Genomic DNA, 57063 nt, shown 5'->3' with positions numbered 1-57063 from the left:
CGGGACACGCAGCGCGCGATCCGCGTCGCCGGTGCGGAACCCGTCGCCCTCTGGCACAAGGACAAGGACCTCAAGCAGGTCGACGCCGTGGTGCTGTGCGGCGGTTTCTCGTACGGCGATTATCTGCGCGCCGGTGCCATCGCGCGCTTCTCGCCGGTGATGGACACCGTCATCGACCAGGCGAAGGCCGGGCTGCCGGTGCTGGGCATCTGCAACGGCTTCCAGATCCTCACCGAGGCCCACCTGCTGCCGGGCGGCATGCTGGGCAACGACCACCTGCACTTCATCTGCCGCGACCAGAAGCTGCGGGTGGAGAACGCGGACACCTCCTGGACCAGCGACTACACCGCCGGCCAGGAGATCCACATCCCGCTGAAGAACATGGACGGCCGCTACGTCGCCGACCGGCGCACGCTGGACGAGCTGGAGGCCGAGGGGCGGGTGGCCTTCCGCTACCTGGACATGAACCCCAACGGCTCGCTCAACGACATCGCCGGCATCACCAACGCCGCCGGGAACGTCGTCGGCCTCATGCCGCACCCCGAGCACGCCGTGGAGTCGCTGATCGGTACGGGCCGTACCGACGGCCTGCCGTTCTTCACCTCGATCCTCAAGAAGCTGGTCAACGCATGAGCCGGACGCCCTCCCGTCTCCCACCGCCGCCCTCAACGGAAGCCCTTCGGGCCCCCAAATCCCTGGACACGGTCGAGCACGCGACCGCGACCCCCGACGTCGAGCTGCCCTGGGCCGAGCTGGGCCTGAAGAAGGACGAGTACGAGCGGGTCGTCGAGATCCTCGGCCGCCGCCCCACCGGCGCGGAGCTGGCCATGTACTCCGTCATGTGGTCCGAGCACTGCTCGTACAAGAGCAGCAAGGTCCACCTGCGCCAGTTCGGCGAGAAGGCCCCCGAGTCCGAGGCGATGCTCGTCGGCATCGGCGAGAACGCCGGTGTGGTCGACGTCGGCCAGGGCTACGCGGTCACCTTCAAGGTCGAGTCGCACAACCACCCGTCCTACGTCGAGCCCTACCAGGGCGCGGCCACGGGCGTCGGCGGCATTGTGCGCGACATCATCGCGATGGGCGCGCGCCCGGTGGCCGTGGTCGACCCCCTGCGCTTCGGCGCCGCGGACCACCCCGACACCAAGCGCGTCCTCCCGGGCGTCGTCGCCGGCATCGGCGGCTACGGCAACTGCCTGGGCCTGCCCAACATCGGCGGCGAGGTCGTCTTCGACGCCTGCTACCAGGGCAACCCGCTGGTCAACGCCGGTGCCATCGGCGTCATGCGGCACGAGGACATCCACCTCGCCAAGGCGTCCGGCGCGGGCAACAAGGTCATCCTGTACGGCGCCCGCACCGGCGGCGACGGCATCGGCGGCGCGTCGATCCTCGCCTCGGAGACCTTCGACGATGCCAAGCCGTCCAAGCGCCCCGCCGTCCAGGTCGGCGACCCCTTCCAGGAGAAGCTCCTCATCGAGTGCACCCTGGAGGCGTTCGCCGAGAAGCTGGTCGTCGGCATCCAGGACCTCGGCGCGGCGGGCCTGTCCTGCGCGACCAGCGAACTGGCGTCGAACGGCTCCGGCGGCATGCGCGTCACCCTGGACGACGTACCGCTGCGCGACTCGACCCTCTCGCCCGAGGAAATCCTCATGAGCGAGTCGCAGGAGCGCATGTGCGCGGTCGTGGAGCCGGAGAAGGTCGACCGCTTCCTGGAGATCTGCGAGAAGTGGGACGTCATCGCCACGGTCATCGGTGAGGTCACCGACGGCGACAGGCTGGAAATCTTCTGGCACGGCGGCAAGATCGTCGACGTCGACCCGCGCACCGTCGCCCACGACGGCCCGGTCTACGAGCGCCCCTACGCCCGCCCCGACTGGCAGGACGCGCTCCAGGCCGACGACGCGGGCAAGCTGCCCCGGCCGGGTACGCCCGAGGAGCTGAAGGCCCAGGTCCTCAAGCTGGTCGGCTCGCCCAACCAGGCGTCCAAGCAGTGGATCACCCAGCAGTACGACCACTTCGTGCAGGGCAACACCGTGCTTGCCCAGCCCGAGGACTCGGGCATGATCCGGGTGGACGAGGAGTCCGGCCTCGGCGTCGCCATCGCGACCGACGGCAACGGCCGCTACGCCAAGCTCGACCCGTACACGGGCGCGCAGCTGGCGCTGGCGGAGGCCTACCGCAACGTGGCCACGACCGGCGCGAAGCCCCTGGCGGTCTCCGACTGCCTGAACTTCGGCTCGCCGGAGGACCCGGCGGTCATGTGGCAGTTCGCCGAGGCCGTGCGCGGCCTGGCCGACGGCTGCCTCCAGCTCGGCACCCCGGTCACGGGCGGCAACGTCTCCCTCTACAACCAGACGGGCGAGGCGGCCATCCACCCGACCCCCGTGGTCGCGGTCCTCGGCGTCATCGACGACGTGGCCCGGCGCACGCCGGTCGCCTTCCAGGAGGACGGCCAGCTGCTGTACCTGCTGGGCGACACGCGTGAGGAGTTCGGCGGCTCGGCCTGGTCCCAGGTGATCCACGACCACCTCGGCGGCCTGCCCCCGAAGGTCGACCTGGAGCGCGAGCGCCTGCTCGGCGAGATCCTGATCTCCGCCTCCCGCGACGGCATGATCGACTCCGCGCACGACCTGTCCGACGGCGGTCTGGTCCAGGCGGTCGTCGAGTCGGCGCTGCTGGGCGGCAGGGGCGCGCGTCTGGTCGTACCGGACGGGCTGGACGCCTTCACCTTCCTGTTCTCGGAGTCGGCGGGCCGCGCGGTCGTCGCCGTCCCGCGCTCGGAGGAGGTCCGCTTCAACGACATGTGCGGCGCCCGCGGCCTGCCGGTCACCCGCATCGGCGTGGTCGACGGCGACGCGGTCGAGGTCCAGGGCGAGTTCACCCTCCCCCTGACCGACCTGCGCGAGGCCCACGAGGGGACGATCCCGGGGCTGCTGGCGTAGTAGTCGCGGCTCCCTGAGCGTCCGAGGTCCCGTCCGGCTGGTTCCGGGCGGGACCTCGTCGTCTCAGCGCACGTAGTTCTTGAGGATCTCCGTGTCGAGTTCGATGCCGACGGGGTCGGGGAGCACCAACGTCTCGCCGAACTTCGTGACGCGGGCGTCCCGGTAGCCGCCGACCCTCCGGTCCGGGCCGCTGTGCACCGTGACTGTGCAGCTGTCCCGGTCGATCAGCAGGTACAGCGGGATCCCCGCCTGACCGTACGCGGCCGGCTTCTCGTGCCGGTCCCGCCTGTCCGTGTCCGAGTCGTACGAGGTGACCTCGACGACCATGAGTGCTCCAGCCGGGTCGGCCCATTCGCCGTATCCCGCGAAGTGGGCCTCGGGTACGAGCACGGCGTCCGGCCTGGCCCTGCTCTGGCGATACCCGTCGACGCGGAGGCCTCGCGCGTGGTACAGGTCCAGGTCCGGTCGGGCCTGAATACAGCGCTTGGCCAGCCAGGACACGATGGTGTCGTGATCCCCGTCGGTCACTTGTTTGACCCCGATCCGTCCGTCAATGAACTCCAACGTGACGGTCTCGGGAGCGGCGGAAGCGATCGTTTCGAACTCGTCCACCGACATCTGAGACGTGTGCTCGGCCATAACCGTCATGTTGCACCTCCTTCCAGGCGCGGACCAGTGTTTCCGGGGCTGCGGCCCTCCCGGGCCACCTTTCGCGGCCAGACACACGTACGAGTGACGCTTGCGCGAGATTACATAGTTACGTAATCTCGTAAGTGTGGAGCATCTGGAACAACGCGTGGCCGACCTCGAACGGCGCCTCGCCGCGCTGGAAGCCACCGACCGCCCCGCGCCTCGCGTCCAGGCGGGCGACCTCTGGGCCCTGGAAGGGCTAAAGGAGCAGCTCACGGAGCTGGAGGCGGAAGCCGGGGGTGTCCTCTTCACCGGCTCCGTACGCCTGCCGACCGGGGAGCAGTACGCCTGGCAGCACGGCGCGCTGACCGAAGGGCTGCTGGACGCCGACTGGTCCGAGTCCGCCGAGGTGTTCGCCGCGCTGGGGCATCCCGTGCGGCTGCGGCTGCTGAGGGAGGTGTTCGGGGGGCGGCGCACCGCCGCCGAGCTGGCGGAGCTGGACGGGATGGGCACGACCGGCCAGATCTACCACCACCTGCGCCAGCTCACCGGCGCCGGCTGGCTGCACACCACCGGCCGGGGCCGCCACGAGGTGCCGCCGGGGCGGGTCGTACCGCTGCTGGTGGCGCTGTCGGCCGCGCGGAACTGACCGAGGCCCCAACCGGCGGGCCCGTCACGAGCAAGGGGGAACGAACGATGTCCGCACGCAAGCTCGCCATGATCACCTTCCGGGTGCTCCAGCTCGTCTTCCTGGCCCTGGTGGTCGTCGGCGTCCTCTTCGACCCGGGGTATCCGTGGTGGAGCGTCTTCCTGCCGCTGGTCCTCGCCTACGTCCTGATCACGGTTGTCAACCGCTGGAACGGCGGCGCCCCGGACGCGCCCGGCAGGTCCCGCGAGCCCGTCGAGACCGCCCCGCCCGTCACCGGCCGCTGGTCCGCGCTGAACAGCCCGGCCGACCGCACCCCGAGCCACGGCGTCCACGCCTACGGCCAGACCTTCGCCATCGACCTCGTCGCCGAGCCGGAGCCCGGCGCCCGCCCCGGCTTCCGTGCCCTGTGGCCGCTCGCCCGGCGCAGCCGCGACTTCCCGGCGTTCGGCGCGCCGCTCCTCGCGGTGGCCGACGGCACGGTCGTACGCGCCGACGACGGCCAGCGCGACCACCTGAGCCGGACCTCGCTGCCCGCGCTGCTGTACCTGATGCTCGTCGAGGGCTCGGTCCGGGAGCTGGCCGGCGTCCGCCGTATCGTCGGCAATCACCTCGTCCTCGACCTCGGCGACGGCGTTCACGCCCTGTACGCGCACGTCCGGCGCGACTCGTTCACCGTCCACGAGGGCGACCGGGTCCGCGCAGGCCAGGTGCTCGCCCGCTGCGGCAACACCGGCAACTCCACCGAGCCGCACGTCCACTTCCAGCTGATGGACGGCCCCGACCCGGACACCGCCCGGGGCATCCCCTTCACCTGGACCGGCATCGGCGTCCCGCGCAACGGCGAGATCTTCGAGACGCCCTCGTCGGCCACCTCGCCCGCATAGGCTCACCGCATGCCCCCGGCCAGGAAACGCCCCCGCGCCTACGACTCCGCCCGCACCCGCGCCGCCGTTCTCGCCCAGTTCGGTCACGTGCGGGTGGCCGTTCGGGGCCTCACGTCCGAGCAGCTCGGTCTGCCGACCCGGCTCGGGGACTGGACCGTGCGGGAGCTGGTCGCGCACGTCGGGATGGCGCTGACCGCCGTGGACCGGCTGCTGGCGGAGCCCGAGCCGGTGCGGCAGGACGGCCGGCTGCTCGACTGGCCGTTCGCCATCGCCGCCGACGCGGACGCCATCGCCGGGACGGCCCGCCGGCTCGCCGCCGAGCACCCCGGCCTCGACGCCCACCTCGCCGAGGTCGAGCGGCGCTTCACCGAGCGGCTCGACACCCACCCCGGGAGCAGGCTGCTCCCCACCAGCGCGGGCGCCCTGCCGCTGGCCGACTACGTCGTCACCCGCACCGTCGAGCTGGTCGTGCACACCGACGACCTGAACGCCGCGGTCCCCGGCCTCGACATCCCGTACGACCGGCAGGCGCTGGCCGCCGCGACCCGGCTGCTGGCCGACGCGCTCGCCGTGAAGGCGCCCGGCGGCTCGACGGAGGTGCGGATCCCGCCGTACGCGGTCGTGCAGTGCGTCGAGGGTCCCCGGCACACCCGGGGCACCCCGCCCAACGTCGTCGAGACCGACCCGCTGACCTGGATCCGGCTCGCCACCGGACGGCTGGCCTGGAAGGACGCCCTGGACGGGGCGAAGGTGAGCGCGAGCGGGGAGCGGGCCGACCTCGGGGCGCTGCTGCCGCTGCTGAGCTGAGCCGAGCGGAGGCGGGGGAGCGCCGGGAAGAGGGCGAGCTGCGGAGAAGCGGACGGACGACGGAACCGGACCTTCCTTGTCTCCGTCGAATCGGCATGTACAGGCAGAAGCAGCAGCGCAGCATGACCCTCACCGCGGCGGCCGTCGTCGCGCTCGTCCCGCTCGCCGCGGCCTGCGGGAGCGAGCAGGCCGACGGCACCGGCGGTGCTTCCGTCGGCGCGGACGGACCGCGCCTCACCGGCGTCCGGTGGAGCATCGACAGCGTCACCGTCGACGGCACCACCCACCGGGCGCCGGACGCGGCACACGTACGGATCGACGACGGCGGCGAGGCCGCGGGCAGCACCGGCTGCAACAGCTTCAGCGCCCGCGCCGCCGTCGAAGACGAGGGCGGCGACGGCGACGGCGGCGGCGACGACGGCCGGCGGGTCCGGCTCAGCGACGCCATGTTCACCGAGAAGGCCTGCGCCGAGACGCCCGCCGACTTCGAGAAGTCCCTCGGCCGCGCCCTCACCACCGGCCCCCTCACCACCGAGAGCGAGGGCGACCGCCTGACCCTCACCACCGCCGACGGCGACACGGTCCGGCTCAGCAGGTCCGAGGACGCGTCCCTCTACGGCACGAAGTGGACCGTGGACACCCCGCGCCGGCCGGACGGGAAGGACGGGAAGGGCCGCGCCCACCTGACCTTCGACCAGGACGCGAAGAGCGTCTCCGGGCGGCTCCCCTGCAACCACGTCAACGCCGGGGCCACCGTCAGCGACGGGCGTATCACCCTCGGCGCCCCGTCCACCACCCGAATGATGTGCGAAGGCTCACTCATGGACGCCGAGAAGCGGCTGCTGGGCTTCTTCGACGGCAAGGTCGACTACCGGATCGATCATGAAACCCTCACGCTGACCAGCGAAGACGGTGTCACGGTCCGCGCCGTCGCCGACCGGTGATCCATGGGTGGGCCCGTATCCCCAATTCGGACCAGTGGTCGACCTCGCCTACACTCGGAGGCGTGCCACGTGGTGACGGTCGACTCAATCACGATCTGCTTCCCGGCGAGAAGGGCCCCCAGGACGCTTGCGGCGTCTTCGGTGTCTGGGCTCCGGGCGAAGAGGTCGCAAAGCTCACGTACTTCGGGCTGTACGCCCTCCAGCATCGGGGCCAGGAATCCGCGGGAATCGCGGTCAGCAACGGCTCCCAGATCCTCGTCTTCAAGGACATGGGCCTGGTGTCCCAGGTCTTCGACGAGACCTCGCTCGGTTCGCTCCAGGGTCACATCGCGGTCGGTCACGCCCGCTACTCGACCACCGGTGCCTCCGTGTGGGAGAACGCCCAGCCGACGTTCCGTGCCACCGCGCAGGGTTCCCTCGCGCTCGGGCACAACGGCAACCTCGTCAACACCGCCCGGCTCGCGGAGCTGGTCGCCGACCTGCCCAAGCAGGACGGCCGCTCCACCCGCGTCGCGGCGACCAACGACACGGACCTGATCACGGCCCTGCTCGCGGGTCAGGTCGACGAGGACGGCAAGCCGCTGACCGTCGAGGAGGCGGCCGGCCAGGTGCTGCCCCAGGTGCGCGGTGCCTTCTCCCTCGTCTTCATGGACGAGCACACCCTCTACGCGGCCCGCGACCCGCAGGGCATCCGCCCGCTGGTCCTCGGCCGCCTGGAGCGCGGCTGGGTGGTCGCCTCCGAGTCCGCCGCTCTCGACATCTGCGGCGCGAGCTTCGTCCGGGAGATCGAGCCGGGCGAGTTCGTCGCCATCGACGAGAACGGTCTGCGCACTTCCCGATTCGCAGAAGCGAAGCCCAAGGGCTGCGTCTTCGAATACGTGTACCTGGCCCGCCCGGACACCGACATCGCCGGCCGCAACGTCTACCTCTCGCGTGTCGAGATGGGCCGCCGGCTGGCGAAGGAGGCCCCCGCGGAGGCCGATCTCGTCATAGCGACCCCGGAATCCGGCACCCCCGCCGCGATCGGCTACGCCGAGGCCTCCGGCATCCCCTTCGGCAACGGCCTGGTGAAGAACGCCTATGTCGGCCGGACCTTCATCCAGCCCTCACAGACCATCCGCCAGTTGGGCATCCGCCTGAAGCTGAATCCCCTGAAGGAAGTCATCAAGGGCAAGCGGCTGGTCGTCGTCGACGACTCCATCGTCCGCGGCAACACCCAGCGTGCCCTGGTCCGCATGCTCCGCGAGGCGGGCGCCGCCGAGATCCACATCCGGATCTCGTCCCCGCCCGTGAAGTGGCCCTGCTTCTTCGGCATCGACTTCGCCACCCGCGCCGAGCTGATCGCCAACGGCATGAGCGTCGAGGAGATCGGCACCTCGATGGGCGCCGACTCCCTGGCGTACATCTCCATCGACGGCATGATCGAGGCGACCACCATCGCCAAGCCGAACCTGTGCCGTGCCTGCTTCGACGGGGAGTACCCGATGGAGCTTCCCGACCCCGAGCTGCTCGGCAAGCAGCTCCTGGAGACCGAGCTGGCCGCCGGGCCCGCCGGTACGGCCGCCGCCGACGCCATCCGTCGCCCGTAGCCGTCCGTTTCCCTGGATCGCCCGGCTTTCCCATGGTTTCCCTGGCCTCCCTGCCGTACGACACGAAGGTTCACATCGTCATGCCTGACACAACTGGTGCCAGCTACGCAGCAGCCGGCGTCGACATCGAGGCGGGCGACCGCGCCGTCGAGCTCATGAAGGAATGGGTCAAGAAGACGCGGCGCCCGGAGGTCCTCGGCGGCCTCGGCGGCTTCGCCGGCCTCTTCGACGCCTCCGCCCTCAAGAACTACGAGCGCCCGCTGCTCGCCTCCGCCACCGACGGCGTCGGCACCAAGGTCGACATCGCCCGCCGGCTCGGCGTCTACGACACCATCGGCCACGACCTGGTCGCGATGGTCATGGACGACATCGTGGTGTGCGGCGCCGAGCCGCTGTTCATGACCGACTACATCTGCGTCGGCAAGGTCCACCCCGAGCGCGTCGCCGCCATCGTCAAGGGCATCGCCGAGGGCTGTGTGCTGGCGGGATGCGCCCTGGTGGGCGGCGAGACGGCCGAACACCCCGGCCTGCTGGGCGCGGACGACTTCGACGTCGCCGGCGCCGGTACGGGCGTCGTGGAGGCCGACCGCCTGCTCGGCCCGGATCGCATCCGTACGGGTGACGCGGTGATCGCCATGGCGTCCTCCGGGCTTCACTCGAACGGGTACTCGCTGGTCCGCCACGTCCTGCTGAACGAGGCCGGCCTGGCGCTCGACGCCCACCTGGACGGCCTCGGCCGCACCCTCGGCGAGGAGCTGCTGGAGCCGACCAAGATCTACTCCCTGGACTGCCTGGCCCTCATGCGCACCGCCGAGGTCCACGCCTTCAGCCACGTCACCGGCGGCGGACTCGCGGCCAACCTGGCCCGCGTGATCCCCGACGGCCTGCACGCCGTGGTCGACCGCTCCACCTGGACCCCGGGCGCGATCTTCGACCTCGTCGGCCGGACCGGCGAGGTCGAGCGCCTGGAGCTGGAGAAGACCCTGAACATGGGCGTGGGCATGATCGCGATCGTGCCCGAGGAGTCGACGGACGTGGCCCTGACGACCCTCGCCGACCGCGGCGTGGACGCCTGGGTGGCCGGCGAGATCACCGACCGCGCAGACCACGAGAGCGGCGCGGCACTGGTCGGCGACTACGCCGCCTGAGGTGCCGCAGGTGCCCCGGATGCCGCGGGTAGCACAGAACCCGGTCGGTGACAGAGGTCACCGACCGGGAAGGTGTTCAGTGCAAGGTCAAGCGCCGCGTCGCTGTTGGGACGGGGACTGGCCGTCCTCGTCCTCGTCGTCGTCCTCATAGAGGTCGGCGTACTTTGCGTACACGTCGTCGTCCTGCTCATCGTCCTCGAATTGCTCGCCATTCGGCGGTTGCGAATTCGACGGCGATGCGCCCAGCTCCTCGGCCAGGCGGGAGAGATCAGTCCCACCGCTGTTGTACTTCAGCTGGCGGGCGACCTTCGTCTGCTTGGCCTTGGCCCGGCCGCGCCCCATGGCTCGACCCCCTCAACGACGGGGCTCGACGGCCCCAGAGTCTTGACACGCGTTCATGGTCCGGAACGGGCTCTCCGCAGAGAGACCGGTCCGTAGGGCTTCCACGGTACCTGAGCCCACGCCCATACGGTACGTCGCCCGCAGCACGTGGCCCTGCCCAGGACCGTCGAGGCGCCCCGTCCTCGCTGGTCAAAGGCGATTTTAACCACCTTTCGACGGTCGACCCGCCGGGATAAGTGAGAGTTCTCTCCAACTGCACCCCGACGGGTACCGGTCAAACCCCGCGAAGGCCCTGCCGGGCCACCGCCCGCGACCGCCGGATCACGGCCGGGGGCGGGCCTCCGCCATCCGCTGCTCGGCGATCCGGTCGGCCGCCGCGGCCGGCGGAATACCGTCCTCCTTCGCACGTGCGAATATGGCCAGCGTGGTGTCGTAGATCTTCGAGGCCTTCGCCTTGCACCGGTCGAAGTCGAAGCCGTGCAGCTCGTCGGCGACCTGGATGACACCGCCGGCGTTCACCACGTAGTCCGGCGCGTAGAGGATCCCGCGGTCGGCGAGGTCCTTCTCGACGCCCGGGTGGGCGAGCTGGTTGTTGGCCGCGCCGCACACCACCTTGGCGGTCAGCACCGGCACGGTGTCGTCGTTCAGCGCGCCGCCGAGCGCGCAGGGTGCGTAGATGTCCAGGTTCTCCACCCGGATCAGCGCGTCGGTGTCGGCGACGGCGACCACCGACGGGTGCCGCTCGGTGAGGGCCCGCACGACGTCCTTGCGCACGTCGGTCACGACCACGTGCGCGCCCTCGGCGAGCAGGTGCTCGACCAGGTGGTGGCCGACCTTGCCGACGCCCGCGATGCCGACGGTGCGGTCGCGCAGCGTCGGGTCGCCCCACAGGTGCTGGGCGGCGGCCCGCATGCCCTGGTAGACGCCGAAGGAGGTGAGCACGGAGGAGTCGCCCGCGCCGCCGTTCTCCGGGGAGCGTCCGGTGGTCCAGCGGCACTCCCGGGCCACCACGTCCATGTCGGCGACGTAGGTGCCGACGTCGCACGCGGTGACGTAGCGGCCGCCGAGCGAGGCGACGAACCGGCCGTAGGCGAGGAGCAGTTCCTCGCTCTTGATCTGCTCCGGATCACCGATGATCACGGCCTTGCCGCCACCGTGGTCCAGACCGGCCATGGCGTTCTTGTACGACATCCCGCGGGCGAGGTTCAGCGCGTCGGCGACGGCCTCCGCCTCGTTCGCGTACGGGTAGAAGCGGGTGCCGCCGAGCGCGGGGCCCAGGGCGGTGGAGTGGATGGCGATCACGGCCTTGAGGCCGCTGGCACGGTCCTGGCAGAGCACGACTTGCTCATGTCCCCCCTGATCCGAGTGGAACAGGGTGTGCAGTACATCAGCAGGTGCGCCGTTTACGTCGGTCACGGTGGTGACTCCTGTGTAGGTGCGGCGATGGGTGGCAGGCCCCGTGAAGGTGGCGGGGACTGTGGCACGAGATTAGAGCCTGGGGGTACCGGCCCGCCGCACAGTGCTCAGGATCACCTCCGCACGGAGTACGGGCATGCGACGATTTGCAGAGATTCCCGCGCGTTTGTGATCCGTTGCCTCCGGTTTCCGCAGGTTCTCGCAGGTTTTCGCGTCGGTGCGCGGGGGAGGGAGCAGGCGTGCCCAAGGTGTCCTCGGTGATCGTCCCGTACGCGGCGTACCTGCGTGTGTACGAGCCGCTGGCGGCTTTCCCCGACGAGGAACGCGCCCACTGGACCCGCTACGCCCGCCGCCCCGACCGGCCGTCCTACCAGGACGAGCTGCGCCGCTCCCTGGCCGACCTGCTGCCCACCCCGCCCGTGGCGGTGCCGGTGCACGAGAGCGCGGACGCCTTCGTGACCGAGGTGGACGGCGTGGTCTGCGTCTGCCCCTGGCGGACCCGGCTGCGCGGCTGGCAGGCCCTGGGCGAGGTGGCCGAGGACTTCCCGGAGCCGGTCCTGGACGCCCTGATCCCACCCGTCGTACGCCGCCAGAGCGCGCAGGACTACGAGCGCTGGCTGGAGCGCAACCCGGACGCCCGGCCCTGGATCCGCACGGCCACCTGGCAGGTGCCGATCAACTGGTTCGTGCTGGTCTCCGACGCGGAGCGGGAGTACGACGAGGGCGGCGACGACGACGCGGCGGCCGCACCGGTGCTGCGCTACCGCACGCCGATGGTGCAGGCCCGCCGGCGGGTGGCCCGGGGGCTGCGGGCCCTGCGGGAGGCCGTGGACGAGGGGCCGCTCGTCGACGGCCTGGTGGACGTGGGGCGCTGGCTGGAGGAGTTCCACCCGCGTTCCCTGGTCGAGCTGGACTACGGCGGCCTGGTGCACGCCCTGCCGGCCGGCGAGTTGGCGGCGGACCACTCCGCGGCGGACGTGGCCGAGGGGATCGAGGCGCTGCGCCACGGCGACGGGCTCACCGCGGGGGCGGCGTACGGGCGGCTGGTGGAGCGCTGGCGGGCGGTGCGGGACCGGCGCTCGGCGAACTGACGTTTGACGTACCGCCCGATGTGGGGTTTCGTCTTCCGCTCCGACACCCGCCCGGTGTGGGCTGATCTCTTGCCGACAAGGGACGTAGGTCCCGATCCGGGCGTTTGCGTCAAGCGTGACGGACCGCACGTACATCACTCTTGCGCCGCTTGCCCCTCCTCATGCCAAAATAGGACAAGGAGCCCGGGGAGGGCTCCTTCCGTCCTGCCGTGATGCACTGTGGGTGGAATCTCAGCATTGCACGCTTTGGGGGGTCTGGTGACTCCTGATCGCCCCTGTGACTGATCGTCACAGTGGCGTGACTGTCCGCTATGGCATGGTCCATCGGCTTCCGTCGCTGATGAACACCTGGGAGGGCAATTCCATCGGTTTGGCCGACGCGGCTGGACAGATGGTGTAGTTGTAGTGCCGAGGACAAGCCGTTCGTCCTATAACCGACTCGACTCGCGTCCGCCATTTCGGGCAACGCGGGTCAAGGTGCAGAATTTAGAGGAATGAACCGAGAAGGTTCGGTTCTCCCGAGGAGGCCGCTCATGACCGCTCGCACCCCTGATGCCGAGCCGCTGCTGACCCCGGCTGAGGTCGCCACCATGTTCCGCGTCGACCCGAAGACGGTCACGCGCTGGGCGAAGGCCGGCAAGCTCACGTCGATCCGCACGCTCGGCGGGCATCGCCGCTACCGCGAAGCCGAGGTCCGCGCTCTGCTCGCGGGCATTCCGCAGCAGCGCAGCGAGGCCTGAACAACTGAATAACCGGGCATAACGGCAGGTCCCCCATCTGTCGCGGCGCCCGGAACCACAGCTCCAAGCGACGCCGTCCCTGCCCCAACAGAGGTGCGTCGTTGATCGCGCTGGACTCCGCCGGGTCCAGCGCGATTTTTTTGTGCCCGGGCCCGGCCCGGGCGCGCGGTGTGTCCGGGTGGGTGTCCGGGTGTGTGCCCTGTCCGGTGTCCGGGCTTGTCGGAGTCTGGGGAGGGGTGTCGGATCGGCTGTGCGAGCGCTGCGAAGGTGGTGCAATTGCACATATTAAATTGATCAGTTGTAGGGGAGTCGTAAGTGCCACGGTTCCAAAAACTCATGCGGTGACACCCGTCACACACCGCGGCAGTTGTTGGATCCGGCACCCGTGCGCTAATGGAGGCGTGGCCTCCAGGAGGTCTGCGGGGCAAGGGTGTTGGGGTCGCGCCGTTTCATGCCGTGGGCGCGCTCCCGTCGTCGACGCCCTCTTGACGGCCTGTCGGAGACTGTGGGGCCGGCGAGTCCAGCGCGAGCCGCAGCAGCCGGTGGCAGATCGGGCAGTGGCGCGTCACGTGACCGTACGACGACGCGGCCGACAGATGCGCGCGGAGCAGGGCCCGCGTCTCGTGCCTGACCGATGTCGCCATACGCCACCTCCAGGGGCCACACGGGGGTTGTGCCCTGTCTTTGGAGTACCGAGCGAAAGTGACGCCGTCAAGGCCGCGAGAGGAGCCCTGAGGGCCACTCAGGGCGTTCGACGGTTCCGGGCCGCCCCCCCGGCAACCCCCGGCAACGAAGAAGCCCCGCGCCGATTTGCTCGGGCGGGGCTTCGTTACTGCGGTCCTGACGGGATTTGAACCCGCGGCCTCCACCTTGACAGGGTGGCGAGCACTCCAAACTGCTCCACAGGACCAGGTTTCGCGGCGCTTCTTCTGCGTTGCGCTGCGAGAAGAGACTGTACAGGAGGGTGGGCCGCCGGTCGAACTCACCCTCCGTACGGGCCTCGTCACGGCGCGAGGGCGTCGATGGCCTTCACGATCCGCTTGTCGGAGACGGGGTACGCCGTGCCCAGCGCGTGGGCGAAATAGCTGACCCGCAACTCCTCGATCATCCAGCGGACGTCCAGGACCTGCCGGGGCACCGGCCGCCCCTGCGGCATCTGCTCCAGGAGCCACGCGTACTCGTCCCGCATCTCGTGGACCTTCTCCATGCGGGAGGTGTCCCGCTGCACGCCGGTCGGCATCTGCTGCAGCCGGCGGTCCGCGGCGACCAGATAGCGCATCAGGTCCGGCAGCCGCCCGATCCCCGCCTCCGTCACGAAGCCGGGCTTCACCAGCGCGTCCAGCTGCCCCCGCACGTCCTGTAGGTTCGCCAGCAGCGCCGGGCTGCGTACGGCCTTCAGGCGGCGTTCACAGGCCTGCCAGGCCGCCAGCACCTGCTGCACCTGGCCCACCGTGCGGACGGTCGTGTCGACGATCTCCGCGCGGACCTTGTCGTAGAGCTTGCGGTACGACTCCTCGTCCCAGGCCGGGCCGCCGAAGTCCGCGATCAGCTTGTCCGCCGCCGCCGTGGCGCAGTCGTCGAACAGCGCCTGGATCGAACCGTGCGGATTCGCGGACAGGCCCAGCTTCTGCTGGTTGGTCAGCTTTTCGGACGCGAACTTCGCGGGGTTGACCGGGATGTTGCGCAGGATCAGCCGCCGCGTGCCCCTCCACATGGCCTGCGCCTGCTCGGCCTCGGTGTCGAAGAGGCGGACGGAGACGGTGTCCGCCTTCGGCCCGTCGTCCACCAGCGCCGGGTACGCCTTCACCGGCTGACCGGCCCGGCGGGTCTCGAAGACCCGGGTCAGCGAGCCGATCGTCCAGTCCGACAGCCCGGAGCGCTCCACGGACTCGCCGCCGCTGCGCTCCGCGGTGGCCGCGGCGGCCTGCGAGAGCGCCTTGCGCGCCTTCGGACGCAGCCGGAGCTTCAGCGCCTCCAGATCCTTGTCCTCGGCCAGCTTGCGGCGCCGCTCGTCGACGATCCGGAACGTGATCTTCAGATGCTCGGGCACCTTCGACCAGTCGAAGTCCTCCGCGTCGAACGGCACCCCCACCATGCGCTTCAACTCCCGCGCCATGGTCACCGTCAGCGGCTCCTGAAGGGGCACGGCACGGTCCAGGAACGCCTGGGCGTAGTTCGGCGCGGGTACGTAGTTGCGGCGGACCGGCTTGGGCAGGGAGCGGATCAGCTCCGTGACGACCTGTTCGCGCAGGCCCGGGATCTGCCAGTCGAAGCCCTCGTCCGTGACCTGGTTGAGCACCTGGAGCGGCACGTGCACGGTCACGCCGTCGGCGTCCGCACCCGGCTCGAACTGGTACGTCACCCGGAACTTCAGCGGCCCCTGCCGCCAGGAGTCCGGGTAGTCGTCCTTGGTGACCGCCCCCGCCTTCTCGTTGATGAGCATCTCGCGCTCGAAGTCGAGGAAGTCGGGCTGCTCGTGCCGCTTGTGCTTCCACCACGAGTCGAAGTGCGCGCCGGAGACGACGTGTTCGGGCACCCGCTGGTCGTAGAAGTCGTACAGCGTCTCGTCGTCGACCAGGATGTCCCGGCGCCGGGCCCGGTGCTCCAGCTCCTCGACCTCGGTCAGGAGCCTGCGGTTGTCGGCGAAGAACTTGTGGTGCGTGCGCCAGTCGCCCTCCACCAGGGCGTTGCGGACGAACAGCTCGCGGCTGATCTCCGGGTCGATCCGCCCGTAGTTCACCTTGCGCTGCGCCACGATCGGTACGCCGTACAGCGTGACCTTCTCGTACGCCATCACCGCCGCCTGGTCCTTCTCCCAGTGCGGTTCGCTGTAGGTGCGCTTGAGGAGGTGCCCGGCGAGCGGCTCCACCCACTCGGGCTCGATCTTCGCGTTGACGCGGGCCCAGAGCCGGGAGGTCTCCACCAGCTCCGCCGACATCACGAACCGCGGGGGCTTCTTGAAGAGCGCCGAGCCCGGGAAGATCGCGAACTTGGCGTTGCGCGCGCCCACGTACTCGTTCTTCGCACCCTCCTTCACGTCCTTCATGCCGACGTGGGAGAGCAGCCCGGCCAGCAGCGACACGTGCACCCGGTCGTCGGGGGCCGCGTGCTCGGCGTCGTTGAGGTGGATGCCCATCTGCCTGGCTACGGTGCGCAGCTGCGTGTAGATGTCCTGCCACTCGCGGATGCGCAGGAAGTTGAGGTACTCCTGCTTGCACATCCGGCGGAAGGACGACGAGCCGCGCTCCTTCTGCTGCTCGCGCAGGTACCGCCAGAGGTTGAGGAAGGCGAGGAAGTCGCTGCTCTCGTCCTTGAACCGGGCGTGCTGCTGGTCGGCCTGGGCCTGCTTCTCCGCGGGGCGCTCCCGCGGGTCCTGGATGGACAGCGCGGCGGCTATGACCATGACCTCGCGGACACAGCCGTTCTTGTCCGCCTCCAGCACCATCCGGGCCAGCCGCGGGTCGACGGGCAGCTGGGCGAGCTTGCGGCCGGTGTCGGTCAGCCGCTTGCGTACGTCCTTCTGCGCCGGGTCGAGCGCGCCCAGCTCCTGGAGCAGCTGCACACCGTCGCGGATGTTGCGGTGGTCCGGCGGGTCGATGAACGGGAACTTCTCGATGTCGCCGAGGCCGGCCGCGGTCATCTGGAGGATGACGGAGGCGAGGTTGGTCCGGAGGATCTCCGCGTCCGTGAACTCCGGGCGCGCGGTGAAGTCGTCCTCGGAGTACAGCCGGATGCAGATGCCGTCGGACGTACGGCCGCAGCGGCCCTTGCGCTGGTTGGCGCTGGCCTGCGACACCGGCTCGATGGGCAGCCGCTGGACCTTGGTGCGGTGGCTGTAGCGGGAGATGCGGGCGAAGCCGGGGTCGATGACGTACTTGATGCCCGGCACGGTGAGGGAGGTCTCGGCGACGTTGGTCGCGAGGACGATCCGGCGCCCGGTGTGCTGCTGGAAGACACGGTGCTGCTCGGCGTGCGACAGCCGGGCGTACAACGGCAGCACCTCGGTGAACTTGTATCTCTTCTTCTCCAGCGCGTCCGCCGTGTCCCGGATCTCGCGCTCGCCGGAGAGGAAGACGAGGATGTCGCCCTTGCCCTCGCCCATCAGCTCCTCGACGGCGTCGGTGATCGCCGTGATCTGGTCGCGGTCGGCGTCGTCGCCGTCCTCCTCAAGGAGCGGCCGGTAGCGCACCTCCACGGGATAGGTGCGCCCGCTGACCTCGACGATCGGCGCGTCGCCGAAGTGGCGCGAGAAGCGCTCCGGGTCGATGGTCGCCGAGGTGATGACGACCTTCAGGTCCGGCCGCTTGGGCAGCAGCTGGGCGAGGTAGCCCAGCAGGAAGTCGATGTTGAGGGACCGCTCGTGGGCCTCGTCGATGATGATCGTGTCGTAGGCGCGCAGCTCGCGGTCGGTCTGGATCTCGGCGAGCAGGATGCCGTCCGTCATCAGCTTGATGAAGGTGGACTCCGGGTTCACTTGGTCGGTGAACCGCACCTTCCAGCCGACGGTCTCCCCGAGCGGGGTGTCCAGTTCGTCCGCGACCCGCTCGGCGACGGTGCGCGCGGCGATCCGGCGGGGCTGGGTGTGCCCGATCATGCCGCGGACGCCACGGCCCAGCTCGACGCAGATCTTCGGGATCTGGGTGGTCTTGCCGGACCCCGTCTCACCGGCGACGATCACGACCTGGTGATCACGGATGGCCGCCGCGATCTCGTCCTTCTTCTGGCTGACCGGGAGCTGCTCGGGGTAGCCGACGGCCGGTACACGCGCCCGGCGTTCGCCGATGCGCTGCTCGGCCTTGGCCACCTCCGTCTCGATCTCGGCGAGGACGGCGGCGCGGGCCTCCGGCTTGCGGATCTTCCGCGCACCCTCCAGCCTGCGGCCGAGCCGGTGCGCGTCGCGCAGCGACAGCTCGGTCAGCCGGGGGGCGAGGGTGCCGAGGGCGGGGGCAGGATGCGTAGACATACGGGTTCCAGGATCTCATCCTCGGGAAAAACCTGGCGAATGCTTTTGCCGCGGCGTCGGCCCGGGCAACGCAGGCAACTACAACAAGGCCCCGATCCGAAGATCGGGGCCTTTGCTGTGGCTGGGGCCGGGGTCGAACCGGCGACCTATCGCTTTTCAGGCGATCGCTCGTACCAACTGAGCTACCCAGCCGCGAGGTTTCACGTGAAACCTCAGCGGTCCTGACGGGATTTGAACCCGCGGCCTCCACCTTGACAGGGTGGCGAGCACTCCAAACTGCTCCACAGGACCAAGCTTCGTACGACAGTGTCGCACATGTACCGCGTGCCCCCAACGGGATTCGAACCCGTGCTACCGCCTTGAAAGGGCGGCGTCCTAGGCCGCTAGACGATGAGGGCTATCGGCCCGCCTGGGCGCTTCGCAGCGCGTCGGGGACGTGAGAAGCATATGGGATGGCGGGAGGTATCGCCAAAACGGTTTACCGAGTGCTGGGGGCGGGGCTGCCCGGGGCAGTGGGGGAGGCGCCGGTGACGGAGGGGGACGGGCCGGTGGCGGAGGGGGAGGGGCTGGTGGCGGAGGGGGACGGTGTCGCGCCCGGCTGGTTCTCCTTCGGCAGATGGCGGCTGACCTCGGCCGTCGTCAGCCCCAGGCCGCCCAGCTCGATCTCGTCCCAGGCCTGGAGGCGTCGGGTGTCCCGGTCGAAGTAGAGGATGGACGCCTGGATGGGGTCGGGGTACTTGCCCTCGACCGCGCGCAGTCCGCTGCCGCCGGTGGAGCCCTCGACGCGCAGCCGGGTGCCGTACTTCATGACCTCCATGTCCTCGTGGTGGAGGTGCCCGGAGAGGACGAGGGGCACATCGCCGTCGACCTCGCGGGCGGCCGACGGCTCGTGGGCGACGGCGATGTCCACGGGGGTGCCGGCCGCGCTCTGGTCGCGCAGGGCGGAGGCGAGGCGGGCGCCGGCCAGTTCCTGGGACGCCTCGGCGCCGTCCGCCTTGGAGCGGTCGGGGGTGTACTGCGGGTCGCCCATGCCGGCGAAGCGGAGGCCCGCGACGGTCCGGGCGTGGCCGTCGTCCAGGACGTGCACGTTCTTGAGGTGCTTCAGGTACTCCTGGGTGCCGCGGGAGTCGTGGTTGCCGCGGACCCAGACGTAGGGCGCGCCGAGGTCCTCGATCGGGTCCAGGAAGCCGTTCTCCGCGGCGGTGCCGTGATCCATCGTGTCGCCGGAGTCGACGATCACGTTCACCTTGTACTGCTCCACCAGCGAGCCGATGATCTTCCAGCTCGCCGGGTTCAGGTGGATGTCCGACACGTGCAGGACGCGGATCGTGGTCGGGTCGGGCTGGTAGGCGGGGAGCGTCGAGGTGACGTCGTAGAGCTTGGTCACGTTGGTGACCAGCCGTGCCAGCTCCTTCTGGTAGACGTCGAACTCGGTCACGATGCTGCGCGCGTTGCCGACCAGGGAGGGCGCGGAGGAGAGCAGGCCGGAGAACTTCGGCTCCAGGACGGAGTCGGGGTTCCAGGTCGCGTAGGCGGTGCCGCCGGAGGCGACCAGCAGGGTGAGGGCGAGCCCCCCGGCGGCGAGGGCGCGCCGGGGGCGGCGGTAGACGACGAGGCCGAGGGCCGTGGCGCCGGTGACGACGGCCACGCAGGAGCGGACGGCCAGGTCGAGCGTGCCGTGCCCGACGTCCTGGGCGACCTCGTCCTGGAGCCCGGAGAGGCGTTCGGGGTGGTCGACGAGGGCCTGGGCGCGGGCGGGGTCGAGCTGGTCGACGTTGACGTCGAGGCGGACCGGGGCGACGTGGCTGTCGAGCTGGAGGGCGCCCAGCGGCGAGACGTTGATCTTCGTGCCGCCGGACAGCGACGGGCGCAGGGTCATCGTCGTGTTCATGGGGCCGACCGGGGCCCGGACGTTGCCGACGACGAGCAGCCCCAGCCAGGCACCGAGCAGGACGACGGCGACCAGACCGGCGGCCCGGGTCCAGGGGTGTGGGCGGAGACGGGCGGCGAGTTCGGGGGTGGCGGCCGCGGGCCGGCCGCTGCGTGCGCGCCGGTCGCGGTAGCGGCGGGTGAGGATGCGCGGGACGTTGCGGATGGGGTTCATCACCTCGGCCAGGGCGTGCGGGGCTGCGGCGGGGACGCGGGCCATTGGTCCCGTATGCCCGTGGCCCGGGGCGGATATGCGGGTCGTACTCCACGGTCGTACCCGACAATGGTCCTGTGCTGGAGATGACGCGCGAGGAGTTCGAGGAACTGGTCGCCGAGGCCCTGGACCGGATCCCGCCGGAGCTGACGCGGCTGATGGACAACGTCGCGGTGTTCGTCGAGGACGAACCGCCGGCGGACGATCCCGAGCTGCTCGGGCTGTACGAGGGGACGCCGCTGACGGAGCGCGGGGAGTGGTACGCGGGCGTGCTGCCGGACCGGATCACCATCTACCGGGGGCCGACGCTGCGGTTCTGCGCGACGCGTGAAGACGTGGTCGCCGAGACCGAGGTGACGGTCGTTCACGAGATCGCCCACCACTTCGGGATCGACGACGCGCGGCTGCACTCCCTCGGGTACGGGTGACGCGCGCCCGGGTGCGGACGGGGAGCCCCGGATACGGGTGACGCGCTCGGGTCAAGTCCGCCTCGCCGGGCGCGTGTCCTCTTGTGGGTGACGGGAGTTGGGCACGTCGACTCCTTGACCCCCGGAGGTGGCCGCCCGTGCGCCCCTTGTACGTACCTGTCCGTATGGCCGCCACCGCCCTGGCCGTCGTCGCCGCCGCCGGCTGCATGAGCGTCGGTGACGACGACTCCGGCGGGGGCGCCAGGCCGTCCCAGTCCGCCGGGGAGCGGGGCGGCGAGGTACCGGAGGGCGGCCCCGCGGTCTCCGGCGGGAACGCCGGGTACGACGCGGCGGCCGCCGACGACGGGCACGGCAAGGGGAAGAAGGCCGGGGGCGGCGGGGACCGGGCCGGGGGCGACGGCAGGGGGAAGGGCGGCGAGGGCGGCAAGGGGAAGGACGCGTCCGCCTCGGCGCCGCCCGCCGCGCAGCCGACGGGGGCCCCGCCGCCGAACGGCGGGAACCACGGGCCCGAGCCCACCCGGACGCCGCCCGCGGAGCCCACCCGGACGGCCGAGCCGGAGCCGACGCCGACCGAGGAGCCGCCCGCCTCCCCGACGCCGGACCCGACGGTGGCCGAGCCGTCCTCGTCGGCGCACGAACCGCCCGGGACCCAGCTGGAGCAGCGGGAGCCGGCACCGGCGGCCGGGACGCCGGCGTAGGACGGACCGCTCGCCGGGCGGGGCGACGACGGGCCGCTCGCCGAGCGGGCGACGACGGGCCGCTGAGCTGGGCATGTGCTGCCGGTTTGCCTTCAGGGGTGGGGGGTGCGTATGGTGGTAGATCGTTTGATCCCATTTGCCCGGCGCCACCGCAGAGCGCGCCGTGTGGCGCGTACTCTCCCCTTGCCGTGGTGGACCGCATAGAGGCGGTCGTATTGCGAATCGCGATTCACGGAGTTGACGGGCGCGTGCCGACGAGAGACTCCGGAAGGTTTCGCATTCGCATGTCCATGACCAGTACTGACCACGTCGTCGTGCCCGGAAACGCCGAGGGCGCTCAGGACGCGCCGGAGGCCGTCGAGGCCGTGGCCGCCTCCGCGACCACCGAGTCCCCGGAGGCCGTCGAGGCTCCCGAGGCGGCTGCCGAGCCGACGTTCGCCGACCTCGGTCTGCCCGAGGGCGTCGTGCGCAAGCTCGCGCAGAACGGCGTGACCACCCCCTTCCCGATCCAGGCCGCGACCATCCCGGACGCGCTGGCGGGCAAGGACATCCTCGGCCGGGGCCGCACCGGCTCCGGCAAGACCCTCTCCTTCGGTCTGCCGACCCTGGCCACGCTGGCCGGCGGCCGCACCGAGAAGCACAAGCCCCGCGCCGTCATCCTCACCCCGACCCGCGAGCTGGCCATGCAGGTCGCCGACGCGCTCCAGCCGTACGGCGACGTCATGGGCCTGAAGATGAAGGTGGTCTGCGGCGGCACCTCGATGGGCAACCAGATCTACGCCCTCGAGCGCGGCGTCGACATCCTGGTCGCCACCCCGGGCCGGCTGCGCGACATCATCAACCGCGGCGCCTGCTCCCTGGAGAACGTGCAGATCGCGGTCCTCGACGAGGCCGACCAGATGTCCGACCTGGGCTTCCTGCCCGAGGTCACCGAGCTGCTCGACCAGGTCCCGGCCGGCGGCCAGCGGATGCTGTTCTCCGCCACGATGGAGAACGAGATCAAGACCCTCGTCGACCGGTACCTGAAGGACCCGGTCCACCACGAGGTCGACGCGGCCCAGGGCGCGGTGACGACCATGTCGCACCACATCCTGGTCGTGAAGCCCAAGGACAAGGCGCCGGTCACCGCGGCCATCGCCTCCCGCAAGGGCCGCACCATCATCTTCGTCCGCACCCAGCTGGGCGCCGACCGCGTCGCCGAGCAGCTGCGCGACGCCGGTGCCAAGGCGGACGCGCTGCACGGCGGCATGACCCAGGGCGCGCGCACCCGCACGCTGGCCGACTTCAAGGACGGCTACGTCAACGTCCTGGTCGCCACCGACGTCGCCGCCCGCGGCATCCACGTCGACGGCATCGACCTGGTCCTGAACGTGGACCCGGCCGGCGACCACAAGGACTACCTGCACCGCGCGGGCCGCACCGCGCGCGCCGGCCGCACCGGCACCGTCGTGTCCCTGTCCCTCCCGCACCAGCGCCGCCAGATCTTCCGGCTGATGGAGGACGCGGGCGTCGACGCCACGCGCCACATCATCCAGGGCGGCGCCGCCTTCGACCCCGAGGTCGCCGAGATCACCGGCGCCCGGTCGATGACCGAGGTCCAGGCCGAGTCCGCGGGCAACGCGGCGCAGCAGGCCGAGCGCGAGGTCACCCAGCTCACCAAGGAGCTGGAGCGGGCCCAGCGCCGCGCCAACGAGCTGCGTGAGGAAGCGGACCGCCTGGTCGCCAGGGTCGCGCGGGAGCGCGGCGAGGACCCGGAGACGGTACTGGCCGAGGTGGCCGCGACCGTGGCCGAGCCGGAGGTCTCGCTGCCGGAGCAGTCCGGCGCCCGGGACGTGGAGAAGGCGGAGCGCGGCGGCAACGACCGCGAGCGCTCGTACGAGCGTCGTGACGACCGTGGCGGTTTCCGCCGTGACGACCGCGGTGACCGTGGCGGGCGTTCGTTCGAGCGTCGTGACGACCGTGGTGGTTTCCGTCGTGACGACCGGGGCGACCGTGGTGGCCGTTCGTTCGAGCGTCGTGACGACCGTGGTGGTTTCCGCCGTGACGACCGTCGGGACGACCGTGGTGGCCGTTCCTTCGACCGTCGGGACGACCGCGGTGACCGCGGCGGGCGTTCGTTCGACCGGCGTGACGACCGCCGTGACGACCGTGGTGGCCGTTCGTTCGAGCGTCGTGACGACCGCGGCGACCGTGGTGGCCGCTCGTTCGAGCGTCGTGACGACCGTGGCGGTTTCCGCCGTGACGACCGTCGGGACGACCGTGGTGGCCGTTCCTTCGAGCGCCGTGACGACCGCGGCGAGCGCGGCGGGCACCGTGGCAGCGACCGCCCGTTCAACCGCGACCGTCAGGGCGACCGCCCCGGCTTCCGCTCCGGCGGTCACGACCGTCCGTACGGCCGCCGCGACGACCACCGCGGTGACCACCGCGGTTCGTCCTTCGGCCGCCGTGACGACAAGCCGCGCTGGAAGCGCAACGGCTGACGCCTGAGCACCTGAGACGCGCCGTGGCCTCCGCCCCACCGGGTGGAGGCCACGGCGCTTCGCGTTGCGGGCCGGTTTCGGCCACGAAGTCCACGGAGTGACGCATGTCACGCTCGCCGCGAGGGAATTGCTGGGGGCATGACAGATGACGCCAAGGCGAGTGGGCTGTCGGACGAGGAACGGCTGGCCCAGCTCGGCTACACCCAGGTGCTGGCCCGCCGCATGTCGGCGTTCTCCAACTACGCGGTCTCCTTCACGATCATCTCGGTCCTGTCGGGCTGCCTGACCCTCTACCTCTTCGGCATGAACACGGGCGGCCCCGCCGTCATCACGTGGGGCTGGGTCGCCGTCGGCCTGATGACGCTCTTCGTGGGACTGGCGATGGCCGAGATCTGCTCGGCGTACCCGACCTCGGCGGGCCTGTACTTCTGGGCGCACCGCCTGGCACCCCCGCGCACGGCGGCGGCCTGGGCCTGGTTCACGGGGTGGTTCAACGTGCTGGGCCAGGTCGCGGTCACCGCCGGCATCGACTTCGGCGCCGCGTCCTTCCTGGGCGCCTACCTGAACCTCCAGTTCGACTTCGAGGTGACCCCGGGCCGCACGATCCTCCTCTTCGCCGCGATCCTGATCCTGCACGGCCTCCTCAACACCTTCGGCGTCCGCATCGTCGGCCTGCTGAACAGCGTGAGCGTGTGGTGGCACGTCCTGGGCGTCGCGGTCATCGTCGGCGCGCTGACCTTCGCGCCGGACCACCACCAGTCGGCGTCCTTCGTCTTCGGCGAGTTCGTGAACAACACGGGCTGGAGCAGCGGAGCGTACGTCGTCCTGATCGGTCTCCTGATGGCCCAGTACACCTTCACCGGCTACGACGCCTCCGCCCACATGACCGAGGAGACGCACGACGCGTCCACGGCGGGACCGAAGGGCATCGTCCGCTCCATCTGGACCTCCTGGATCGCGGGCTTCGTCCTCCTCCTCGGCTTCACCTTCGCCATCCAGTCCTACGACGGCGCCCTGACGTCCCCGACCGGCGCGCCGCCCGCGCAGATCCTGCTCGACGCCCTCGGTGCGACGGCGGGCAAGCTCCTGCTCCTCGTCGTCATCGGCGCCCAGCTCTTCTGCGGCATGGCGTCGGTGACGGCCAACAGCCGCATGATCTACGCCTTCTCCCGGGACGGCGCGCTGCCCTGGTCGCACATCTGGCACTCGGTGAACCCGCGCACCCGCACGCCCGTCGCAGCGGTCTGGCTGGCGGCCCTGGCCGCGCTGGTCCTCGGCCTCCCGTACCTGATCAACGTCACCGCGTACGCCGCCGTGACGTCGATCGCGGTCATCGGCCTCTACATCGCGTACGTCATCCCGACGCTGCTCCGCGTCCGCAAGGGCGCCGCCTTCGAACGCGGGCCCTGGCACCTGGGCCGCTGGTCGCAGGTGATCGGCGTGGTGGCGGTGACGTGGGTCGGCGTCATCACGGTGCTGTTCATGCTGCCCCAGGTCTCCCCGGTCACCTGGGAGACCTTCAACTACGCGCCGATCGCCGTCCTGGTCGTGCTGGGCTTCGCCGCCACCTGGTGGCTGGCCTCGGCCCGGCACTGGTTCCTCAACCCGGACCACGAACGCACCCGCACCCGCGCCGCCGCCCAGGCGAACGCGCCCGAGCCGGTGGACCCGTAGCCCGCCCTGCTCCGGCCGCCCTCCGACGCGGCCGTGACCCCGATACCCGATCGGCGTCCCGGCCGCGGCGGGCTATGCTCGGTGTGGCAACATCACGCAGCACCGCGCGACACACCGCCTGGGCCCTTAGCTCAATTGGCAGAGCAGTGGACTTTTAATCCATTGGTTGTGGGTTCGAGTCCCACAGGGCCTACTCGTCGGACCCCGGCTCACCGCAGGACTGAGCTGGGGTCCTGTTCGTCCGTGCGGCCGCCTCTTCCAGCTCCGTGACGGTCCCCGACATGATCGTCCGGACGTGTTCGGTGATCTTCTCCACGGGCCAGTCCCACCACGCCACCGCGAGCAGCCGGGCGATGTCCTGCTCCTGGTGGCGGGTACGGATCAGGCGGGCCGGGTTGCCGCCGACGATGCCGTAGTCGGGCACGTCGCTCGTCACCACCGCCCCGGTGGCGATGATCGCGCCGTGGCCGATGCGGACGCCGGGCATCACGGTGGCGCCGTTGCCGAACCAGACGTCGTTGCCCACCACGGTGTCCCCCGGGTTCGGCAGGCCGGTGAGCAGGTCGAAGTGCTCGGCCCAGGAGCCGCCCATGGTGGGGAAGGGGAAGGTGGACGGGCCGTCCATGCGGTGGTTGGCGCCGTTCATGATGAAGCGCGTGCCGGTCCCCAGGGCACAGAACTTCCCGATCACCAGCTTCTCCGGCCCGTAGTGGTAGAGCACGTTGCGGGTCTCGAAGGCGGTCGCGTCGTCCGGGTCGTCGTAGTAGGAGAAGTCGCCGACCTCGATCAGCGGGGACTTCACCAGGGGCTTGAGCAGTACGACCCGGGGCTGTTCGGGCATCGGGTGGAGCACGGTGGGATCGGCGGGGAGGGCGGGCATCGGCAAGGCGGATCCTCTCGGCGGACCACTAGTGCGACAGATGTAGTGTTAAGAGCGTGGCACGAGCAGTCGTATCGATCAAACGGATAGTGGACGGCCGATGACGGATTCGACAGATTCGACGGAGCCGACAGTCGTGGGGCCCGAGCGCCGTCCGGGCGGACGTACCGCCCGCATTCGCGCCCAGGTCCTCGACGCGGTGCGCGCCGAACTCGCCGAGGCCGGGCACGAAGGGCTCACCGTGGAAGGGGTCGCCGCCCGCGCCGGAGTTCACCGCACCACGGTCTACCGGCGTTGGCGCGACGTGGGCGGGCTGCTCGTCGACGTCATCGACGCCGCCGGCGAGATGGGCTGGCAGCCGCCGGACACCGGTTCTCTGCGCGGCGACCTGACCGCGCTCAACCGGGAGATCCAGGAGTCCCTCGTCGTACGGCCGTCCTTCGCCGTCGCGCTGATGGCGGCGTCGTTCCACTCCGAGCAGGCCGCGCGGGCCCAGACGAGACTGTGGGCGGACCGGTACGCACAGTGCGAGATCCTCGTGGAGCGCGCCGTCGAGCGGGGCGAACTCCCCGCGCGAGCCGCCCGAGCCGCAACGGACCTGGACGCCCGCAGCCTGCTGATCGCCGCCACGGCGCCGCTCTACCACCAGTTGGTACTCCTGCGCGCCGATCCCGACCCGCGGCTTCCGGAACGGGCGGCGGCGGCCGCGGTGCTGGCGGCCGCCGCGGGCGCCTTTTCCGTCCCCAGGGTGAAGGGCGCGTGACCCAGGGCCCGTCGGACCGACGGGTAGAGTCCCCCGGCATGAGCACAACTCCCCCCGGTGACAGCTTGGTTGACCTGCGGCCCCGCCGAGTCACCCCGCGCCGCCTGGCCGCCGCCGCCGTGGTCTACGGGGTGTTCGTCGCGGGCTGGTACCTGGGGCAGCCCGTGACCCCCGAGTGCCACGTCGACCAGGCCGCGCTCGACCGGGCCGCCGAGCGGTACGGCCCCGGACCGTCCGCCACGCCCGCGCCTGCCTACAGCCCCATCCCGGCGTCGTCGGCATTGCCGGGCCACAGCGAGCTCGGAGCCGTCCGCACGGTGCGGTCCGTGGCCGTCGACACCCTGACCGTCACCACCTACGCCGTAGCCTGCACCAACGACATGGGCGAACGCCCCCGCCTCGGTTCCTGGCTCGACGGCGGCTGGGAGTAGGGGCGATGCCCGCCTGGATGACCCTGCGCCGCCTCGGAGTCGTCACCACCCTGTACGCCGTGTTCCTGGCGGGGTGGTGGCTGGGCCAGCCGGTGCGGTCCGACGGCTGCGTCGAGGACCGGATCGCCGCCGGGGCGGACGGCCGTCCCGCGCCGGTGGAACCGGCCGACCCCGGCCGGTACTTCGACAATCTCGACATCGGCTTCGGCCTGCTGGACTTCGGCCTGCTCGACTGGGCCGACGACCTGGACGGCTACCGGGACGGCGAGTACGGCCCCAGCGACTACGGGTACGACCTCCAGGGCGGCCCGCAGACGTACGGCACGGCCGGTGCCGACTACGCACCCTGCTCCTACAAGAAGCGCGCCCGCCTGCTCGCGTGGGTCAACGGCGACTGGGGCTGACCCGGCCGGGCCGGCGAAGGGCCTGGACCATCCAGGGCTGGAAGGGCAGGTGACCGGGGACGACCTGCCAGCCGTTGAGGGTCCAGACCAGGCGCCAGTACCGCTCGACGAGCGGGTCGTGTCCCGCCTCGAACCGCTCGGCCAGCCACTCCCGCAGCTCCGGGCCGTCCGGACGGTCGAGTACGGCGGCGATGCGCGCCACCACGGCGTCGACGACCGGGGCGGCCTCGTCGCCCTCCGGGTCGATGCCCGCCGCTCTGGCCCCGGCGACGGTCTGCCGGACGAAGGGGATGAGTTCCGCCACCGCCCCGGGGGCCACCCCCGGCAGCACGTCCTCGTCGGCGGGCGGGAGGGCCGCACGGGCCATGCGCCCGCGGAAGTCCTCGTCGGCGACGAGTTCGGCCAGCTCCACCCACGCGGCGAGCTGGGCGTCGGAGGGTTCGTCGGGGAGTTCGGGCAGGGCGGTGCGCAGGGCGGCGGCGGCGTCGCGGGCGTGGGGCGTTCCGGCCTCAAGTGCGGCGATGAAGTCGGCGATCACGCGCCGTCGTTCGTCGGAGGTGAGGCGGGCGATCCGGTGCATGAGAACTGTCTCCTCGGGGCTGGCGTCGCGCCGGGCAACGAGCCGCAGCACGCTGTGCCGCAGCCGCAGTGCGCGGATCTGGAGGGCGGTGGCGTCGGCGTGCGCGGCGGCGACCTCGGCGACGGTCAGGTCACCGTCCAGGACGCGGCGGACCGTGCTCAGATCGACGTCCAGCTCCCGCAGGACGCAGATGAGGTGGAGCCGGTCCAGCGCCGCCTCGCCGTAACGGCGGTAGCCGGCCGGGGTGCGGTCGGTGGGAGGCAGCAGTCCGGTGTCCGAGTAGAACCGGATCGTCCGTACGGACACGCCGGTACGGGCCGACAGTTCACCGATCGAGTGCGGGGGCGTCGCGCCGTTCATGAGCCCACCCTGCGGTCTCCAGCCACTGGAGAGTCAAGGCGGGGCGTCAGCCGGAGGGCTGGTCCTCGTCGTCGGCGGCGGGCGGCCGCTCCACGACGAACGACCCCTTGCCGCGCACGGTGACGATGAGCCCCCGTTCGCGGAGCTCCTGCGCGGCCCGGCGCGCGGTGAGTCGCGCCACGCCGTACTCGTCGGCGAGATGGTTCTCCGACGGGATGGGCCTGTCCGGCGCCAGCGCTCCCGACTCGATCTTCTTCGTGATGACGTCGGCGAGTTGCACGTAGAGCGGCCGCGCGCTCATCGGGTCCAGGGAGGTCGAGGGCTCGGGTTCTGTATCGCTCACATGTCCAACGTATGCATCCGCCGACCTACACGTACGAGTGGATTCCTCTGCACTTGTATGCAGAGGGCTATGCCCCGCCCGTACGTTGATCCACACAAGACCCCGGCGAGGTGGCTAGACCTCCCGGGGCACGGCCAACGCTTACGCAAGGAGCGTCGACATGCCCGACCTTATCCACCGCATCGCCCATTGGCTGACCCTTCTCCTCGGTCCCGGCACCGGAACGCACCGCGCGGGCGCCCCGCGCCACCGAGCCCGGACCACCCCTCGCCCCACCGTCCCCGCGAGCCTCCCCCTTCACCACTCCCCGTACTGCCGTCACCTCCCCCTCGACGGCGCCGCCTCCCGCCTCGTCCGCCCCTACCTCGCCGCCCACGACCAGGAACGAGACCGCCAACGGCACCGCCGCCTCGCCCTCGTGCTCGCCGCCGACTTCGGCATCGACCTGGACCAGCACGTCGTCGGCGCGCGGAAGGCGGCCGCGTGATGACACCGCACACGGCGCTACGGCTGCTGCCCTGGCTGTCGGCCGAGGGCAAGCCCTGCTTCCTCGCACCCGGCGACGGCAGCGGGTACGTGTCCCGGCTCGCCGACGAGACGGAGGTCCGGCAGCTCGCCGAGGGGCTGGACGTCCTCCGCACGGCGCGCGGTGTCCTGGACGACCCGGTGTCCCCGAACGCGGAGGTCCGCTACACCGCGATCCGTCTGACCGAGTGCCTCGCGGACGCGCTGCGGGTGGCGGAGTCGAGGGGGCGGCGCCTGTCCACGGACCACGGTGAACCGTAGGAACGGGCGCGGCGCCTAGTGTGTGCCCGCCGGAACCCGCCGCCCGTCTGCCTCCCGGAGTGCCACCCATGCCCCTCCCCCACGTCCTCCTCTCCGCCGCCGTCTCCCTCGACGGATACCTGGACGACACCGGCCCCGAACGGCTGCTGCTCTCCAGCCCCGCCGACTTCGACCGGGTCGACGAGGTGCGGGCCTCCGTGGACGCGATCCTGGTCGGGGCCGGGACGATCCGGGCCGACAATCCGCGGCTGCTGGTGAACTCGGCCGAGCGGCGGGCGGCCCGGGTCGCGGACGGCAGGGCGGAGTACCCGATCAAGGTCACCGTCAGCGGCAGCGGCGAGCTGGACCCGGCGGCGCGGTTCTGGCACACGGGCGGGGACAAGGTGCTGCTGACCACGGACGACGGTGCCCGGCGGGCCCGCGCGCTCGGGATCGGTGCCGACGTGGTGTCCCTGGGGCCGGACCTCGACTGGCGGGCGGCGTTGGAGTACCTGCACGACCGGCGGGGCGTGCGGCGGCTCATGGTGGAAGGGGGCGGGACCGTCCACACCCAGTTGCTCCAGCAGGAACTCGCCGACGAGCTGCAGCTCGTTCTCGCGCCGCTGCTGGTCGGGGACCCGGCCGCACCCCGGCTGTTCGGGCCCGGTGCCTACCAGGGCGGGCGGCTGCGGCTGATCGGGACGCGGCGGATCGAGGACGTGGTGCTGATGCGGTACCTGCCGACCGCACCCGGCACCGGTGACCGCGTCGCCGCCGCCGACCGGCACTGGCTGGGGCTCGCCTGCGAGCTGGCCGAGCTGTGTCCGCCGTCGGACACCGCGTTCAGCGTGGGGGCGGTCGTCGTCGCCGCCGACGGGAGCGAGCTGGCCCGGGGATACTCGCGGGAGGGCGGTGATCCGGTCGTGCACGCCGAGGAGGCCGCGCTCGCCAAGGTGGACCCGGAAGACCCGCGGCTCGCCCGCGCCACCGTCTACAGCAGCCTGGAGCCCTGTGCCCGCCGGGCCTCCCGGCCCGCCCCGTGCGCCCGGCTGATCCTCGACGCGGGGGTGCGCCGGGTCGTCACGGCCTGGCGGGAGCCGGACACCTTCGTGGCGGGAGCGGACGGCAGCGGGGTGCTCACCGCCGCGGGTGCCGCCGTCGTCGTACTGGCCGAGTACGCGCAGCGGGCGAAGGCGCCCAACCGCCACCTGGAAGGGTAGGGAGAGCGGGGCGCGGAGATACCGATGTGCATTCCGCCCCCGGGATGACGTACAGTGGTGAACACAACGACGCGGGGTGGAGCAGCTCGGTAGCTCGCTGGGCTCATAACCCAGAGGTCGCAGGTTCAAATCCTGTCCCCGCTACTGAAGGCCGAGGGCCGGAATCCGAAAGGGTTCCGGCCCTCGGTGCGTTTCCGCAGGTGCCCCGTGTCATCCGGTCGGCCCCTCACCGCTCGCCGCCCGTCCCCGCCCCCGGAACCCTGGAGTGCGGGACGGCAAGCGGCGCGGACGCGCGGGGCGGCGGGAGACGAGTGGTGCGGCCAGGTGACGTGGACGACGAGGGAGCGGCCGCCAGAGCCGGTGGCCGGCTCCCCGGCGATCCCGTGCCCGACCCGGGTCTCGGGCTCGGCGACGAGGCGCTGCCCGTGCCGCCCTCCGGGCCACCGCCAGTCCGGCGGACCGGGTACGGGCGGGCCTTCGTGCACGCGCTCCCCGTGCTGCTGATCGTCGTCGCCATCCTGTACGACATCTTCACCCCGAGATACTTCACCGCCGGACCCCTCTACACGGCCGCGCCCCTGATCGCCGCCCCGCTCTACTCGCGGCGCGGCACGGCGCTCACCGGCGTCGCCGTGGTCGCCGCGGTCATCGGGCTGCAGCTCGGCAAGGGCGTCATCCACTACGTCGACTCCCTCACCGAGCTGATCACCATCGCCACGGTCGCCGTACTCGCCGTCCTCGTGAACGGCATGGTCCGCCGCAGCAGCGAGCGCCTCGTCTCCGTCCGTGAGATCGCCGAGGCCGCCCAGCGCGCCGTCCTGCCCGAACCCGCCGAGCGGATCGCGGGCTTCGAGATCGCCGTCTGCTACGAGGCCGCGCAGGCCGACGCCTTCATCGGCGGCGACCTGTACGCGGTGCAGGACAGCGCCCGCGGCGTCCGGCTCATCGTCGGGGACGTGCGCGGCAAGGGCATGGGTGCGGTGGCCGCCGTCGCCGTCGTGATCGGCGCGTTCCGGGAGGCGGCCGAGCAGGAGGCGACGCTGGAGGCGGTGGCACAGCGCCTGGAGCGGGCGCTGGCGCGCGAGGGCACCCGACGCGACGGACTGGACGCCTTCGAGGGCTTCACCACCGCCGTCCTCGCCGAACTCCCGCACGGCGGCGGCACCGTCCGCATCGTCAACCGCGGCCATCCGCCGCCCCTGCTGCTCTACGCCGACGGCACCCTCGGCCCGCTGCCCGCCCACGAGTCGGCGCTGCCGCTCGGCATGGGCGAGCTGGGAGTGTGGCCCGACCGGGCGGAGGAGGCCCCCTTCCCCGGCGGGGCCACACTGCTGCTCTACACCGACGGGCTGACCGAAGCCCGGGACGCGAAGGGCGAGTTCTACGATCCGCAGGCGCGGCTGACCGGCCGCGTCTTCCCGCATCCGGCGACCCTGCTCGCCACCCTCGCCGAGGACGTGCGCCGGCACTCCGGGGGCGGCATGGCGGACGACATGGCACTGCTCGCCGTCCGGCGCCCCCGGCGCGGTGATCATGATCATTGTCACGAGCCGTGACAGCGCGACCCCCCTCCGCATAACAACTGATACACCGTCAGAAGAAACTGGCGCGAGAGGGAATACCGAGGCCGGGTCAACTCGCCCGGTTTTCACCGGTCGTGAGGCGTACGTCCCGGCCGTATTCGGTAATGATCAAGAGGAACGGCTTGGAATCGGAGCCTCGCGTCTATTAACGTTCGATAACGCAGCGCGGTCGTCCCAGCCGTCACAGAAGGCGGCTCCGTGCGCACGCGCCGAATCCCGCAAGGGAACCGGGGAACCACCACATTGGGGTGAATCGGGCGTATGCCGCCGTGGAAAACGGTCGGCAGACACCCGTAGGAGACCTTCCTGCTCCGAACCCGTCAGCTAACCCGGTAGGCGAAAGGAAGGAAAGGAGTACGCCCACGTGGCGTCCAACCGGCCTGCCCCCGAGGCCCCGTCCGCGCCCAGTGGGCACGGCACCGACACCTTCGGCTACGACGGCTACCGCACCGAAGAGGGCCCCTGGGAGGAGTGGAATCCCACCGCGGAATCCATCCGCCCCGTACGCGGCCGGCACCGCGTGGCCAAGCAGCGCGGCGGACTCGCCCGCAGCTCCACCGTCCTCGGCGTCGGTGTCATAGCCGCCGTCGGAGCGGGCGGCATGGCCAGCGCGCAGACCGGCAAGCCCCCGGTGTCCATCTCCATGCCGGACCTGCCGAACGTCGGCTCGCTCATGCCCGGGAGCGACGACGAGGCGCCGGAGCCCGAGGGTTCCGCCACCCCGCTCAGCGGCATCACCCAGGCCGTCGCCGCCGACAGCGCGGAGGGCGCCGACACCACCGGCGCCGGCGAGTCGCTGCGGGCCCGGATCATGGCGCAGGCCGAGCAGCAGCAGGCGCAGGTCGAGACCAAGGCCGCCGAAGAAGCCGCCGCCGCGGCCGAGAAGAAGGCCGCGGAAGCCGCCGCCAAGGCGGAGAAGGAGGCCGAGGAGAAGGCCGCCGCCGCCAAGAAGAAGGCGGAGGAGGAGGCCGCGAAGAAGGCCGAGGCCGAGCGGCTCGCGAAGCTGGCCAAGCAGTTCACGCTGCCGACCTCCTCGTACACGATCTCCTCCACGTTCAACCAGGCCGGCTCCCTCTGGGCCTCCGGCCACCACACCGGCCTCGACTTCGCCGCCCCCACGGGCACGCTGCTCAAGGCGGTGCACAGCGGCACCATCACGTCGGCCGGCTGGGACGGGTCGTACGGCTACAAGACCGTGCTCACCCTCGACGACGGCACCGAGCTCTGGTACGCGCACCAGTCCTCCATCAACGTCAGCGTCGGCCAGCAGGTCACCACCGGTGACGTCATCGGCCGCGTCGGCGCCACCGGCAACGTCACCGGCGCCCACCTCCACCTCGAGGTCCACACCGACGGCGGCAGCGGCATCGACCCGATGGCCTGGCTGCAGAGCAAGGGGCTCACCCCCTGATCCGCCCCGCCCCCGACGCACCCCGCTGAACCCCGGCGGTCCTGACGGCGACCCCCCGACGTCAGGGCTGCCGGTTCGCGGGAAATTTTGCCCGCCTGCCAGAATCGCCCGCTCCGGCGCGGTCGTTGAGTCCCTACATGACTTCTCTGCGCAAGCTCGGCTCCTCCGACCTGGCGGTCTTCCCCCTCGCCCTCGGCGGCAACGTCTTCGGCTGGACCGCCGACCGGGACCGGTCCTTCGCCGTCCTGGACGCCTACACGGCGGCCGGCGGCAACTTCGTCGACACCGCCGACTCCTACTCCGCCTGGGTCGACGGCAACAGCGGCGGCGAGTCCGAGACCGTCCTCGGCCAGTGGTTCGCGGCCCGCGGCAACCGTGACGACGTCGTCCTCGCCACCAAGGTCAGCCAGCACCCCGAGTACCCGGGCCTGTCCGCCGCGAACATCAGGGCCGCGGCCGACGCCTCGCTGCGCCGCCTGGGCACCGATCACATCGACCTGTACTACACCCACTTCGACAAGCCCGAGGTGCCGGTCGAGGAGATCGTCGGCGCGCTCGACGCGCTGGTGAAGGCCGGAAAGGTGCGGCACATCGCCGCCTCCAACATCTCCGCCGAGCGGCTCGCGGCGTCCCTGGAGTTCTCCGACCGCGAGGGCCTCGCCCGGTACGTCGCCCTCCAGCCGCACTACAACCTGGTCTCCCGCGACACGTACGAGGGCGAACTGCGCGACCTCGCCGAGCAGGCCGGTCTCGCCGCCGTGCCGTACTACGCCCTCGCGTCCGGTTTCCTCACCGGCAAGTACCGGCCCGGCACGGAGGTGGACAGCCCGCGGGCGGGCGGTGCGGCCAAGCACCTGGAGACCGAGCGGGGCCGCCGGGTGCTGGCCGCCCTGGACGAGATCGCCGCGGCCCACGACGCTCCCGTCGCCACCGTCGCCCTCGCCTGGCTGGCCGCCCGGCCGACGGTGGCGGCGCCGATCGCCTCCGCGCGCACGGTGGAGCAGCTCCCGGCGCTGCTGGGCGTGGCCGAACTGAGCCTGACGGAGGACGAGGTGGGGAGGCTGACCCGGGCGTCCGCCTGAGCGGGCGCGGCGCGTCGCGTCGCGGATCTACGGCCGGTGCGGGCCGGGCGTAGGTCCGTACGGGTGGTACGGCGGCAGGTACGGGTTGTGCGGGGCCTGTGTGGCGTAGGGGGCCTGCGCAGCGTAAGGACCGGGTGCGGTGCGGGGGCCGTACGCGCCGTACGCGCCGTGTGTGCCGTGCGTGCCGCCGTACGGATACGCCCACGGCGGCATCGGTATCGGCACCGGCGGTGGGGCGGTGGCGCGGGCCGCGTGGTCCAGGGCCGGGCGGGCGAGGTCCCGCAGGTGCCACAGGACGTCCAGCAGTGCCCGCTCCCGTACGGCGAAGTCGGCGCCCGCCCTGCCCCGGCGGCCCCGCTGCCGCAGGAACGCCACCGAGGTCGCGCAGGCCTCGTACCGCGCCACCGCCCGCGCCCCTTCCTTCCCGGCGTGCCTGCGGGCGTACTGCCTGGCGATGCGGCGGGCCCGCATCGAGCCGAGCGCGTACGGCTCCGCGGGGGTGAGCCATCCGGCCATGACGTACGCGGGCAGCTCGGCCCGCACGGTGCCCAGTTCGCGCTGCCGGGTCCAGATCACCAGCCAGGTCAGCAGGCCGAAGGACGGCACCATGAACGCCGCGTACACCGCGAAGAAGCCGTACTCGCCGAACGCGGCCGAGCCGTTCCACAGGGCGTGCATGCCCATCGCGAGCAGCAGCCCGGCCAGCGGGAGCAGCGCCCGGCGCAGGTGGTGCCGGCCGGTCGAGAGCGCGGCGACGCCGAAGCCGATGCCGGTGAGCACGGTGAACAGCGGGTGCGCGAACGGCGACATCACGACCCGCACGAAGAAGGTCGCCGCGGTGACGGAGGCGATGCCGCTGTCACCGGTGAGCTGGTCGGTGCCGAAGGCGGTGCCCAGGTAGAGGATGTTCTCGGTGAAGGCGAAGCCGGTCGCAGTGACCCCGGCGACGACCACCCCGTCGACGATGCCGGTGAAGTCCCGTCGGCGGAAGAGGAAGACCAGGAGGACGGCGGCGGCCTTGGCCGACTCCTCGACGACCGGCGCTATGACCGTGGCGCCCAGGGTGTCCGCGCTCGCCGGGTCGGCGGTCGCGGTGGCTATCCAGCGGGTCGCGAAGCTGTTGGCGACGATCGCTATCAGCGCCGCCGCGCAGGCCCCCCAGGCGAAGCAGAAGAGCAGGTTCCGCCAGGGGCCGGGGTCCACCCGGTCCAGCCAGCGGAAGGCGGCTGTCAGCAGCGGCACCGGCAGCACCGCCAGGCCCAGCCCCACCAGGAACCCCTGTGTGCCGGTCTGTTCGCGTACCAGGGCCAGGATCACCAGGCCGGACAGCGCGAGCAGGGTGATCAGCGCGCCGTAACGGACCCAGGCCCGCTGCCACCAGTGCGTATGCCGGTGCACATGGGTCGGATACGGGGGACAGGTGGCCACGGCAGGACCCTAACCGGTGGGGGGCGGCTCCTTGTGCTGTACGCGACGGAAGAGCAGGTCGTTCACCACATGTCCCTTGTCCAGTCCCTGGCCCTCGAAACGGGTCAGCGGCCGGTGCTCGGGACGCGGCGCGAATCCGCCGCCGGGCACGGTGTTCTCGAAGTTGGGGTGCGCGGTCAGCACGTCGAGCATCCGCTCGGCGTACGGCTCCCAGTCGGTGGCGCAGTGCACCACGGCCCCCGGGGCGAGCCGGGTCGCGGCCAGCGTCAGGAACTCCGGCTGGATCAGCCGGCGCTTGTGGTGCCGCTTCTTCGGCCACGGGTCGGGGAAGTAGACGCGCAGCCCGGCGAGGGAGTCGGGGGCGAGCATCTCGCGCAGCAGGATGATCGCGTCGCCGTTGGCCACCCGGACGTTGGACAGCCCCTGTCGCTCCGCGAGGCCGAGCAGGTTGCCCTGGCCGGGGGTGTGGACGTCGGCGGCGAGGATGTTGGTGTCCGGCTCTGCGGCCGCCATCCGGGCGGTGGCCTCGCCCATGCCGAAGCCGACCTCCAGGACGACGGGGCGGGCGTTGCCGAAGAATTCGGCGAGGTCGACGACCCGCTGTCCGTCGATGTCCAGCCCCCACAGGGGCCACAGCCGTTGCAGCGCGTCCGCCTGCCCGGCGGTCACCCGGCTCCGCCGGGGCTGGAAGCTGCGGATCCGCCGCTCGAAGTGCGACCCGGCGGGATCGGCCTTCGGGCCGTCGGGGAAGCGGGGCTCGCCCTTGGCGCGGACGTGCCGCAGGGAGGCGGACGCGGCATCGGAGGTGTGGTGGGAGTCAGACACAATGCGTCGATTTTAGACCGCGCACGTGGTTGCGACTGCTTGTAGAGATAGTTAGAGTCTATAACGTCAGCGATTGAGTGTAGCGACAGTCGTACCCGTGGGGAGAGACACCGTGATTCACCACCAGATCCGCCTTGCCATGCGCCCCGACGCGCCCCGGGACAAGGTCGAGGAAGCCCTTGAGATGCTCCGCAGGATGGGCCGCGAGATCGACGCCGTCGTGTACTGGACGGTCGGGCGGGACGTGGGCGGCGACTTCGACTTCGGAGCGATGTTCGCCGTCGAGGACATCGAGGGCTACCGGGCGTACATGCACGCCCCGCTGCACCGGCGGGTCGACGAGATCGGGCTGCCGCTGGTGCGGCACATGGTCTCCCACGACCTGACCGACGACGAGGACCCGGCCACCGCCGACCGCATCCGGCAGATCCACGCCGAGCGCTTCGCGGGGGACCCGGCCCTCGTCGCCCTGATCGAGGGCCTCGGCTCGTACCAGGGGAGCAGCGCCCCCGGGCGCGGCTAGTCGGCCCGGTGGGTGCCGGGTGGTCCCTAGGTCGTCAGCATCGACAGCGCTCTGCGGGCCACCTCCCGGCCGATGGGCAGGGACGCGGTCGCCGCGGGGGACGGCGCGTTCAGGACGTGCACCGCGTGGGCGCCCTCCTTGATCAGGAAGTCGTCCACCAGCGTGCCGTCCGCGAGCACCGCCTGCGCCCGGACCCCGGCGGGCGCCGCGACCAGGTCGTCCTGCGTCACCGCCGGAAGCAGCCTGCGGACCGCGGCGGTGAAGGCGCTCCCGGACAGCGACCGCCGCAGTTCGCCCGCCCCGTACCTCCAGTGCCGCCGGGCCATCCGCCACGAGCCCGGCCAGGCCAGGGTCGCGCCCAGCTCGCGGGGGCGCACCACGCCCCAGCCGTATCCCTCGCGGGCCAGCGCCGGCACCGCGTTCGGCCCGACGTGGACGCCGCCGTCGATCCCCCGGGTCAGATGCACGCCGAGGAACGGGAAGGCCGGGTCCGGCACCGGATACACCAGTCCCCGCACCAGCTCCGGCCGCGCCAGCTCGTAGTACTCGCCCCGGAACGGGACGATCCGCATGCCCGGGTCGTCCCCGGTCAGCCGGGCGATCCGGTCGCAGTGCAGCCCGCCGCAGTTGACCAGGGCCCGGGCCCGGAGCACGTCCCCGGTGCGGGTGCGGACGGCGACGCCCAGGCCGGGGCGCCGGTCGACGCGGTGCACCTCGGCGCCGTAGCGGATCTCCGCCCCGGACGCCCGGGCGAGCTGCCGGGCCACGGCGCCGTAGTCGCAGATCCCGGTGGTGCCGACGTGTATGGCGGCCAGGCCCCGCACCTCGGGCTCGTACTCCTGGATCTGGGCGCCGCTCAGCTCGCGCACCGGTATCCCGTTCTCCCGGCCGCGCTGCACGAGGGCGTGCAGGCGGGGCAGCTCGGCGCGGTCGGTGGCGACGATCAGCTTGCCGGTGACGGCGTGGTCGATGCCGTACTCGGCGCAGAACTTGACCATCTCGGCGGCGCCCCGGACCGCGTAGCGCGCCTTGAGGGAGCCGGGGCGGTAGTAGACACCGCTGTGGATGACGCCGCTGTTGCGGCCCGTCTGGTGGCGGGCGGGGCCCGGCTCCTTCTCCAGGACCGTGACCCGGGTGCCCGGTGCGGCGCGCGTGATCGCGTACGCCGTGGACAGGCCGACGATCCCGCCGCCGATCACCAGCACGTCGCAGTCGTACGCGGTGCTCCGAACGAGCCCGGTCCGCACTTCTTCCATTTCCCGGCCCACCTCCCGCTTCGATAGTGCACTGCGCCACTGACAATGCCCTCAAACCCGTGGGGGGCGGGCGATCGGGCGATCAGGCCGGGGTCACCAGCAGGGGGCGGGCGCGCTCGCGCAGCTCCACCACGCGCGGCTCGTCGCCGTAGGGCTCCAGGCGGTGCAGGAGGTCCTTCACGTACTCGGTGGTGCGGGCCGAGGAGATGCGGCCGGCCACCTCCACCGCGCGCACGCCCTGCTCGCAGGCCGCGTCCAGATTGCCGGACTCCAGCTCGGCCACCGCCGAGACGACGAGTCTGAGGCCGTGCGAGCGTACGAACTCCTCCGTCGGTTTCGACAGCGCCTGCTCGGTGAAGCGGCGGACCTGGCGTGGTGCCTTCAGGTCGCGGTAGCACTCGGCCGCGTCGGCGGCGAACCGGTCGTAGGAGTAGAAACCCAGCCACGTCGGATCGCTGTCGCCGGGACGGGAGCGCTCCAGCCAGCTCTCGGCGGCCTTCAGGGCGGCGCCGGCCGCCACCGCGTCGCCCGCGCGCGCGTGGGCGCGGGCCTCGACCAGGCGGAAGAAGCTCATGGTGCGGGCCGTGGCCAGGCCGCGGTTGCGCTCCAGGGCGGCCTGGGCGAGGTCCACGCCCTCGTCGCCGAAACCGCGGTAGGTCGCCTGGAGGGACATGGAGGCGAGGACGTAGCCGCCGAGCGGGACGTCGGCCGCCGCGCGGGCCAGGCGCAGGGCCTGGATGTAGTACCGCTGGGCCGCCTCCTGCTGGCCGGTGTCGAAGGCCATCCAGCCGGCCAGCCGGGTCAGCTCGGCCGAGGCGCCGAACAGGGCGCGGCCGACCTCGTCGGAGTAGGAGCCGAGGAGGAGCGGAGCCGCCTCGACGCGTAAGCACTCGGGGACCATCGAGGAACGCCAGTCGCCGCCGCCGTACTTGGAGTCCCAGCGCCGGGCGTCCTCGGCGGCCTCGCGCAGCTTCTGCACATCACTGTGGCCGACTTTGAGCGGTGCGCCGGAGCCCTCCGCGGGGCTCGCCTCGCGCGCCACCGAGCTGTCGGCCGGGGTTATCAGCCATCGGGAGGCGGGCGTCGCGTACGCGCTCACCGCGAACGAACCGGCGAGCGACTGCCAGATGCCGCCGCCGGTGCGGCGGCCGGCGAGGTCGAGACGGTACAGCTCGGTGGCGGACCTGACCGCCTGGCCGACGTCCCGGGGGAAGGCGAGGCCCACCTCGGGGGCGGGATCCGCGTCCGCCAGGCCGATCTCGTGCAGCGGCACCGGGCGGCCGAGCTTCTGGCCTATGGCCGCCGCGATGAGGTGCGGCGCGGCGCCCTGGGGCACCATGCCCTTCGACACCCAGCGCGCCACCGACGTCTTGTCGTAGCGAAGTGTCAACCCGCGTTGGGCGCCGAGGTCGTTGACGCGCCGGGCGAGTCCTGCGTTGCTGATTCCCGCGAGGGCGAGAACGGCGCCGAGCTTTTCGTTCGGCCCGCGTTGCTCCCTGGACATGCGCCACCCCTCGACACAGACGGCTGCCGCGCTGGCATAACCACGCGGCATTCGTAAACCCAGCGTAGTTCGCCGCATCCCAGGCGTTAAGAGGCATTGTTCCGGATGGCGGGATTGTGGTCCGTACTCAAGTGCGGTGTATGTACGGTCTGTTGCCGCGTGCTCCCGATGTGTGGCCGTGCGCCCGTGTGTGCGCTCTTCTCCGGCCACGGCGGGAGCGATTCCATGGGCGGTGCGTGGGTCGGCCCGCTGTACTGGATCCAGTGGGCTGGGGGACGCCGCCGCCTACATCCCCGCGGGCGGCGGACCGGTCCGGGGGGCGAGTCCCGTCCCCCGGACTGCGCGCCGCCGGTACGCTGACGGGCGGTGCGCAAAGTTTGTACGGAGCGTGTTCGAGTGTGGCCGCGTGGCGCCGATTTGGCTGAAAATCACCGTTGGTGATTTCGGGGTACAACCGCCCCCACCATGGGAGTTGAGGGCGCGTTGGGGAGCCAAAGGGCGCGTTGCGGGGGCGCATTCGCGTCGTCTTCGCCGTGGGGTAACGGGAGTTGACGGTCCCGCGGCGATGTCCCGGCGTTCTCGCGTGAGTCTCCGCGGGGCGCACTCGCGGAGCACACGCGGCTCCGCCGACGCTCTGTGGCGCGCCCTTCATGGCAGCATGGGGAACCAGTTCGTACGGTGCACTGGTTTCCCCAGCCTGTGGAGGCGTCGATGCGGTGGTTGGTGGGGTGGAGCAGCGCCGCCGTGGGAGCAGGAGCAGCGGGGATCGCCGGGGCGGCCGGCTCCGCCGGGGCCACCGGCTACGACGGTGAGACCGTGCAGCCCGTGGGCGCCCAGCCGTTGTGGGGCGACCCCGATCCCCTCTGGGCGGTGGGCGACTGGCGTCCCGACGAGGTGCGCGTCGTCGCCGCCGACGCGCAGACCCGGATCGCCGTGCTCGGCATCTGCGGCGCGAGCGACGAGCAGCTGCGGGTCGCGCTGTTCGCCGCGCGCGGGGGCGCGCTTCGGCATCTGACGGCGTGGCCCGGCAGCTACACCGCCGTCGTCCAGGTGGGGCGGCGGATCACCGTCTGCGGCGACCTCGCGGGCGCGCGGCCGGTCTTCCACACCCCCTGGGCGTCCGGCACCGCCTACGCGACCGCCGCGCTGCCGCTGGCCGACCTCGTCGAGGCCAACCTCGACTTCGGCCACCTCGCCGCGCTGCTCGCCACGCCCGACGTGCCGGCCGCGCTGGACGACTCCACCCCGTACGACGGCGTGAAGCGCGTTCCGCCGGGGCACGCGCTGATCCTGCGCGCCGGGGCGCGGGAGATCGCCGGGTACGAACCGGTGGCCTCGCTCGCCGTCGCGGCGCCCTCGGCCGACCCCGACCGCGCGGTGGACGGTGTGCGGGACGCCCTGGTGGACGCGGTGCGCACCCGGCTCGCCGCGCCGCGGCACGTCCCCGGGGACGGCATCGACCCCGGGCCCGTCCCGGGCATGGGGCCCGCGGAGCGGCGGGCGGCGCGGGGGATGCCGGTGCCGGGGATCGGGGCCGACCTGTCCGGCGGGCCGGCCTCGGGCACGCTGGCGCTGCTGGCGGCCGGGCTGCCGGGGATGCCGGGGATGCCGGGGGCCGTGCTCGGACACGGGACCGGGGCGGGGGAGCGGCTGCTGGCCGTCACCTTCAACGACCTCGCCGTTGGCGGGCAGGAGCCCGAGCTGGCGCGGGCGGGGGCGCTCGCGGCCAACCCGCGGCTGCACCACGTGGTGGTCACCGGCGGCGAGGAGATGCTGCCGTACGCCGCGCTGGACGGGCCGCTGACCGACGAACCGGGGTCGTCCCTGGTCGCCGCGGCGCGGCACCGGGCGCGGCTTGCGGCGGGCAGCGCGGACCACTTCACCGGGTACGGGGCGCGGCAGGTGCTGGACGCGCATCCGGCGCGCCTCGCCGACCTGCTCATGGACCGCAAGCGGCGCCATCTGGTCCGGCCGGTCGCGGCGCTGGCCAAGGCCGACGGGTCGGTGCTGGTCCCCGCGCGCGTGTACGGCGCGGCGCGGCGGCTGGCGCGCACGCCGTACCGGAGCGGGCTTGAGGTGCTCGCCGAGCGGTTGCTGCGCAGGCGGTTCGACACGCCGGGCGACGGGGCGATGGACGCCTCTTTGGCCGCGCTGACCTGGGCCGGGGCGGGGCCGGCGGCGCGGTGGCTGACCGGAGAGGCGCTGGCTGAAGTATCGGTTCGCCTGCAGACGTCCTCGCAGCGGTCGGGGGTGGGCCCAGGGCAGCGTCCGGGGGACTTCCGGGCGCGGGCGGCGCTGGCTCGGCAGGCGGCGGAGGTGCGGGTGCTCGAACAGGCCGCGGAGATCCGCTTCCAGCGGCTGCACACGCCGTTCCTGGACAACCAGGTCGTCCGGGCCTGCCGGGCCCTGCCGGAGGCGCTGCGGGTGCAGCCGGGGGCGCGGGCGGCGATTCTGCGGACGGTGCTGGAGGGGGCGGGGGTGAGCGAGTTGCCGAGCGGGTGGGGGGCGCCCACGCAGGCGCTGGCGGCCTCCACGGCGCGGACGGGGCTGCGGGTCGCTGCGGACTCCCTGCTGGGGCTCTTCGACCGGCCGCTGCTCGCGGAGGCGGGGCTCGTGGAGGCGCGGGTCGTGCGCAAGGCGGTGCGGGCGGCGGCCGCGGGTGAGCCGCTGCCGCTGGACGGGCTGGCCGACCTCGTCTCGCTGGAGCTGTGGCTCGGCCGCCTGCTGGCCCGCCGCGGCACCTGCTGGACCGGCACCCCGGCCCGCCAACGGGCGGTACCCGCGGGCATCGTGCCTCAGCGGGGGGCGCTGGGCGGGGCCGGGGCGGTCGTGCGGCGGGTCTGAGGTGGATGCCTGCGGCGTGGTGGGGGTGCGCGTGGCGCGGTGCGTGTGGTGGGTGGGTCGGGGCCGCGCCGGGGGGTGTCCGTCCTCGGAACGGCGCGGAATCGGTCACTTGAAGAGGCTCGGGGCGTTGACGCGCCAACCGCTGCGGGCGGACACCCCCCGACACGTCCCCTTCTCGCCGTACGCGGCTCCCCCGCCGCGTCGCCCCCGTGCCAGCTGCGCGTAGCCGCCACGCCGCCACGGCTGCGGGCAGTCGCCATGCCGCCTTAGCTGCGGGCAGTCGTGCCGCTGGGGCGGCACGGGTGGGCGCAGCGGCACCCCGCTACGCCGGGCCGCGTCCCCCTCGCGCCCGCACCCACGCCGGGTGCCTTGTACAGCGCCGGGCCACGCGACCTACCCCGCACCCGCCCCGCGTGCCAAGACCTCCCTGGGTCACTGATCGCGCCGACGCCGGGTGCCCGCACCACACCGGTGCGGCGACAATGACTCCGTGCGGTACAGAATCCTGGGCGTCACCCAGACGGAGGACCACGGCACCGTCGTAAACCCCGGCGGCCCCCGCCTACGCGCGCTGCTCGCCGCCCTCGCCCTGCGCCCCGGCGACGTCGTCACCCCCACCACGCTGATCGACGAGGTCTGGGCCGAGGACGACCCCCCGCAGGACGCCCCCGCCGCCCTCCAGGCCCTGGTCGGCCGCCTCCGCCGTACCGTCGGCAAAGAGGCCGTCGCCTCCGCCCCCGGCGGGTACCGGCTCGCGGCGACTCGCGACGACGTGGACCTGTTCGTTTTCGAGCGCCTCGTACGGCGAGGCACCACCGCCCTCGCACACGGCGACGCCCCGACCGCCGCCCGGCACCTGGACGAGGCGCTCGCCCTCTGGCGCGGCCCCGCCCTGGCCGACCTCCCCGGTCACGCCGCCGGCCCCGACGCCCTGCGCCTGGAGGCGACCCGTGCCCGTATCGACGCCGGTCTGCGCCTCGGCGACGCCCACGACGCCGTACCGCGGCTGCGTGAACTGACCAACGACCACCCGTACGACGAACCGCTGCACGCCCTCCTCATCGCCGCCCTGCGCGCCTCCGGGCGCGACGCCGACGCCCTGGCCGCCTACGAGAGCGCCCGCCGCACCCTCGCCGACGGCCTCGGCACCGAACCCGGCCCCCGGCTGCGCGCCCTGCACGCCGAACTGCTCGGCACCGGGGACGCGCAGCGGCCCGCCCCGGCACCCGAGCGGGCCTCCTCCGACGGCCGCAAGGGCAACATCAGGCCTCGGCTGACCACCTTCGTGGGGCGGGAACCGGAGCTCGACGCCCTCCGTTCCGAACTGACCGGGGCCCGCCTCGTCACCCTCACCGGACCGGGCGGATCCGGAAAGACCCGCCTCGCCGAGGAGGCCGCCGCCGGGCTTGAGCAGGCATGGCTCGTCGAGCTCGCCCCGCTCGACCGGCCGGACGCGGTGCCCGGCGCGGTCGTCAACGCCCTCGGACTGCGCGAGACCGTGCTGCTGACCGGCGACCGGCCGGCCGTGCAGGACGACCCCGTCGCCCTGCTCGTCGAGTACTGCGCCCCGCGCAGCCAACTCCTGGTCCTCGACAACTGCGAACACGTCATCGGCGCGGCGGCCCGGCTCGCCGAGACCCTGCTGACCCGCTGCCCGGGCCTCACCATCCTCGCCACCAGCCGGGAACCCCTGGGCGTGCCCGGCGAGTCGGTGCGGCCGGTCGAGCCGCTCACCCAGGAGCAGGCGCAGCGCCTGTTCACCGCGCGCGCCGGCGCCGTGCGTCCCGACGCGGACGCGGTCCTGCGGGACGCGGAGGCGGTTGCCGAGATCTGCCGGCGCCTCGACGGACTGCCGCTGGCCATCGAGCTGGCGGCCGCCCGGCTGCGGCTGCTCACCCCGCGGGAGATCGCCGACCGGCTCGACGACCGCTTCCGCCTGCTCACCTCGGGCAGCCGTACCGTCCTGCCCCGCCAGCAGACGCTGCGCGCGGTCGTCGACTGGTCCTGGGACCTCCTGGACGAGGCGGAACGCACCTTGCTGCGCGAACTGTCGGTCTTCGCGGGCGGCTGGGACCTGGCCGCCGCGGAGGCCGTGGGCACCGGGCCCGCGGCGGACCTCCTGGGGGCCCTCGTCGACAAGTCCCTCGTCGTCGCCGGCCCGGGCACCGACGGTGCCGCCATGCGCTATCGACTGCTGGAGACCATCCACGAGTACGCGGAGGAACGCGCCGCCGAGACACCCGGGCTGCGCGACGCCGCCGAACGCGCCCACCGCGCGTGGGCGCGGGCCCTGGCCCAGGAAGCCGACCCGCTGCTGCGCTCGGCCGGGCAACTGCCGTACATCTCCCGGCTGGAGACCGAGCACGACAACATCCGCACTGCCCTCGACCGCTCCCTCAGCGCGGGCGACGAGCCGGAGGCCGCGGCCCTCGCGCTCGCCATGGGCTGGTTCTGGTGGCTGCGCAACTACCGGCAAGAAGGCGTCAGGTGGCTGGATCGGGTGCTGCGTCTCGGAGCCGCCCTGGACGTGGGGGGCGGCGGGCGGGTGCCGGGGGCGGACGTCCTCGCACGGCGTATCGCTGCCGCCGATCATGTTGGCGCGCTTCTGGACGGGAGTGAGGGCGGTCCGACGCATCCGCTGCACGCCTTGCGCATGCAGGTGCGGATGATGCACATCCTCCTCACCTTCGAGACCGCGCCGAGGGAAGGGCTGCTGGACGAGCGCATGCGGCGGTACGTCCGGCGGGTGCGGGACCACTTCGCGGCGGGCGGCCCCGAAGCGGCCCGGGTGCCCGGTCTCGTCTGGCCGCTGACCGAGTTCTTCGTCAGCGACTCGGGGGACGTCCGGGGGTCCATGGACGCCTCCGTCGCCAACTGCCGTGCTCATGGGGGCGAGTGGGAGATCGCCGCGAGTCTCATGTTCCGTACGCATGCGGTGGTCGACATCTCGGGCACTCCGGTGGGCATCGACGACGATCTGGCGGAGATGCGTGTGCTCAGCCGTCGTGTCGGCGACCGTCTGGTGGAGGCCCAGGTGTGCAGCGCCTTCGGCGAGGCCGCCATGGTGCGCGGCCGCTACGAGGAGGCCAGGGCCGAGTACGCGGAGGCGCTGCGGCTCGCCGAGGAGGTGGGGGCCTTCGCGGAGGCGCCGTTCCTCATCGCCCGGCTCGCCGAGATCGCCTACCGCGAGGGGGACCACGGCACGGCGCTGGGCGTACTCGACGAGGCCGGTGCCGCGGCCGACCGGTACGGCGTGGTGGACTCCAAGGCCTTCGTCCTGATGCTGCGGGCCGGACTCGCGGTGGTCGACGAGGAGTTCGAGCGGGCCCGCGTCCTGTGGGAGGGGGCCTGCGAGGAGTGCCTGCGCGGCACGCCGCCGCCGCAGTTCCTCGCGATGCTGGGGCTGGTGGACGCGCTCGTGACGGCGGGCGAGTCGGGCCCGGGCGCCGCCTTGCCGTTGCTGGCGGACGCTCTGCGGACGGCCGTCGAGGAGCGGTGCGCCGAGCTGGTCCTCGCGACGCTGGTGGACAGCGCGGCCGGGCTGCTGAGCGACCTCGGCGACCAGGCCCGTGCGGTGCGGCTGCTGGGCGCGGCCGGACACTGGCGCGGCGACCGCCCGCGCCCCATGCCGGACCGGGCGCACGCCGAGCGGGCCGAGGCCGCCGCCCGCGGTGCCCTCGGCCCGGAGCGGTACGCCGCCGAGGTGGCCGCGGGCGCCGGTCTCACGCCCGGGGACGTCGTCGGCGAGCTGGAGACGGCGGTGCGGCGGCCGGTCGCGCAGGCTCCTACGCGCAGGTGAAGCGGGACTGGGCCCAGTCCGCGAGCGCCAACGAGTCGAAGTGGCTGTGCGGCTCGGTCACCAGCCGCAGCGTCTCGCGTCCCGTGATGTCCACATGGACCGGTACCGCGGGGTCCCCGCCCTTGATCATTCCCGAGTTCCACAGCCGGACGTCGTCCGCGTACACCGAGAAGTGGACCTTGCCCAGCTTCATCGTCAGGTCGTCGACGCCGGCCAGCGCGTCGTAGGACGAGCACTCGCGGTTGAGGTCGATGGTGACCGAGGAGCGTCCTTTGACGGTGACGCCGTGTGCGTACGACACGTCGTCGACCGACAGGCCGGAGCGCTGCCAGACCCAGCTGCTTCCGGCCAGCCGCATCTCGGGGCCGGTGCCGTCGCCGCTCACGTCGTACGCCAGCTCGCTCCACTGGTAGATGGTCGGGGCGGGCGGTGGTGGGGGTGGAGGCGGAGGGGGTGGTGTCGGGGTGGGGGTCGGCTTCGGCTTCGGCGGGGGAGTCGGGGTGGGGGTGGGCGTGGGCGTGGGGGTGGGGGTGGGGGTCGGTTTCGGGGTGGGGGTCGGCTTGGGGGCCGCCACCGGTTCGGGTGGGCGGGGCGGTCGGGTCGAGGGCGTGGGGGTGTCCGGGGCGGGTTGTGCCACCGGTGAGGAGGCGGGCGGGGCGGCCTTCGGCGGCTCCTTGTCCGGGGTGTCGTCGCCGATCAGGGCCAGGGCCAGCGCCGCCGCCGCGGCCACCGCGACCACACCGGCCGCGATCCCCGCCTTCACCGGCGCGCCCAGCCCCTCGGAGGCCGCCGCACCGGCACCGGCGCCCGCTCCGCCGGACGCACCGCCGCTCGCCGCGGCCGCCGCGCCCGCGGCTCCCGCCGCACCGGCTCCCGCGCCCCCGGCGATGAGCCCCGCCGCCTTCGCGTACCCGGCGACACCGAACCAGCCGATGACCGCGACGGGCACCACGGCGGGAATGCCGCTGGCGACCTCCTTGATCTGGGTCGCGGCCAGCCGGCACCTCGCGCACTCCTCCAGGTGTTTGCGCAGTCCGCGTTCGGCCCGGATGCGCAGCCTGCCGCGCGCGTACGTGCCGAGCTGGTCGGCGTAGCGGGCGCACTCCTCGTCGGTGGCGAGCGCATCGCTGACGTGGGCCTGGAGGTAGGCCTGCTTGAGCCCCTCGCGGGCGCGGCTGGCCAGGACACGGGTGCCGTTGGCGTCCAGCCCGAAGAGCATGGCCACCTCGCTCGGCGACTCGTCCTCGACCTCGGTGTGCCACAGCACGGCCTGCCACCGCTCCGGCAGCGACCGGAACGCCCGCATCGCCATCGACTGCTCGGCCTCGTGCATGGCGCGGACGTCGGCGCCCAGCTCCAGGGTGTCGTCGTCCGGCACCTTCGCGGTGTGCGCGGCCTGTGCGGCGAACACCGCGAAGTCCTCGACGAGTTGCTCCCGTCCGGCCGACCGGGTCCAGCCGGCGGCGACGCGCCGGACCGCGGTGAGCAGGTAGGCGCGTACGGCGTGCTCGGGTCCCGAACCGCCGCGCACCGCCTGGAGCATGCGGGCGAACACCTCGGCGGTGAGGTCGTCCGCGGTGTGGGCGTCGCGGCAGCAGGTGCGCGCGTACCGGCGTACCGCGTCCGCGTGGCGCCGGTACAGCTCCTCGTAGGCCGCGTCGTCGCCCGAGCGCATCCGCGCGATCAGCTCGGCGTCGGACGCCGGCAGCTCGCGCGGCGGCGGCAGGATGCCGTCGTCGTCGTACAGGTCGCGCGGCGGTGGCAGGACGCTGTCCTCGTGCAGCTCGCGCTGGGCCGGGACACCGGTCCCCGCGGGGCGCTCGTCCTCGGCGGGGCCCTCGCGGCCGCCGTCCTGGGCGGGGCTCCGGCCGCCGTCCTCCACGGGAGCGGCGTCCCGCCCGGCACGGGGCGGACCGCCCTGGCCCGGCACCTGCGGCGAGTCGCCCGCGCGGGCGTCACCGTCCCCGGTGCGGCCGCCCCGGCTCTCGCCGGTCTCGACGTCACCGGGACCGCTCTCGCCGTCACCGAGTGACCCGTCCCGCCCGTCAACGCTCATCGCGGAAAGCCCCCGCCAACCTGCCCAGCCCGTCCGAACACCGGGTCAGCGTGCCATATTGGCTTTTGTTCAGGACCCCCCTGTGCCGACCGTCACTCGTCTGTGCGGACTTCAGGTGCCGCGGTAATAACGCTCAGCCGTTCGGGGAAGGAGATAGGGGCCCCGAAGGCGCCGCCGCTCTCACACCGGCCGCGACCGCAGCCCCTCCAGCAGGATGTCCAGCAGCCGGGCCGAGGCCGCCGCCTGCTGGGCCGGGTCCGGCAGCGAGGGCGCCGCCGTGGCTATGACCAGCAGTACGTCCGACACCGACACGTCCGGCCGCAGCTCACCCGCCGTGCGGGCCCGCTCCACGAGCCGGCCCACGACCTCCAGCAGCGCGGCGGCACCGTCGTCGCCGACCACGGAACCCGGCACGGAACCCGGCCCGGAACTCGCGGCAGAACTTGCCGTGGGACCTGCCGCAGGACCTGTGGCAGAGGTTGCGGCGCCCGCGACGGAACCTCCGCCGACGGCCGGCACCCTGGCCGCGGCGGACTCCTCGGGCACCAGCCGCAGCTCGCCGGTGCCCGGCTGTATCCGCTGCTGCGGCACCCGTGGATCACCGGTGGCCGCACCGCCGGAACCGCTCACGCCACCGTCGCTGTCGGCGTCGTCCGACACCCCGACCCGCAGCACCTGCGGCGGCAGCAGCCGGCCGGCGCCCGAGGCAACCGACGTCCGCAGGAAGCGGGACAGCGCCGACCACGGCTCGTCCTCCTGCCCGAGCGCGGTGCGGGCCTGGTCGGTGAGCCGTGCCGTCTCCTCCTCGGCTATCCGGCGCACCAGCACGTCCTTGCTCGGAAAGCGCCGGTACACCGTGCCGACGCCGACCCGCGCGCGCCGCGCCACGTCCTCCATCGGCGCGCCGTACCCCAGCTCGCCGAACACCTCCCGCGCCGCGCGCAGCACGTGCTCCAGATTGCGCTGGGCGTCCACGCGCAAGGGCGCGCTCCGTGCCGTGTCTCCGCGTGCGCCGCCCGCCGCCGTGCTCATCGCACCGCCGGGCGCGACGGCCGACGCGGACGACCAATGAGAATCCTGAACATGCATAGACAATCCCCCGGTAATGACGTCTCCCCCCGGAGACACTCCCCGCCATCGAAAGCCGGAGTGAGTGGAACGGGCCCGGTTGGGCGGCCCGCCCGTCGCGGACCCCATGAGCACATCCCCCTACACACCGTGGGAAAGAACATAGTTGAGCGGGGGTCAATTCAGAAGGGGCACGTTCCGCACGGAGCGCCCCTCGATCGGAGCACGGATCGCACCCGCCCCGAATGTGCCGTCCTCCGAGCCCCCACTCACCCACGCTGACCTGCGTGATCACACCGTGCGACGTTGATTCCAGGGGCTGGGAGCCCCGACGATCTCCGGTCACACAAATTGACGAGCCTGTGGACAAACGCAAGCGCCGGGTGCGTCATGGGATGGTGAAGGAACGTGCGCGCATTCTCGTTGTCGGCGGTGGCTACGTCGGGATGTACACGGCCCTGCGGCTGCAACGGAATCTCAAGGGCGAACTGCGGCGGGGCGAGGCCGAGATCACGGTCGTCACCCCGGACGCCTACATGACCTATCAGCCGTTCCTTCCCGAGGCGGCGGCCGGTTCCATCTCTCCTCGGCACGTCGTCGTGCCCCTGCGCCGGGTCCTCGGCCAGTGCGACGTCGTCGTCGGCGAGGCCCGGTCCATCGACCACACGACCCGCACCGCCACCATCACCACCCTCGCCACCGACGAGGAGAGGACGGGCGCCCGCCGGCTGACCTACGACGAACTCGTCCTCGCCCCCGGCTCCGTCTCGCGCACCCTGCCCGTGCCCGGACTCGCCGACCACGGCGTCGGTTTCAAGACCGTCGAGGAGGCCATCGGCCTGCGCAACCACGTCCTCGAACAGATGGACATCGCCTCCTCCACCCGCGATCCCGCCATCCGCGACGCCGCCCTCACCTTCGTCTTCGTCGGCGGCGGCTACGCGGGCGTGGAGGCCCTGGGCGAGCTGGAGGACATGGCCCGCTACGCCGCGCGGTACTACCACAACGTCACCCCCGAGGACATGAAGTGGATCCTCGTCGAGGCGTCGGGCCGCATCCTGCCCGAGGTCGGCGAGGAACTGGGCCGCTACACGGTCACCGAACTGCGCCGCCGCAACATCGACGTACGCCTGGACACCCGCCTGGAGTCCTGCGCCGACCGCGTCGCCGTCCTCAGCGACGGCTCCCGCTTCCCCACCCGCACGGTCGTCTGGACGGCCGGCGCCAAACCGCACCCCGTCCTCGCCGCCACCGACCTGCCCCTCGACGACCGCGGCCGGCTCGCCTGCACCACCCACCTGTCGGTCGACGGCGCCCCGCACGCGTGGGCGGCCGGTGACGCCGCCGCCGTCCCCGACGTCACCGCGGCCGAACCGGGCCGGAACTGCGCCCCCAACGCACAGCACGCCGTCCGCCAGGCCCGGGTCCTCGGCGACAACGTCACCCACGCCCTGCGCGGCGAGCCCCTCGACACGTACGCGCACCGGTACGCGGGCTCCGTCGCCTCCCTCGGCTTCCACAAGGGCGTCGCACACGTCTACGGGCGCAAGCTCAAGGGCTACCCCGCGTGGTTCATGCACCGCGCCTACCACCTCAGCCGCGTCCCCACCGTCAACCGCAAGGCGCGCGTACTGGCCGAATGGGTGATCGCCGGGCTCTTCAAACGGGAGATCGTCTCCCTGGGCTCACTCGAACATCCGCGGGCGGAGTTCGAACTCGCGGCCGGTGGAAAGCCTTCTCAGGAGCCCCCGCACAACCCGAAGGGGTCGTCCTGACCGGACGCAGGAACTCCCCCGGCCACTGGGGCGTCTGACGGATGTCGGCCAGGCGGGCACCCTGCCAGACTGGTCCACCACCGCGGGCGCGCCGCCGCTCGCCCCAGCGCGGCCCCCGGGGCCCGGGCCGCCCCGGCCCGTCCCGGTCCCCGGCCGCCGACAACTACACGAGGCAAGGATTCGTGAACTTCACGCGCTGGAGCGCCCGACTCCCCGGAACACAGCGCCGCGCCGCCGCGCGGACCGACACGGCCCTCTCCCCGGACCGGCGGGCGGACGGCTCCGTACCCGCCGCCCGCGCCGAACAGCTGACCGACGAAGCCCCGCCCGCCGCCGACGTCCCCAGCGTGGACGAACTGCCCGTCCGCGACGTGCTCGGCCGCGTCCCGGCCCTCGTCGCCCTCCTGCACGGCCCCGAACACCGCCTCGCCTACGTCAACGACGCCTACGTCGCCGCCTTCGGAATCCGCGACCTCGGCGCCCGCGCCCGCGAGGCCCTGCCCGAGCTGGACGAGCCGGGCCTCTTCCCGCTCCTGGACCAGGTCCAGCGCAGCGGCAGACCCCGCACCCTCAAGTCCCGCAAGGCCCCGGACGGCCGCTCGTACACCTTCACCTGCACCCCGGTCACCGCCGGGCTCAACGGCGACGGCCGCGGAGTGCTCGTCTTCGCGACCGACGTCACCGACCACGCCGAAGCCGCCGGCCGCCTGCGCGCGAGCGAACGCAGCCAGCGCGAGACCGCCGTCACCCTCCAGCGCTCCCTGCTCCCGCAGGAGCTGGAGGAGCCCGACGACCTGCGCGTCGCCGCCACCTACCACCCCGGCGGCACCGAGGCCGCGGTCGGCGGCGACTGGTACGACGTGATCACCCTCGGCGGCGGCCGCACCGCCCTGGTCATCGGCGACGTCATGGGCCGAGGCGTCCGCGCGGCGGCCGTCATGGGCCAGCTCCGTACGGCGGTGAGGGCCTACGCCCGTCTCGACCTGCCCCCGCACGAGGTGCTCCAGCTCCTCGACGGCCTCGCCGCCGAGATCGACGCCAACCAGATCGCCACCTGCGTCTACGCCATCCACGACCCGAACGAGGGCCGGCTGGTCTACGCGTCCGCCGGCCACCTCCCGATCCTGGTCCGCGACGAGGACGGCACCGTCCAGCGCGCCGACGAACCCACCGGCCCGCCGCTGGGCACCGGCGGCTGGATCCACGCGTCCGGCTCGATCGCCCTGCCTCCCGGCTCCACGGCCGTCCTCTACACCGACGGCCTGGTCGAACGCCGTGACGAGGACCTCGACGAGGGCATCGCCGCCCTGGAACGTGCGCTGTCCGGCGCCACCGGCACGCCCCAGGTGGTCTGCGACCGGCTGGTCCGCTCGGCGGGCGTCACCCCGGACCACGACGACGACGTCGCCGTCCTGGTCCTCCAGCACCCCGCCCGCAAGGGCGCCGAGGCCGAGCTGTTCCGCAACGCCGCCCTGGAACTGCTCGGCGGTGTGGAAGCGGCCCCACGCGCGCGTGCCTTCGCCTCCGGCGTCCTCACCAGCTGGCGCTTCCCCGCCGAGCTGCACGACCTCGGCGTCCTGGCCACCAGCGAACTGGTCGCCAACTCCCTCCAGCACGGCACCCCGCCGATGCGGCTGCGGCTGCGCCGTACCGACCGCCGCCTGATCATCGAGGTGACCGACGGCGACGACCATCTGCCCCGACGCCGCCGCGCGGAGCCGGGGGACGAGTCCGGCCGGGGCATCGCCATCGTCGCGACGATCGCCTCCAACTGGGGGTCCAGGCGCACCCCGGGCGGCGGCAAGGCCGTCTGGTGCGAGTTCGTCCTGCAGAAGCCCTGAGCCGACGGCGGAGCCGGTACGGACCCCGGCCCCGCCGCCACCCGCCAGGCCCGCTCACGCCTCCGCGACCACCACGGCGTCGGCCGGCGCCCCGCCCTGCGTGACCACCCGGCTCCTGGCCAGCGACGGCTGGTTCTGTACGTCGGTGAGCTGCCGCCCCAGCCGCACCGCCAGCACCGTGATGCCCAGCGAGAACAACAGGAACGCCACGATGTACGGCGCGTGCAGCGAGGCCCCGAGCGGCCCGCCGACCGCCGGACCGATCGCCAGCGCGAGCTGCTTCACCAGGGCGAAGGCGGAGTTGTACTGCCCGGCGAGACCGGTCGGCGCCAGGTCCGCCACCAGCGGCGCCAGCGTCGGCGACAGCATCGCCTCACCCAGCCCGAACAGCGCGTACGTCGAGATGAACGCGGCCGTGGCCATCGTCTGGCTGCCGTGCCCCAGCCCGGCGTACCCGGCCACGGCCCATGCCACGGCCCAGATCAGCCCCACGGATGCGATGACCCGGGACCGCTTGCGCCGCTCCACGAACTTCAGCACCGCGAACTGCGCGATCACGATCATCAGCGTGTTCGCCGCCAGCGCGGTCCCCAGCGCGGACGTGGAGATCCCGGCCGCCTCGACGCCGTACGCGCTCAGCCCCGACTCGAACTGCCCGTAGCAGGCGAAGAACAGCACGAAGCCCAGGACGCACAGCTGCACCATGGCCCGGTTGCCGAGGAGCTGCTTCCAGCTTCCGCCGCCGGCCTGGCCCGGCGCCCCTTCGATCCGCGGCGCGCGCGGCGCCCGCACCGTCGCCATGACGGCCACCAGCACCAGGAACATCGCCGCCTCGATGGCGAACAGCAGCGTGAAGGACGACGCGCTCGTGGTGTCGACCAGGTGACCGCCGATGAGCCCGCCGACGCCGAGCCCCAGGTTCTGCAGGAAGAACTGCATCGCGAACGCGCGCGACCGGGTCTCCGTCGTCGAGCAGTCCACGATCATCGTCGCGAGCGCGGGCTGCATCACGGCCTGCCCGGCTCCCAGCGCGGCGGCGGACAGCAGCACCGTGCCGGCCGAGGCCGACAGCCCGAGGCTGAGCGCGCCGAGCGCGGCGGTGACCAGGGCGACCAGCAGTACCGGCAGCGGGCCCCGCCGGACGATGGCCCGCCCGGCGAACGGCAGCACGATCAGCGCGGCCACGGCGAAGACGGCGAGCACGAGGCCCGCCGTGACAGAACCCAGTCCCCGTACCTGCGCCACATAGACGTACAGGTAGGGGACCGTGAAGCCGAGTCCGAACGCGCTGAGTGCGTTGCCCACGTGGATCCGGCGCATCGCCGCGCCCATTGCCCTGGTCACGTTCACCCTCTCTTGATCTCTCGGATCGTCCGCTCCAGCCGTTAGGACTGAAGACTTAGAAGCTAAAGTTCGAAGATAAAGAGTACATACCGAAGGACTTCAAAGCAAAGGAGTCGCATGCCATACTGCGGCCATGGGCGACACCTCCGGCGCCGGCGAGCCGACACTCGAAGAGCAGATCGCCGCCTACCAGCGCGAGTTCCAGGACCTCGACCCGCAGGTCGAGAAGATCGTCTCGGCGCTCTCCCGCCTCAACCGCCGTATGAACGTCGCGTACGGCCGCCAGACCGCCGAGCTGGGCATCAGCAACACGGACTGGGAGGTGCTGAAGGCCCTCGTGCTCTCCGGCGCGCCCTACCGGCTCGGCCCCGGCGACCTCGCCAAGCGCCTGGGCCTCACGCCCGCCGCGATGACGCACCGGATCGACCGCATGGTGACGGAGGGTCTGGTCACCAGGGAGCGCGACGAGACCAACCGGGTGCGCGTGATCGTCGCGATCACGGCGGAGGGGCGGGAGAAGTGGCTGTCGGCCATGCGCCTCGCCACGGTCTTCGAGGAGGACCTGCTCCAGGACCTCTCCGCCGACGACCGCACCGCGCTCGGTGAGGTGCTGACCCGCCTCCTGCGCAGGGTGGAGCACGCCCAGCCGGACGCCGGCGGTCGGCTCAGCGACCTCGATTAAAGATCTTGACAGCGATGCTTGACAGTCCCCTACGGGATCCGTAGTGTTCTCCGGGTTGCCACCGGACCGTAACGGTTCTGCGGCAGTACCTCCCGCCGCAGCAGCGGCAACCAAACCACCAGCACGACCCCCAAGTGGGAATTGCTTCGGCGTGCCCGAATTCAATTCCGCTGGGCACTCGTCGGCCCGATCGACCCCGATTGGGAATCGCCGAGAGGGTCCGCTAAGGTTTGAGACGTCGGAACGGCCCAACAGCCGGAACGACAGCCCCCTCTGACGGGGAATCAGAGCCCGAAAGGATCTGATAGAGTCGGAACCGCCGGAAAGGGAAACGCGAAAGCGGGAACCTGGAAAGCACCGAGGAAATCGGATCGGAAAGATCTGATAGAGTCGGAAACGCAAGACCGAAGGGAAGCGCCCGGAGGAAAGCCCGAGAGGGTGAGTACAAAGGAAGCGTCCGTTCCTTGAGAACTCAACAGCGTGCCAAAAGTCAACGCCAGATATGTTGATACCCCGTCTCTGGCCATTCGGCTGGGACGAGGTTCCTTTGAAGTAACACACAGCGAGGATGCTGTGAACGGTCGGACTATTCCTCCGACTGTTCCGCTCTCGTGGTGTCACCCGATCACGGGTAAACATTCACGGAGAGTTTGATCCTGGCTCAGGACGAACGCTGGCGGCGTGCTTAACACATGCAAGTCGAACGATGAACCACTTCGGTGGGGATTAGT

General features: G+C 72.2%; 45 protein-coding genes, 6 tRNA genes, 1 rRNA gene and 1 riboswitch (1 of these 53 only partly in view). Of the genes, 32 read left to right on the top strand and 20 right to left on the bottom strand.

The window, feature by feature from the left end; all coding sequences use genetic code 11:
• On the top strand, positions 1-633 hold the 3' portion of the coding sequence (gene purQ / locus ACH4D3_RS26300) for a phosphoribosylformylglycinamidine synthase subunit PurQ (RefSeq protein ID WP_003974894.1). 48 nt of this gene lie to the left of the window's left edge; 633 of the gene's 681 nt are visible here — the last part of the coding sequence; its start codon lies beyond the left edge, outside the window; it ends in the stop codon at positions 631-633.
• A complete protein-coding gene (gene purL, locus ACH4D3_RS26295; RefSeq protein ID WP_398326518.1) occupies positions 630-2939 on the top strand; it encodes a phosphoribosylformylglycinamidine synthase subunit PurL in 2310 nt (769 codons plus the stop codon). Before purQ ends, purL begins: the two co-directional genes overlap by 4 nt.
• 63 nt (positions 2940-3002) lie before the next feature.
• On the opposite strand, the gene ACH4D3_RS26290 is transcribed toward purL, so the two are convergent.
• Positions 3003-3587, bottom strand: a complete 585-nt coding sequence (locus ACH4D3_RS26290; protein ID WP_398326515.1) for a Uma2 family endonuclease — start codon at positions 3585-3587, stop codon at positions 3003-3005.
• Positions 3588-3735: 148 nt separating this feature from the next.
• On the opposite strand from ACH4D3_RS26290, the gene ACH4D3_RS26285 reads away from it, so the two are divergent.
• The 6 genes from ACH4D3_RS26285 to purM all read left to right on the top strand — a co-directional run bounded on the left by ACH4D3_RS26285 (position 3736) and on the right by purM (position 9590).
• Positions 3736-4218 (top strand): ArsR/SmtB family transcription factor, encoded by a 483-nt coding sequence (locus ACH4D3_RS26285; RefSeq protein WP_398327056.1) that lies wholly within the window; start codon positions 3736-3738, stop codon positions 4216-4218.
• Between the two features lie 47 nt (positions 4219-4265).
• Positions 4266-5102 (top strand): M23 family metallopeptidase, encoded by an 837-nt coding sequence (locus ACH4D3_RS26280; protein WP_398326512.1) that lies wholly within the window; start codon positions 4266-4268, stop codon positions 5100-5102.
• A 9-nt stretch (positions 5103-5111) separates the two neighbouring features.
• Complete coding sequence (locus ACH4D3_RS26275) at positions 5112-5909, top strand: sterol carrier family protein (protein ID WP_398326509.1); 798 nt, start codon at positions 5112-5114, stop codon at positions 5907-5909.
• Positions 5910-6004: 95 nt separating this feature from the next.
• Entirely contained in the window at positions 6005-6853 is an 849-nt protein-coding gene (locus tag ACH4D3_RS26270; protein ID WP_398326506.1) for an META domain-containing protein, read from the top strand.
• A 62-nt stretch (positions 6854-6915) separates the two neighbouring features.
• Positions 6916-8442 carry an amidophosphoribosyltransferase gene (gene purF / locus ACH4D3_RS26265; protein WP_398326503.1) on the top strand — a complete coding sequence of 509 codons (1527 nt, stop codon included), beginning with the start codon at positions 6916-6918 and terminating at the stop codon, positions 8440-8442.
• A gap of 80 nt (positions 8443-8522) precedes the next feature.
• Positions 8523-9590: a phosphoribosylformylglycinamidine cyclo-ligase gene (gene purM / locus ACH4D3_RS26260; protein WP_398326500.1), complete on the top strand. Its 1068-nt coding sequence runs from the start codon at positions 8523-8525 to the stop codon at positions 9588-9590.
• An 87-nt stretch (positions 9591-9677) separates the two neighbouring features.
• Here the strand turns inward: purM and ACH4D3_RS26255 are convergent, their stop codons facing one another.
• Together ACH4D3_RS26255 and ACH4D3_RS26250 are read right to left on the bottom strand one after the other, a co-directional pair.
• Positions 9678-9932 (bottom strand): DUF3073 domain-containing protein, encoded by a 255-nt coding sequence (locus ACH4D3_RS26255; protein WP_003974884.1) that lies wholly within the window; start codon positions 9930-9932, stop codon positions 9678-9680.
• A 321-nt stretch (positions 9933-10253) separates the two neighbouring features.
• Positions 10254-11348, bottom strand: coding sequence for a Leu/Phe/Val dehydrogenase (locus ACH4D3_RS26250; RefSeq protein WP_398326497.1), 1095 nt, complete (start codon positions 11346-11348; stop codon positions 10254-10256).
• A gap of 239 nt (positions 11349-11587) precedes the next feature.
• Between ACH4D3_RS26250 and ACH4D3_RS26245 the strand changes: the two genes are divergently transcribed.
• Positions 11588-12439: a hypothetical protein gene (locus ACH4D3_RS26245; RefSeq protein ID WP_398326494.1), complete on the top strand. Its 852-nt coding sequence runs from the start codon at positions 11588-11590 to the stop codon at positions 12437-12439.
• Positions 12440-12972: 533 nt separating this feature from the next.
• Complete coding sequence (gene bldC / locus ACH4D3_RS26240) at positions 12973-13179, top strand: developmental transcriptional regulator BldC (RefSeq protein ID WP_003949541.1); 207 nt, start codon at positions 12973-12975, stop codon at positions 13177-13179.
• A gap of 449 nt (positions 13180-13628) precedes the next feature.
• Here bldC and ACH4D3_RS26235 read toward each other — a convergent pair whose 3' ends face one another.
• From ACH4D3_RS26235 to ACH4D3_RS26205, 7 genes are all read right to left on the bottom strand, one after another.
• The gene (locus tag ACH4D3_RS26235) at positions 13629-13823 is read right to left on the bottom strand and encodes a DUF6274 family protein (protein WP_398326491.1); all 195 of its coding nucleotides are present in this window, start codon (positions 13821-13823) and stop codon (positions 13629-13631) included.
• Between the two features lie 191 nt (positions 13824-14014).
• Positions 14015-14089: transfer RNA gene (locus tag ACH4D3_RS26230), tRNA-Asp, on the bottom strand.
• A gap of 93 nt (positions 14090-14182) precedes the next feature.
• Complete coding sequence (hrpA, locus tag ACH4D3_RS26225) at positions 14183-18142, bottom strand: ATP-dependent RNA helicase HrpA (RefSeq protein ID WP_398326488.1); 3960 nt, start codon at positions 18140-18142, stop codon at positions 14183-14185.
• A 118-nt stretch (positions 18143-18260) separates the two neighbouring features.
• A tRNA-Phe gene (locus ACH4D3_RS26220) sits at positions 18261-18334 on the bottom strand.
• A 24-nt stretch (positions 18335-18358) separates the two neighbouring features.
• A tRNA-Asp gene (locus ACH4D3_RS26215) sits at positions 18359-18433 on the bottom strand.
• A 34-nt stretch (positions 18434-18467) separates the two neighbouring features.
• Positions 18468-18540, bottom strand: a tRNA-Glu gene (locus ACH4D3_RS26210).
• Between the two features lie 80 nt (positions 18541-18620).
• Positions 18621-20291, bottom strand: coding sequence for a metallophosphoesterase (locus ACH4D3_RS26205; RefSeq protein ID WP_398326485.1), 1671 nt, complete (start codon positions 20289-20291; stop codon positions 18621-18623).
• Positions 20292-20362: 71 nt separating this feature from the next.
• Here ACH4D3_RS26205 and ACH4D3_RS26200 point away from each other — a divergent pair, with 71 nt between their 5' ends.
• From ACH4D3_RS26200 to ACH4D3_RS26180, 5 genes are all read left to right on the top strand, one after another.
• Entirely contained in the window at positions 20363-20713 is a 351-nt protein-coding gene (locus ACH4D3_RS26200) for a metallopeptidase family protein (RefSeq protein WP_011029427.1), read from the top strand.
• Positions 20714-20850: 137 nt separating this feature from the next.
• Complete coding sequence (locus ACH4D3_RS26195) at positions 20851-21411, top strand: hypothetical protein (protein ID WP_398326482.1); 561 nt, start codon at positions 20851-20853, stop codon at positions 21409-21411.
• Positions 21412-21695: 284 nt separating this feature from the next.
• On the top strand, positions 21696-23891 hold the full coding sequence (locus ACH4D3_RS26190) for a DEAD/DEAH box helicase (RefSeq protein WP_398326479.1): 2196 nt from the start codon (positions 21696-21698) through the stop codon (positions 23889-23891).
• A gap of 138 nt (positions 23892-24029) precedes the next feature.
• The gene (locus tag ACH4D3_RS26185; protein WP_398326476.1) at positions 24030-25565 is read left to right on the top strand and encodes an amino acid permease; all 1536 of its coding nucleotides are present in this window, start codon (positions 24030-24032) and stop codon (positions 25563-25565) included.
• A gap of 120 nt (positions 25566-25685) precedes the next feature.
• A tRNA-Lys gene (locus ACH4D3_RS26180) sits at positions 25686-25758 on the top strand.
• Here ACH4D3_RS26180 and ACH4D3_RS26175 read toward each other — a convergent pair.
• Entirely contained in the window at positions 25756-26445 is a 690-nt protein-coding gene (locus tag ACH4D3_RS26175) for a CatB-related O-acetyltransferase (protein ID WP_398326473.1), read from the bottom strand. The genes ACH4D3_RS26180 and ACH4D3_RS26175 overlap by 3 nt on opposite strands.
• Before the next feature lie 100 nt (positions 26446-26545).
• On the opposite strand from ACH4D3_RS26175, the gene ACH4D3_RS26170 reads away from it, so the two are divergent.
• From ACH4D3_RS26170 to ACH4D3_RS26160, 3 genes are read left to right on the top strand one after another with little or no spacing between them, the layout of a single operon-like run.
• Positions 26546-27208, top strand: coding sequence for a TetR/AcrR family transcriptional regulator (locus ACH4D3_RS26170; RefSeq protein ID WP_398326470.1), 663 nt, complete (start codon positions 26546-26548; stop codon positions 27206-27208).
• Positions 27209-27246: 38 nt separating this feature from the next.
• Entirely contained in the window at positions 27247-27639 is a 393-nt protein-coding gene (locus ACH4D3_RS26165) for a hypothetical protein (protein WP_398326467.1), read from the top strand.
• A 5-nt stretch (positions 27640-27644) separates the two neighbouring features.
• Positions 27645-28043, top strand: a complete 399-nt coding sequence (locus ACH4D3_RS26160) for a hypothetical protein (protein ID WP_398326464.1) — start codon at positions 27645-27647, stop codon at positions 28041-28043.
• Here the strand turns inward: ACH4D3_RS26160 and ACH4D3_RS26155 are convergent.
• Both ACH4D3_RS26155 and ACH4D3_RS26150 read right to left on the bottom strand, forming a co-directional pair.
• On the bottom strand, positions 28024-28983 hold the full coding sequence (locus ACH4D3_RS26155; RefSeq protein ID WP_398326461.1) for a MerR family transcriptional regulator: 960 nt from the start codon (positions 28981-28983) through the stop codon (positions 28024-28026). The genes ACH4D3_RS26160 and ACH4D3_RS26155 overlap by 20 nt on opposite strands.
• 46 nt (positions 28984-29029) lie before the next feature.
• On the bottom strand, positions 29030-29284 hold the full coding sequence (locus ACH4D3_RS26150) for a GntR family transcriptional regulator (protein WP_115743261.1): 255 nt from the start codon (positions 29282-29284) through the stop codon (positions 29030-29032).
• A 202-nt stretch (positions 29285-29486) separates the two neighbouring features.
• Between ACH4D3_RS26150 and ACH4D3_RS26145 the strand changes: the two genes are divergently transcribed.
• The 7 genes from ACH4D3_RS26145 to ACH4D3_RS26115 all read left to right on the top strand — a co-directional run bounded on the left by ACH4D3_RS26145 (position 29487) and on the right by ACH4D3_RS26115 (position 35387).
• The gene (locus tag ACH4D3_RS26145; protein ID WP_115743262.1) at positions 29487-29813 is read left to right on the top strand and encodes a hypothetical protein; all 327 of its coding nucleotides are present in this window, start codon (positions 29487-29489) and stop codon (positions 29811-29813) included.
• Positions 29813-30112: a hypothetical protein gene (locus ACH4D3_RS26140; protein ID WP_115743263.1), complete on the top strand. Its 300-nt coding sequence runs from the start codon at positions 29813-29815 to the stop codon at positions 30110-30112. The genes ACH4D3_RS26145 and ACH4D3_RS26140 overlap by 1 nt, the downstream gene beginning before the upstream one ends.
• A 68-nt stretch (positions 30113-30180) precedes the next feature.
• The gene (locus tag ACH4D3_RS26135) at positions 30181-31311 is read left to right on the top strand and encodes a dihydrofolate reductase family protein (protein WP_398326457.1); all 1131 of its coding nucleotides are present in this window, start codon (positions 30181-30183) and stop codon (positions 31309-31311) included.
• A 70-nt stretch (positions 31312-31381) separates the two neighbouring features.
• Positions 31382-31455 (top strand) — tRNA-Met (locus ACH4D3_RS26130).
• Positions 31456-31640: 185 nt separating this feature from the next.
• Positions 31641-32867, top strand: a complete 1227-nt coding sequence (locus ACH4D3_RS26125; RefSeq protein ID WP_398326454.1) for a PP2C family protein-serine/threonine phosphatase — start codon at positions 31641-31643, stop codon at positions 32865-32867.
• A 224-nt stretch (positions 32868-33091) separates the two neighbouring features.
• A riboswitch (cyclic di-AMP (ydaO/yuaA leader) is annotated at positions 33092-33247 on the top strand.
• An 11-nt stretch (positions 33248-33258) separates the two neighbouring features.
• On the top strand, positions 33259-34305 hold the full coding sequence (locus ACH4D3_RS26120; protein ID WP_398326451.1) for a M23 family metallopeptidase: 1047 nt from the start codon (positions 33259-33261) through the stop codon (positions 34303-34305).
• 137 nt (positions 34306-34442) lie between these two features.
• Complete coding sequence (locus ACH4D3_RS26115) at positions 34443-35387, top strand: aldo/keto reductase (RefSeq protein WP_398326449.1); 945 nt, start codon at positions 34443-34445, stop codon at positions 35385-35387.
• Positions 35388-35414: 27 nt separating this feature from the next.
• Here ACH4D3_RS26115 and ACH4D3_RS26110 read toward each other — a convergent pair whose 3' ends face one another.
• Positions 35415-36815, bottom strand: coding sequence for a PrsW family intramembrane metalloprotease (locus ACH4D3_RS26110; protein ID WP_398326446.1), 1401 nt, complete (start codon positions 36813-36815; stop codon positions 35415-35417).
• 9 nt (positions 36816-36824) lie between these two features.
• Positions 36825-37640, bottom strand: a complete 816-nt coding sequence (gene trmB / locus ACH4D3_RS26105) for a tRNA (guanosine(46)-N7)-methyltransferase TrmB (protein ID WP_398326443.1) — start codon at positions 37638-37640, stop codon at positions 36825-36827.
• A 112-nt stretch (positions 37641-37752) separates the two neighbouring features.
• Here trmB and ACH4D3_RS26100 point away from each other — a divergent pair, with 112 nt between their 5' ends.
• The gene (locus ACH4D3_RS26100; protein ID WP_398326440.1) at positions 37753-38163 is read left to right on the top strand and encodes a Dabb family protein; all 411 of its coding nucleotides are present in this window, start codon (positions 37753-37755) and stop codon (positions 38161-38163) included.
• Positions 38164-38189: 26 nt separating this feature from the next.
• Here ACH4D3_RS26100 and lhgO read toward each other — a convergent pair whose 3' ends face one another.
• Both lhgO and ACH4D3_RS26090 read right to left on the bottom strand, forming a co-directional pair.
• The gene (gene lhgO, locus ACH4D3_RS26095; protein WP_398326437.1) at positions 38190-39419 is read right to left on the bottom strand and encodes an L-2-hydroxyglutarate oxidase; all 1230 of its coding nucleotides are present in this window, start codon (positions 39417-39419) and stop codon (positions 38190-38192) included.
• A gap of 82 nt (positions 39420-39501) precedes the next feature.
• Complete coding sequence (locus tag ACH4D3_RS26090; protein ID WP_398326434.1) at positions 39502-40923, bottom strand: MFS transporter; 1422 nt, start codon at positions 40921-40923, stop codon at positions 39502-39504.
• A gap of 711 nt (positions 40924-41634) precedes the next feature.
• Between ACH4D3_RS26090 and ACH4D3_RS26085 the strand changes: the two genes are divergently transcribed.
• Both ACH4D3_RS26085 and ACH4D3_RS26080 read left to right on the top strand, forming a co-directional pair.
• Positions 41635-43767 carry an asparagine synthase-related protein gene (locus tag ACH4D3_RS26085; protein ID WP_398326431.1) on the top strand — a complete coding sequence of 711 codons (2133 nt, stop codon included), beginning with the start codon at positions 41635-41637 and terminating at the stop codon, positions 43765-43767.
• Between the two features lie 490 nt (positions 43768-44257).
• Positions 44258-47566: a BTAD domain-containing putative transcriptional regulator gene (locus tag ACH4D3_RS26080; RefSeq protein ID WP_398326428.1), complete on the top strand. Its 3309-nt coding sequence runs from the start codon at positions 44258-44260 to the stop codon at positions 47564-47566.
• Here the strand turns inward: ACH4D3_RS26080 and ACH4D3_RS26075 are convergent.
• Complete coding sequence (locus ACH4D3_RS26075; RefSeq protein ID WP_398326425.1) at positions 47553-49622, bottom strand: sigma-70 family RNA polymerase sigma factor; 2070 nt, start codon at positions 49620-49622, stop codon at positions 47553-47555. The two genes, ACH4D3_RS26080 and ACH4D3_RS26075, sit on opposite strands and share 14 nt — an antisense overlap.
• A 180-nt stretch (positions 49623-49802) precedes the next feature.
• Positions 49803-50711 carry a TetR/AcrR family transcriptional regulator gene (locus ACH4D3_RS26070; protein WP_398326422.1) on the bottom strand — a complete coding sequence of 303 codons (909 nt, stop codon included), beginning with the start codon at positions 50709-50711 and terminating at the stop codon, positions 49803-49805.
• Positions 50712-51085: 374 nt separating this feature from the next.
• On the opposite strand from ACH4D3_RS26070, the gene ACH4D3_RS26065 reads away from it, so the two are divergent.
• Both ACH4D3_RS26065 and ACH4D3_RS26060 read left to right on the top strand, forming a co-directional pair.
• On the top strand, positions 51086-52465 hold the full coding sequence (locus tag ACH4D3_RS26065; RefSeq protein WP_398326420.1) for an NAD(P)/FAD-dependent oxidoreductase: 1380 nt from the start codon (positions 51086-51088) through the stop codon (positions 52463-52465).
• A 182-nt stretch (positions 52466-52647) separates the two neighbouring features.
• Positions 52648-54306, top strand: coding sequence for a SpoIIE family protein phosphatase (locus tag ACH4D3_RS26060; RefSeq protein ID WP_398326417.1), 1659 nt, complete (start codon positions 52648-52650; stop codon positions 54304-54306).
• A 54-nt stretch (positions 54307-54360) separates the two neighbouring features.
• Here ACH4D3_RS26060 and ACH4D3_RS26055 read toward each other — a convergent pair whose 3' ends face one another.
• Positions 54361-55638, bottom strand: a complete 1278-nt coding sequence (locus tag ACH4D3_RS26055; RefSeq protein WP_398327053.1) for an MDR family MFS transporter — start codon at positions 55636-55638, stop codon at positions 54361-54363.
• Between the two features lie 145 nt (positions 55639-55783).
• On the opposite strand from ACH4D3_RS26055, the gene ACH4D3_RS26050 reads away from it, so the two are divergent.
• Both ACH4D3_RS26050 and ACH4D3_RS26045 read left to right on the top strand, forming a co-directional pair.
• Positions 55784-56332 (top strand): MarR family winged helix-turn-helix transcriptional regulator, encoded by a 549-nt coding sequence (locus ACH4D3_RS26050; RefSeq protein WP_398326414.1) that lies wholly within the window; start codon positions 55784-55786, stop codon positions 56330-56332.
• Between the two features lie 638 nt (positions 56333-56970).
• A 16S ribosomal RNA gene (locus ACH4D3_RS26045) occupies positions 56971-57063 on the top strand; the annotation flags it as partial.

This window comes from Streptomyces sp. NPDC018026, from assembly GCF_044327745.1.
In the GTDB taxonomy this organism is placed as follows: Bacteria; Actinomycetota; Actinomycetes; order Streptomycetales; family Streptomycetaceae; genus Streptomyces; species Streptomyces rubrogriseus.
The sequence above is the reverse complement of the archived record's forward strand: the minus strand, read 5'-3'. Positions and strand labels throughout refer to the sequence as shown.

What these genes read in the sequence shown, in the direction of transcription:
- purL (WP_398326518.1), top strand. Translation starts at nt 630, where the DNA reads ATGAGCCGGACGCCCTCCCGTCTCCCACCGCCGCCCTCAACGGAAGCC.
- ACH4D3_RS26290 (WP_398326515.1), bottom strand. Translation starts at nt 3,587, where the DNA reads ATGACGGTTATGGCCGAGCACACGTCTCAGATGTCGGTGGACGAGTTC.
- ACH4D3_RS26280 (WP_398326512.1), top strand. Translation starts at nt 4,266, where the DNA reads ATGTCCGCACGCAAGCTCGCCATGATCACCTTCCGGGTGCTCCAGCTC.
- ACH4D3_RS26275 (WP_398326509.1), top strand. Translation starts at nt 5,112, where the DNA reads ATGCCCCCGGCCAGGAAACGCCCCCGCGCCTACGACTCCGCCCGCACC.
- ACH4D3_RS26270 (WP_398326506.1), top strand. Translation starts at nt 6,005, where the DNA reads ATGTACAGGCAGAAGCAGCAGCGCAGCATGACCCTCACCGCGGCGGCC.
- purM (WP_398326500.1), top strand. Translation starts at nt 8,523, where the DNA reads ATGCCTGACACAACTGGTGCCAGCTACGCAGCAGCCGGCGTCGACATC.
- ACH4D3_RS26255 (WP_003974884.1), bottom strand. Translation starts at nt 9,932, where the DNA reads ATGGGGCGCGGCCGGGCCAAGGCCAAGCAGACGAAGGTCGCCCGCCAG.
- bldC (WP_003949541.1), top strand. Translation starts at nt 12,973, where the DNA reads ATGACCGCTCGCACCCCTGATGCCGAGCCGCTGCTGACCCCGGCTGAG.
- ACH4D3_RS26235 (WP_398326491.1), bottom strand. Translation starts at nt 13,823, where the DNA reads ATGGCGACATCGGTCAGGCACGAGACGCGGGCCCTGCTCCGCGCGCAT.
- hrpA (WP_398326488.1), bottom strand. Translation starts at nt 18,142, where the DNA reads ATGTCTACGCATCCTGCCCCCGCCCTCGGCACCCTCGCCCCCCGGCTG.
- ACH4D3_RS26205 (WP_398326485.1), bottom strand. Translation starts at nt 20,291, where the DNA reads ATGGCCCGCGTCCCCGCCGCAGCCCCGCACGCCCTGGCCGAGGTGATG.
- ACH4D3_RS26190 (WP_398326479.1), top strand. Translation starts at nt 21,696, where the DNA reads ATGTCCATGACCAGTACTGACCACGTCGTCGTGCCCGGAAACGCCGAG.
- ACH4D3_RS26185 (WP_398326476.1), top strand. Translation starts at nt 24,030, where the DNA reads ATGACAGATGACGCCAAGGCGAGTGGGCTGTCGGACGAGGAACGGCTG.
- ACH4D3_RS26175 (WP_398326473.1), bottom strand. Translation starts at nt 26,445, where the DNA reads ATGCCCGCCCTCCCCGCCGATCCCACCGTGCTCCACCCGATGCCCGAA.
- ACH4D3_RS26170 (WP_398326470.1), top strand. Translation starts at nt 26,546, where the DNA reads ATGACGGATTCGACAGATTCGACGGAGCCGACAGTCGTGGGGCCCGAG.
- ACH4D3_RS26165 (WP_398326467.1), top strand. Translation starts at nt 27,247, where the DNA reads ATGAGCACAACTCCCCCCGGTGACAGCTTGGTTGACCTGCGGCCCCGC.
- ACH4D3_RS26160 (WP_398326464.1), top strand. Translation starts at nt 27,645, where the DNA reads ATGCCCGCCTGGATGACCCTGCGCCGCCTCGGAGTCGTCACCACCCTG.
- ACH4D3_RS26155 (WP_398326461.1), bottom strand. Translation starts at nt 28,983, where the DNA reads ATGAACGGCGCGACGCCCCCGCACTCGATCGGTGAACTGTCGGCCCGT.
- ACH4D3_RS26150 (WP_115743261.1), bottom strand. Translation starts at nt 29,284, where the DNA reads ATGAGCGCGCGGCCGCTCTACGTGCAACTCGCCGACGTCATCACGAAG.
- ACH4D3_RS26145 (WP_115743262.1), top strand. Translation starts at nt 29,487, where the DNA reads ATGCCCGACCTTATCCACCGCATCGCCCATTGGCTGACCCTTCTCCTC.
- ACH4D3_RS26140 (WP_115743263.1), top strand. Translation starts at nt 29,813, where the DNA reads ATGACACCGCACACGGCGCTACGGCTGCTGCCCTGGCTGTCGGCCGAG.
- ACH4D3_RS26135 (WP_398326457.1), top strand. Translation starts at nt 30,181, where the DNA reads ATGCCCCTCCCCCACGTCCTCCTCTCCGCCGCCGTCTCCCTCGACGGA.
- ACH4D3_RS26115 (WP_398326449.1), top strand. Translation starts at nt 34,443, where the DNA reads ATGACTTCTCTGCGCAAGCTCGGCTCCTCCGACCTGGCGGTCTTCCCC.
- lhgO (WP_398326437.1), bottom strand. Translation starts at nt 39,419, where the DNA reads ATGGAAGAAGTGCGGACCGGGCTCGTTCGGAGCACCGCGTACGACTGC.
- ACH4D3_RS26090 (WP_398326434.1), bottom strand. Translation starts at nt 40,923, where the DNA reads ATGTCCAGGGAGCAACGCGGGCCGAACGAAAAGCTCGGCGCCGTTCTC.
- ACH4D3_RS26085 (WP_398326431.1), top strand. Translation starts at nt 41,635, where the DNA reads ATGCGGTGGTTGGTGGGGTGGAGCAGCGCCGCCGTGGGAGCAGGAGCA.
- ACH4D3_RS26075 (WP_398326425.1), bottom strand. Translation starts at nt 49,622, where the DNA reads ATGAGCGTTGACGGGCGGGACGGGTCACTCGGTGACGGCGAGAGCGGT.
- ACH4D3_RS26070 (WP_398326422.1), bottom strand. Translation starts at nt 50,711, where the DNA reads ATGCATGTTCAGGATTCTCATTGGTCGTCCGCGTCGGCCGTCGCGCCC.
- ACH4D3_RS26065 (WP_398326420.1), top strand. Translation starts at nt 51,086, where the DNA reads ATGGTGAAGGAACGTGCGCGCATTCTCGTTGTCGGCGGTGGCTACGTC.
- ACH4D3_RS26055 (WP_398327053.1), bottom strand. Translation starts at nt 55,638, where the DNA reads ATGGGCGCGGCGATGCGCCGGATCCACGTGGGCAACGCACTCAGCGCG.
- ACH4D3_RS26050 (WP_398326414.1), top strand. Translation starts at nt 55,784, where the DNA reads ATGGGCGACACCTCCGGCGCCGGCGAGCCGACACTCGAAGAGCAGATC.